Here is a 56,831-nt window from a genome sequence, read left to right as displayed (position 1 = left end):
GCGGCTCGGGCGTCGTCGAGGCCGTCAAGGCCGGCACGGGCACCATCGGCTACGCCGACCACTCCGCCATCGGCTCGCTGAACGCCGCCGCGATCGTCACCGACGGCAAGGCCGTCGCCTACAGCGGCGAGGCCGTCTCGGCGACGTTCGAGGCCGCGGCCGTCGACGCGTCCAACGGCGTCCCCGGCGACCTGTCGAAGAAGTTCGACTACTCCAAGCTGACCCCGGAGTCCTACCCGATCCCGCTGGTGTCGTACGCGGTCCTCTGCTCGACGTTCAAGGACGAGGCGCAGGCGAAGCTCGTGACCTCCTACCTCGGCTTCGTGACCAGCTCGCTCGGCCAGTCGGTCGCGGAGAAGAACGCGGGCTCGGCTCCGCTGCCCGAGTCGGTCCTCGCCGACGCGGCCGCCACGCTGAAGAACATCAAGTAACACCTCGGTCCCGGTCCGGTCTGCGCACGTCCCGCGCAGACCGGACCGGGCTGAGCAGGGTCGTCGGCCTGCGGACCGACGGCCATGCTGAGCCGGACCTCCGACCACCCGTCTCTGGATCTTCCCGACCCGAGGAGAACACATGACCCCGTCCGATCTGGGGGGCCGTCGTGACTGACGTGACCACCGCACCCGCGAAGAAGCCCTCCTCGAACATCGTCGGAGGTCGTCGCGCCGGCGACAAGGTGTTCCTGGGGCTGTCGACCACGGCCGCCGTCTCGATCATGATCATCCTGGCCGGCGTCGCGATCTTCCTGATCCTCAAGGGCCTGCCCGCCATCACCGCGAACTGGGGCGAGGGCGACCTCGCCGGGTACCAGAACAAGGACTGGGCGAACTTCTGGGACTACGTCGCACCCCTCCTGTGGGGAAGCATCTGGGCGGCCTTCATCGCGATGATCCTCGGCACCCCGGTCGCCATCGGCATCGCCCTGTTCATCTCCCACTACGCGCCGCGACGCATCGCCGGCTTCCTCGGGTACATCATCGACCTGCTGGCCGCGGTCCCCTCCATCGTCTTCGGCCTGTGGGGCATCATCGTGATGCGACCTCTCCTGCTGCCCCTGGCACAGTTCCTCAACGAGTACCTCGGCTGGATCCCGCTGTTCCGCGGCCCCGTGTCGAGCACCGGGTCGACGATGCTCGCCGGTGGGATGGTGCTCGCGGTGATGATCCTCCCCATCGTGACCTCGATCACGCGTGAGATCTTCCTGCAGACCCCGCGTCTGCACGAGGAGGCGGCGCTCGCCCTCGGCGCGACCCGCTGGGAGATGGTCCGCCTCGCGGTCATCCCGTATGCGCGCAGCGGCATGGTGTCGGCGACCCTCCTGGGCCTCGGCCGTGCCCTCGGCGAGACGATGGCGATCGCGCTCATCATCTCCCCGAGCCTGATCTTCTCGGTCGCCCTGCTCACCGACGGATACAACTCCCAGACGATCGCGGCGAACATCGCGCTGAACTTCCCCATCGCGACCGATCTCCAGCGCTCCGCGCTGATCGGCACGGGCCTCATGCTGTTCGTCGTCTCCCTCGCCGTCAACATGCTGGCGCGCTACATCATCGCCGCGACCGGACCGGGCGCGAAGGGCCGCAAGAGAGGAAAGCGCTCGTGACCGAGACCGCCACGCCGGCTGCGCCGGCCTCGACCGCACTGTCGCTCACGAGCGGACAGCTCCCCCGGTTCGTCGAGCCCCTCGCGCTCGCGGCGGCGCTCGCCGTCGTCGCCGCGATGCAGCTCGTCGTGGGCGGGTTCAACGCCGCGACGTGGCTGATCTTCAGCGCCATCCTCTACCTCGTCGGCATCGGCGTCTTCTCCACCATCGTGGAGGGACGGCGCAAGGCGACGGACCGCGTCGTGCGCGGACTGGTCACGGCGGCGTTCGTGCTCGCGGTGGCGCCGCTCGTCTCGACCCTGTGGACGGTCGTCTCCAAGGGCCTGTCGGTGCTGTCGTGGGGCTTCGTCACCCAGGTCGGCGGCACGGCCTTCGACCCGAACACGCTCGAGGTCGTCTCGACCCCCGGCGCCCTGCAGGCGATCGTCGGCACGCTGATCGTCACCGGGATCGCGGCTCTCATCTCGGTGCCGATCGGCATCCTCGCGGCGGTCTATCTCGTGGAGTACGCGCAGCCGAACAACCCCCTGCGCCGCGCGATCACGTTCCTCGTGGATGTCATGACGGGCATCCCGTCGATCGTGGCCGGTCTGTTCGCGTTCTCGCTGTTCGCGCTGATCGTGGGGCCGAAGGCGTTCAGCGGCTTCTCCGCGTCGATCGCCCTGTGCGTGCTGATGATCCCGATCGTGATCCGCTCCACGGAGGAGATGCTGCGCCTGGTCCCGAACGACCTGCGCGAGGCCTCCTTCGCCCTCGGCGTGCCGCGCTCGATCACGATCATCAAGGTCGTGCTGCGCACGGCCGCGAGCGGCATCATCACCGGCGTCGTGCTCGCCGTCGCCCGCGTCGTGGGTGAGACCGCCCCGATCTTCATCGCCGCCAGCTTCACCGACAACTTCAACGCCGACCCGTTCAACGGGCCGATGCAGACCCTCCCGGTCATGGCGTACACCGCCTACAGCTTCCCCGGGAAGGACATCGACGCCTCGCAGGCGCAGGCGTGGGGCGCAGCCCTGCTGCTGGTCATCCTCGTCGTCATCTTCAACCTGATCGCCCGGATCGTCGCGATGGTCTTCGCGCCGAAGGCACGCTAAGCAAGGAAAGGCACCTGTGTCCAAGCGCATCGAAGTCGAGAACCTGAACGTCTACTACAGCGATTTCCTCGCTGTGGAGGGCGTGTCCATGGACATCGAGCCCCGCGCCGTGACGGCGTTCATCGGCCCGTCCGGCTGCGGCAAGTCCACGTTCCTGCGGACGCTGAACCGCATGCACGAGGTCATCCCCGGCGCCCACGTGAAGGGCAAGGTGCTGGTGGACGGCGATGACCTCTACGGTCCCGGCGTCGACCCGGTGCTCGTGCGCCGCCACGTCGGCATGGTCTTCCAGCGGCCGAACCCGTTCCCCACGATGTCCATCAAGGAGAACGTGCTGGCCGGCGTGAAGCTCAACAACAAGCGCATCTCGAAGGACGCCGCCGACGCGCTCGTCGAGAAGTCGCTGAAGGGCGCCAACCTCTGGAACGAGGTCAAGGACCGGCTCGACAAGCCGGGCGCCGGCCTCTCCGGCGGTCAGCAGCAGCGTCTGTGCATCGCGCGGGCGATCGCCGTCTCCCCCGACGTGCTGCTGATGGACGAGCCGTGCTCGGCGCTCGACCCGATCTCGACGTTCGCGATCGAGGAGCTCATCCAGGAGCTGAAGTCCGAGTACACGATCGTGATCGTCACGCACAACATGCAGCAGGCGTCGCGCGTGTCCGACAAGACCGCGTTCTTCAACATCGCGGGCACCGGCAAGCCGGGCAAGCTCATCGAGTACGACGACACCAACACCATCTTCACGACGCCGTCGGTCCAGGCGACCGAGGACTACGTCTCCGGCCGCTTCGGCTGAGCGGATCCGCACGCGACGAACGCCGTCGGTCCTCCGGGGCCGGCGGCGTTCGTCGTCCGCCGGATGCGGACGCCCCTCCCCCGGTCAGTCGCGCGGCCCGGTCAGTCGCGCGGCCCGGTCAGTCGCGCGGCCCGGTCAGTCGCGCGGACGGAGGAGGTAGCGGTTCATCGCGGCGGTCAGCGCCGCGTCGGTCGGCAGGGGCGACCCGTCGATCGCCACGATCGGTGCGGCCAGCCGGACGCTGGAGACGAGCCACGCCGCGTCCGCGTCGGCGAGCCACGCCGCGGGGACGCTGTCGTAGGCGACCTCGAAGCCCTCGGCCTGCAGGTGGTCGTACAGGCTCAGCTGCGTCGTGCCGTGGAGGATCCCCGCGTTCGGCGCCGGGGTCACGAACGTGCCGCCGCGCCGGAGGATCAGCGACGCCGTGGGCGCCTCGAGGACGAAGCCGTCGCTGGTGAGGAAGATCGCATCCTCCGCGCCCCGGCGCTTCGCCTCGCGCAGCGCCGCCATGTTCACGGCGTACGACAGCGTCTTCGCGCCCAGCAGCAGCCACGGCGCACGAGCGGGGACGTCGCGCGCGTAGCCGCGGTCGAGCGTCACGACCCGGATGCCCTCGGTGCGCGCACGGGCGAAGTCCGCGGCCTCTGCCGCGGTCACCCACGCCGTCGGCGCCGGTCCCTGTTCGACCCCGCGGCTGAGGATGAGCTTGATGACCGATTCCCCCGCGCCGCAGTGCGCCGCGGCGCGCTCGACGGCGGCCCGCCACTGGGCGAGGTTCGGCGCCGGCAGGTCGCAGATCTTCGCGGAGTGGGCGAGGCGGTCCAGATGCGCCGACACCTCCTGCGGATGCCCGTCGACGACCCCGATCGACTCGAAGATCCCGTCGCCGCGCTGCGTGCTGAGCTCGCCGACGGTCAGCGCCGGCGCGGCGGGGTCGAGCTCGGTGAAGGTCCCGGCGAAGTCCCCGGTCCCCTCGTCGGGTGCCGCGGGGTCGATCATCAACGCGAATCGCCAGGCCATCCCCCGAGCCTACGCCGCGCCTGCCGCCCCGTCCGGGAATGCCACCGGGACGCGCTCGGTTACACTGGAACAGCCGGGCCGCAGTAACCCCGGGCTCCATCTTTCGCCGCTATGAGCGGCCTCGCGCCGAGAGGCGTTCTGCGGCCCGGCACTTCCGTGCCGGGACACAGGACGACTCTCCCGCGCAGCGCGACGGCACCGGGCGTTCTGCGGCCCGGCACTTCTGTGCCGGGCCACGGGCGGAGATGCGTCAGAGCACGCGACGGCACCGGGCCAGATCACGCGCGACGGCTCAGGTCAACGCGTCGCGGCGCCAGAGTGCGGCACACGTGGTGAGCTCCGCCGCCGAGGTGTCGAGCCGCAGGGCGCGGGTCGTGAACGCGGCGGCGCGTTCGGGTTCGCCCGCATCGGCGTCGTCCGCGAGGTCCAGCGCTCCCGCCGCCTCCACGCGGCAGAACGATGCGGCGCGCTCCAGCGCCACGGCGAAGTCGCCGGAGAAGACGCCGCGGAGGATCTCATCGACGAGGGCGATCAGCTCCTCGGGCCCGGCGGGGGCGGGGGCGCCCGCGACGACGACGTCGACCCCGTGGCGCAGGGAGCGTCCCCGCTCGTAGAGAAGGGCGGCGGTGCGCGGATCGTCGCGCACCATCAGCTGGATGAGGTACAGCCGCCACAGCGCCCCCGGCAGCGACGACGGGGAGGCGTGCGACCAGAGCTCGGCGAGGGTGTCGATGCCGTGCGTGTCGGTGAAGGCTACGAGGCGGTCCAGGACCCCCTCGGACGGCTCGTCGCGGACGCGCGTGAGCAGGGCCGCCGCGGTCGCGTGGGCGGCGCGGGACACTTCGGCGGGGTCTGTCGATCCGAAGCGGCGATCGAACGTCGACGCCGGCCGCTGCACGGGCCGGTGGAAGTCGCGCCGCTCATCCGTCATCGTTCCAGGGTACCGGCGGCGCGGGGCCCGGTCGCCGCGCCGACAGCACACAGCCCCCTCGGTCGGTCCCGAGGGGGCTGTGCGAGTGGCCGGCTCAGCCGAAGAGAGCGGCGGCCTCTTCGTAGCGGTGGAGCGGCACGGTGTTGAGCTCGCCGAGCGCCTCGGCGAACGGCACGCGCACGATCTCTGTGCCCTTCATGGAGACCATCTGCCCCCACGCGCCCTCGGCGACGACATCGGCGGCGTGCAGGCCGAGGCGCGTCGCGAGAACGCGGTCGAACGCGGAGGGCGAGCCGCCGCGCTGGATGTGACCGAGAACGGTGGCGCGCGTCTCGATCCCCGTCAGGCGCTCGATCTCGGGCGCGAGGACCTCGCTGATCCCGCCCAGACGCGGCCGGTTGAAGGCGTCGAGGCCCTTGTCGCTGTACGCCTCGTCCATCCCGGTGAGGGTGAACCCCTCCGAGACGACGACGAGCGGGGCACGGCCGCGGTCGTGTGCCTTCTGCACCTGGGCGACGATCTCGTCGATCGACATGGGCACCTCAGGGATGCAGATGACGTGGGCGCCCGCGGCGATGCCGGAGTGCAGGGCGATCCAGCCGACATGCCGGCCCATGACTTCGGCGACCATGCAGCGCTGGTGCGAGTCGCCCGTCGTGCGGAGGCGGTCCATCGCGTCGGTGGCGATGTTGACGGCGGTGTCGAAGCCGAACGAGTAGTCCGTCGCCCGCAGGTCGTTGTCGATGGTCTTGGGGACGCCCATGACGTTGATGCCGTCGTTCCAGAGGCGGTTCGCGGCGGCGAGGGTGCCTTCGCCGCCGATGGCGATGATCCCGTCGATGTGGTGGCCGTAGAGGGTCGCCTTGATGTTGTCGGCTCCGCCGCGCGGTCCCTCGTACGGGTTCGTCCGCGAGGTGCCGAGGATCGTCCCGCCGACCTTCGAGAGCCCCTTGACCTCGTGCCGCGTGAGCGGGAAGAAGTCGCCGTCGACGACGCCGCGCCACCCGTCGCGGATGCCCACGAACTCGATGTTGTAGTTGGTCGTGCCCTTCAGCACGACGCCGCGGATGACGGCGTTCAGACCGGGGCAGTCGCCGCCGCTGGTGAGGATGCCGATCTTCATGGTGAGGATCCTTCGGTTCGATTCGGGTCGAGAGTGATGCGGCGACACTGCCTTCCCCGAGACTATCGCCGCAGGCGGCACGGCTGCCACCGGCGACGCCGTCGATAACCGCGTGAGGCCCGGGATTCCGGGCCTCACGGGGTCACGCCGCGCCGAGCGCCTGCCGCAGGAGGTGCATGAGCGCGGAGAGCTGCACGGAGTCGCTCGAGCCGGGGTCGACCTGCTCGCCGTCGAGGGCGCGGGCGGCCAGGGACTGCTTCGAGTCGATGAGCTCGGCGATCTTGGTGTCGATCGTGTGCGCGGCGATGATCCGCCACGCGGTCACCGGCTCCTCCTGGCCGATGCGGTGCACGCGGTCGATCGCCTGCGTCTGCTCGGCGGCGGTCCAGGAGAGCTCGGCGAGCACGACGTTGGAGGCGGCCTGCATGTTCAGTCCGACACCGGCGGCCGTCAGCGAGCACACCGCGATCGCGACGTCGGGGTCGGAGTTGAACGCGTCGATGGCCTGCTGGCGCGCCGGGGTGGACTGGTCGCCGCGGATCGAGATCGTCCGCAGCCCCGCCGCGGCGAAGTGCGCCTCCGCGGCATCCATCACGTCGATGTGCTTCGCGAAGAACACCACCTTGCCCACCGAGCGCTGCAGCTGCACGGCATAGTCGGCGGCGAGGAGGGCCTTGGCCTGCCCGATCCGGCGCACCATCGTGAAGACGTTGTCCGCACCGGATCCGGCGGCCTTCGACTCTTCGAGCTCGCCGTGCGCGACGAGGCGGACGATGTCCTCGTCGACCTCTCCGATGAGCACCTTGTCGCCGCGCGCCTCGATGATGCGACGGTACTTCGCCGCGAGACGCTCGCCCAGTTCGTGCTCGGCGGCGCGGATCGAGCGGCCGTACTCGTCGTCGAGCTCGACGGGGAGATCCGCGACGAGCTTGTCGGGGAGGTCGGCCGCGACGTCCTTCTTCTTGCGCCGGACGATGCCCATCGAGATGACGGCGTCGCGCGCCTCGGGGTAGAAGGCCTTGTCGGCGGGGGTGAAGCCCGTGGCGTCCAGCTTCGCCATCAGCTCGGGCCCCGGCTTCTCGCCGTTGGTCCAACCGAGGAACCGCCAGATCGCGTCGAAGTCCTCGACGTCGTTGATCAGGGGCGTGCCGGTGAGGGCCAGCATGAGGGGGTTGTGGACCTGCTCGCGGATCCGCGCGCCGAGCGCCAGCACGTTCTGGGACCGCTGCGAGGTGAGGTTCTTGATGAAGTGGGCCTCGTCGACGACCATCCCCTTGAGGCCCAGTGAGCCGAGCCACGACAGATGCCGGTCGAGCACCTCGTAGTTGACGATGAAGACATCGGCGAAGGCGTCGACGGTCGCTCCGTCGCCGTGGATGACGGTGGCACGACGCTGCGGCGTCCAGCGCTCGACCTCGCGCGCCCAGTTCATCTTGACGACGTTCGGCACGACCGCCAGCAGCGGATACGCACCGGCGACGGACGCGGCCAGCACCGACTGCGCGGTCTTGCCGAGGCCGGGCTCGTCGGCGAGCAGGAACGAGCGGTGTCCGGCGCGGACCGACTCGAGGAACCGCGACTGGTGCGGCATGACCTCGAGGCCCTTGGGCGAGAGCCGGTCGAACTCGGGGACCGGCGGAAGGTCCATGCTCGCCGACGCCCCGCCCGCGCCCGTCTCGAACGCCTTGTAGAGGGGCCCCATCAGCTCCCACCCGTCCAGGCGGCGCCGGGCGGTCGACGCCGGTGTGCGCAGCGTCAGGTCGGGAGCGAGGAACGGGTTGGACTCGCGCCGCGCCTCCACCTGGGGCGGCGTGACCTGACGCTCGGCGAGCGCCGCGGGCACGACCGGCGTCTGCACGGGGGCCACGTCGGTGATGATGAGCTCGTCCTCGGGCAGCTCCGCGCCCGACTCGAGCAGCCAGTCCCGGCGCATCCGCTTGGCGACCGGCGATGTCGCCTGATCGACCTCGAGCAGCTGGATGAGCGACGTGTCGCGTGCAGCCGTCTTGGCGAGGATCGTCGCGACGCCGTCGAGGCGCTTGAGCAGCTCGACGCGTGCTCCGGCGGGCACCGACTCGTCGGCTTTGACGCGGGCCCGCTCCTCGCGCACGAGGAAGGCGATCACCTGGAACTTGACGCGGTTGGTGGGGCCCAGCTTTCCGCGCTGGGCCTTCGCCTCGACCTCGCGCACCTTGCGGGCGAGGATCGGGATGAGGGGCGCGTCGTCGTCGCGACGTGCCGAAGAGCCCCGGTGGGATGCGCCGCGGCGGCGGGCGGGGGCGGTGGATGCCGTGGGCGGCATGCTCCTCCTGAGCTGCAGTGCCGGCGGTGCCGGCGGGCGTCGGCCCTCGACGCGAATCGTGCGGGCCGACCGGTACGGAAGTCCGCGGCGGGTGCCACGGGGGAATACGCGAGTCCAGCTGATCCGGCTGCGGGCACTCGCTTCTGCGAGCTGCGGCGACGGGTTGGCGGGAACCTCGGGCCCCATGATACCGGATGCCCACGCCCGACGCCGTCAGCGCGCGGCGCGCAGGCGCAGGCTGTTGAGCACGACGAAGACGCTGGAGAACGCCATCGCCGCTCCGGCGATCATGGGGTTGAGCAGACCGAAGGCCGCGAGCGGGAGGGCCGCGACGTTGTAGGCGAACGCCCAGAACAGGTTGCCGCGGATGACCCGCATCGTGCGCCGGCTGAGCGAGAGCGCCGTCACGATCGGCTCCAGTCCCGCACCGGCCAGGGCGATGTCGCTCGCGTGCATCGCGGCATCCGTGCCCCCGCCCATCGCGATACCGAGGTCGGCGGTGGCCAGCGCCGCCGCGTCGTTGACGCCGTCGCCGACCATCGCGACGCGGTGACCGCCGGACTGGAGGCGCCGGATCTCGGCGACCTTGCCCTCGGGGAGCACACCGGCGATCACCTCGCGGATGCCCGCGGCACCCGCGGCGGCCTCCGCCGCGCCGGCGTTGTCGCCCGTGAGCAGCACGACCTCCAGCCCCATCGTCCGCAGTCGCGCCACCGTGTCGGCCGCGCCCGGACGGACGCTGTCGGCCACGGCGAGGACCGCGCGCACGCGCCCGTCCCAGCCGGCCACGACCGCGGTCGCGCCCGACGCCTCCGCGGCGTCGACCGCGGCGGAGACGTCGGGTCCGGCCACTCCCGCGATCTCGGCGGCGAAGGCGGGGCGCCCGGCGAACACGGCGTGCCCGTCGACGGTGCCGGTGACACCCCGACCCGCGAGGCCGGAGAAGTCGTCGACCGGGTCGTGGCGCGCGGCCGTCAGCGCGGCGGCGGCTCGGGCGACGGGGTGCTCGGAGGCGTTCTCCAGCGAGCCGACGAGGCGGACGATCTCGGCGTGCTCCGCTCCGTCGATCGGGGTCACCGAGGCGACCGACATCTCGCCGGAGGTCACGGTGCCGGTCTTGTCGAGCACGATCCGGTCGATGCGCTCGGCGGATTCCAGCGCCTCGGGGCCGGTGATGAGGACCCCCAGCTGCGCGCCGCGGCCCGTGCCGACGAGGATCGCGATCGGCGTGGCGAGACCGAGGGCGCACGGGCACGCGATGATCAGGACCGCCACCGCGGCGGTGAACCCGGCGGCGACGCTCTCGCCGCTGAAACCGCCCGCGACGAGCCAGCCGGCCAGTGTCAGCACCGACAGGGCGATCACGACGGGGACGAACACGCCGGAGATCCGGTCGGCCAGCCGCTGCACGCGGCTCTTGCCGGACTGCGCGTCCTCGACGAGTCGCGCCAGGTGCGCGAGGCGGGTGTCCGCTCCGACGGAGGTCGCCTCGACGACCAGGCGCCCGTCGGCGGCGAGGGTGCCGCCGGTGACGGCGCGACCCGCGGCGGCCTCCACGGGCATCGACTCGCCGGTGATCATGCTCTCGTCGACCGAGGCGTGCCCCGACACGACGACGCCGTCGGTGGCGACCTTCTCCCCCGGGCGGACGATGAACCGGTCGCCGACGCGGAGGGAGTCGACGTCGACGCGCGTGCCGTCTTCGAGCTCGACGTCCTTGGCCGCGAGGTCGAGCAGCGCGTGGAGGGCGGCGCCCGCCCGGCGCTTGGAGCGCTGCTCGATGAAGCGCCCGAGCAGGAGGAACACCGTCACGGCCGCCGCCACCTCGAAGTACACGAGCGCCGAGGGGTCGTGCACGGGGCCGAAGAGTCCGCCGGTGTGGGTGAGGCCGATGCGGCCGGCCGTGCCGAACAGCAGCGCCCACACGCTCCAGAGGTACGCGGCGCCGGTGCCGAGGGTGATGAGCGTGTCCATCGTCATCGCGCCGTGCCGGGCGTTCGCGATCGTCGCACGGTGGAACGGCCAGCCGCCCCACAGCACCACGGGCGTGGCGAGCACCGCCGAGACCCACTGCCAGCCGGGGAACTGCCACGCCGGCACCATGCCGAGCACGACGACCGGCAGGGCGAGCACGGCGCTCACGAGCAGTCGCGTGCGCAGACTCGCCGAGCCCGGGTGGTCCTCCACGTCGTGGACGTGCCCGGCGGGCTCGCCGTGCTCGTCTCCGTGCTCGTCTCCGTGCTCTCCGGCCGCGGCGTGGGCGTGCGGCCCCGCGCCTGCGTGGTCGTGCGGCGCGGCGTCGGTCGCGGGAGAGCTGCGACGCACGGATGCGTCGTACCCTGCTTCGCGCACCGCCGCGACGAGCGCCGCGGGGTCGAGGTCGGCGGGGTAGCCCACGCGCGCCGACTCGGTGGCGAGGTTGACCGTCGCGGCGACGCCGTCGAGCCGCGACAGGCGCTTCTCCACGCGGGCGACGCAGCTCGCGCAGGTCATCCCCTCGATGTCGAGCACGGCCTCCGCGCGCGGCGCGGTCTCGGCGTTCATCGTCCCGAGACGACGGTGTAGCCGGCGTCGTCGACGGCGGCGACGACGTCCGCGTCCGCGATGGCCGACGCGGAGGACACGGTCACGATCCCCGCCGCGACGTCGACGCGCACGTCGGCGACGCCCTCGATGCGGCGGACCTCCCGGTCGACGGCGCCGGCGCAGTGCGCACAGGTCATCCCCTCGACGGCGTAGGACTGCTCGTTCATCGCTTCCCCCTTCATCGCTTCCACCTTCATCGCCTCGTTCGGGCGGCGCTGCGTCCGCAACGCCGTCATCGCTCCCAACAGGATACCCCCCTGGGGTATTCCCCGGCGTAGTCTGGCAGCATGTCCAGCATCACCGAACGAGACCTCGCCGCGACCATCGACCACGCGATCCTCAAGCCTCAGCTCACCCGGGAAGAGGTCGACGCGGAGCTCGACGTCGTCGCGGAGTGGCGGGTGCACAGCGCCTGCGTGCGGCCGAGCGACGTCGCCCACGCCGCGCAGCGCCTCGCCGGCACCGGCGTCGCCGTCTGCACCGTCATCGGGTTCCCGCACGGCACGACGTCGACGGCGGCGAAGGTCGCCGAGGTGCGCCAGGCGCTCGCCGACGGCGCCACCGAGGTCGACATGGTCGTCAACATCGGCGCACTGCGCTCCGGGTCCACCGACCCCTCGTTCGACGACGTGGTCGTCGCCGACATCGCCGCCGTGGTGGACGCCGCGGCCGGTCACATCACGAAGGTCATCCTCGAGACCTCGCTCCTCGACGACGAGCAGATCGCCCGCGGCAGCCGCCTCACCGAGCAGGGCGGCGCGGACTTCGTGAAGACCTCGACGGGATTCGCAGGCGGCGGGGCGACCGTACCGCACGTCGAGCTCATGCGCGCCAGCGTCGGCCCGTCGGTGCAGGTGAAGGCCTCGGGCGGCGTCCGCAGCTACGCCGACGCCGTCGCCATGCTGGCGGCGGGAGCGACGCGCCTGGGGACGAGCGGAAGCGCGGTCATCCTCGGCGAGGCGCGGCGCGTCGACGCCGGTGAGGACGTGACGGGCGCGGTGGACGCCGACTCGTACTGAGTCAGGCGCGCAGCGCGCGGCGCACCCGATCGACGTCGTCGGCCATCTGGGCGATGAGGCGGTCGATGCCCTCGAAGGCGACCATGCCGCGGATCCGGTGCGTGAACTGCACCTGCACGCGGTGTCCGTAGAGGTCCAGCTCGGTCTCGTCGAGCACGTACGCCTCGACCTGCCGCGCGTCCACGTCGTCGAAGGTCGGGTTAGTCCCCACCGAGATCGCGGCCGGATACCGGGTGACCGCCGCGGGATCGGACGACCCCGGCGCGGAGCCCAGGTCGACGAGCCAGCCGGCGTACACCCCGTCCGCGGGGATGAACCCCTCCGCGTCGGGCGACAGGTTCGCCGTCGGGAAGCCGAGTTCCCGTCCGCGCTTGAGGCCGTGGACGACCTCCCCCTGCACGCTGTGCGGCCTGCCCAGCAGGCGCCCCGCGTCCACGACGTCGCCGGCCGCGAGCAGGTCGCGCACCCACGTCGACGAGACCCGACGGCCGCCGCCCTGGACGTCGCCGACGACGTCGACGCGGAAGCCGTACTCGCCGCCGAGGGCGGTCAGGAACGCCGGATCTCCCGCTCCCCCGCGGCCGAAGCGGAAGTCGTCGCCCACCAGCACGGTCACGACCCCGAGCGCGTCGACCAGCACGTGCTCGACGAACGCACGCGGCTCCAGCGAGGCCAGCTGTTCGTCGAAGCGCAGGACGAGCGTCGCATCGACCCCCGCCGCCGCGAGCAGATCCAGCTTCTGGTCGATGCTCGAGAGGGGATCGGGGCAGATCTCGGGACGCAGCAGGCTCAACGGGTTGCGGTCGAAGGTGACGGCGACGATGCGGGCGCCCGATTCCGCCGCGGCCACACGGGCCCGATCGATCACGGCGCGGTGACCGGAGTGGACGCCGTCGAACTTGCCGATCGCGATCACGCTCGGGCCGAACCCGTGCGGCACCTCGGAGGGGTCTCGGAAGACGATCACCAGCTCGACCTCCCCGGGACGGCCGGAGCGGCGTCCGGCGTCGCGGCATCCGTGCGCCCCGACGTGCGCAACCACCACAGACCGACGAAGGGCAGGACCAGGGGGACCCAGAAGTACCCGAATCCGTACCCCGACCACACGGTCGCGTCGTGCAGGAACAGCTCCGGGTGCGTCAGGCTGAGCGTGCCGACGACGAGCACCCCCACGAGCTCGAAGGCGATCGCGATCCACGCGACGACGTACCACCCGCGCGTGTCCGATCTGACGAGGGCGACGGTGGCGAGGATGTAGACGGCCGCCGCGACGGCGGACAGGGTGTACGCCAGCGGAGCCTGCGCGAAGTCCTGCACGATCTGCACGAACGATCGGCCCGTCGCGGCGAGGGCCATGATCGCGTAGACGACGACCAGGACGCGTCCGATCCCGGTCATCCGGGTGGGCGTGCGGGTGCCGAGTGAAGACATGACCTGTCCATGATAGGCGTCGACGGCGGATGGCGTGGAGCGCTCAGAGGCCCGGCAGCGTCCAGATCACGTGCATCCGCCACACCATGATCGCGACGGAGAGCGCGGCGACGCCCATGATGACCGTGCTCCATCGGCTGCGCTCGACGAGCGCCCAGAACACCGCCGCGGGCGGGATCAGCACGGCGGAGACCAGGTAGACCCAGAACTCGAGAGCGCTGCCCCGGGGCGCGTTGCCGGCGAACAGGGCGACGACGGCGACGACGACCTGCACGACGAGCAGGAGGAGGACGAGGGCCATGCCGCCCACCGTGACGTCTCCGGGCCGGCGACCCGCGAGGCCCGCGATCACCGCGACCACTCCGACGAGCACCGCGACGGCCACCTGGGCGATGGTGAACCCCAGGATCACGGGGCGTCCTCCGCCATGTTCATGGCGCTCTTGACGTCGTCCCCGCGCCGCTCGACCACCCCGACGAGGCGGCCGTCCGGGTCGACGGCGGCCGGGGTCGCGGTCACGGCGTCGGCGAGGCGACCGGCGGCGCCCGGCAGCCGCTTGCCGTGACGCAGGTCCCGCGCCTCCTCGGCGGAGACCGGGAAGGCTCCCAGCACCGCCGCGGCGACCTCGGCGGGCCGTCGCAGCGGGGCGTCGGGAACGATGTCGGCGACCGCCTCGGCGACGTCGAACGGACCGATCCGGGTGCGCCGGAGCGAGGTGAGGTGACCTCCGACGCCGAGATCGGCGCCGAGGTCGCGCGCGAGGGCGCGAATGTAGGTGCCGCTCGTGCAGTCGACGACCACGTCGAGGTCGATCACCGCGTCGCCCCGATCGTCGACGGTGCGGCGGGTGTCCCGCAGGGCGAAGCGGCGGACGGTGACCTCGCGTGCCGCCAGCTCGACGTGCTCGCCCGCCCGGGCGAGGTCGTACGCGCGCCTGCCGGCGACCTTGATGGCGGACACGGTGCTCGGCACCTGCGCGATGTCCCCGGTGAGGGCGGCGACACCCGCCGCGATGCGCTCGTCGCCGACGCCGTCGAGCGCGGCCGCGTCGGCACGGGAGACCTCGACGCCGTCGGCGTCGTCCGAGTCGGTGCCCACGCCCAGACGGATGGTGGCCTCGTAGGTCTTGTCCAGCCCGACGATGAAGGTCAGCAGACGCGTCGCGGGCCCCACCCCGAGCACGAGCAGCCCGGTCGCCATCGGGTCGAGGGTGCCGGCGTGGCCGACCTTGCGGGTCCCGAGCGCGCGTCGGGTGCGGGCGACGACGTCGTGACTCGTGATGCCGCCGGGCTTGTCGACCAGCAGGATGCCGTTCGGCGCGGGAGGAGGAGCGGTCACCGGTCCAGCCTACGCGGCGGGCGTCGTAGGCTGTGCGGATGCCCGACCTCGCGACGCCCCTCATCGCCTGGTACCGGACGAACGCCCGCGACCTGCCCTGGCGCGCCGCCGGATTCGGCGCATGGGGCGTCCTGGTCAGCGAGTTCATGCTGCAGCAGACGCCGGTGACCCGCGTCATCCCGCACCTCGAGGCCTGGCTCGCGCGCTGGCCCACGCCGGCCGCGCTGGCCGGGGATGCTCCGGCCGAGGCGGTGCGGCAGTGGGCGAACCTCGGGTATCCGCGCCGCGCGCTGTGGCTGCACCGGGCGGCCGTGGAGATCCGCGACCGGCACGAGGGCGTCGTCCCCCGGGACGTCGAGGCGCTGCTGGCGCTCACCGGCATCGGCGACTACACCGCACGCGCGGTCGCAGTGTTCGCCTACGGCGACCGGCATCCCGTCGTGGACACCAACACGCGCCGCGTGCTGGCCCGGGCGCTCGACGGACGGGCCCAGCCCGGTCCGCCGGCGCGGCGCGACCTCGCGGCGATGGCGGACGTGCTCCCCGAGGACGACGGGGCCGCGGCGATCGTGAACGCGGCGACGATGGAGCTCGGGGCGCTCGTCTGCACGGCCCGCGCGCCCCGGTGCGACGCGTGCCCGATCCGTGCGGTGTGCGCCTGGCGCGCCGCAGGGTACCCCGACACGGGGGACGACCGACGCCGTCAGGCGCGCTTCGAGGGCAGCGACCGCCAGGCGCGCGGGGCGGTGCTCAGGGCGCTGCGGGATGCCGCACCCGCCGCGGTCCCGGTCGACGCCGTCGTCCCCGACTGGCCGGACCCCCGCCAGCGCGACCGCGCCATCGACTCCCTCATCGCCGACGGCCTCGCCGAGGTGACCGACGCCGCCCTCCATCTCCCCCGCTGACACCCCTCCCCTGATCCTCTCCCCCTGACCCGCCCCCTGACCCGCGAGACCGTGAGCCGTCAGGACGGATCGACGGAAGGCGCGGAAGGCTGGGGCGCGGAAGGCTGGGGCGCGGGAGCGCGGCGGACGGGGTCGGGGCCGAGCGAGGCGGCGACGCGGTCGGGGCGGAACTGACCGGCGCCCCAGAGGACCAGGATCACCGCGACGAACACGCCCCACATCACCATGCCCAGCGGGCCGGCGACCGTCAGCGACGGGAACGGCGAGTCGGCGGCGATCACGAGACCGATGGCGCCGGCGGCGGCGTTGAACGCCCCGTGCGCGAGGACCGCGGGCCAGACGGACCCCGTGCGCAGCCGCGTCCACCCCAGGAGGATGCCGAAGAAGACGCAGGCGACCATCATCAGGAGCACACCGAGCGGGTTGGGCTCGGCGAAGTTGTACCCGAGCAGGATGAGCGGTGCGTGCCAGAACCCCCAGAACGCGCCGGAGATCACCAGCGCCGGCCACACGCCGAGCGGACGCAGGGCGGGGACGAGCCAGCCCCGCCAGCCCAGCTCCTCCCCGAACGCGAACGGGATGTTGATGAGCGCGCCGACCGGGATCAGGACCAGCTGCATCGTGACGAGGAAGCCCGCGGGCGGCAGCGGGGTGCTCGCGGGCACGCTCTCCCGGATCGCCGCAGCGAACCCGGAGAACTCCACGAGGTCGAGCGTGATGAGCCCGGTGAGGGCGAGCACGGCGATGCCGAGGAAGATCAGCAGCGGCGCGGCGACGATCATCGCCGCCGTCATCCCGACGGTGCGGCCGGCGGGACGCAGGGGCCACATGCCGAGCTCGCGCAGCACCGCGCGCGCCCCGCGCCGTCCCTGGGTCCGCCGCTGCACGAGGAGCGCAGCCACGGTCGCCAGGGCGGGCGTGAACATCATTCCCGCCGCGGTCGGGGCGAGCAGCGGGTCCGTCAGTCCTTGGCCGCGCAGCCAGAGCGGCAGGGCGACGAGCCAGCTCAGCGCGACCGAGGCGACGGCGAAGACGATGACGGCGGGCCAATCCACGGAGGTGACGGGTCTCATGTCATCGACGCTATCCACCGGCCACTCGCGACGCCTCCCCCTCGGGGAGGACATCCGCACGGGGGACGTCCGCGAACCGGGTTGTTCCGGCGCGCACCCCCGCGCGGATGCGCGACGCCGGGTAACGTGCGGCCCATGACCGCCCTCGTCGTCTACGAATCGCACTACGGGAACGGTGAGCGCATCGCCGCCGCCATCGCCGAGGAGCTGGGCACCCACGCCGTCCCGGTCGCGTCCGCCCCCGACCTCCTCGACGCCGACGTCGACCTGCTGGTCGCCGGCGGACCGACCCACGGGCTCACGCTCTCGTCCACCGTGTCCCGCGCGGCGGCGCGTGCGGCGGGGGGCGCGGACGGGGTCGGCGGCATCGCCGACTGGCTGCGCACGGTGGCCGTCGGCCCTCCCCCGCGCATCGCCCTGTTCACGACGCACACGAGCCCGCTTTCGGGCTCGGCGGCGAAAGCGGCCAAGCGGCTGCTGTCGCGTCGCGGCGTGCCCACGGACGCGATCGCCGCCTTCCTCGTCGCCGGGCAGCAGGGCCCGCTCAAGGACGGCGAGATCGACCGCGCGCGCGACTGGGCCCGGACGCTGCGGGGCTGAGCTCAGTCCTCCGCGGAGTCCTCGCGGGGCTTGAGGTACGGATCGGCGTCCCCGGCGAAGGCCGCGCCCGCGGCGAGGCCGGCGACGGCGGCGTCCCGCTCCTGCGCCTCGCGCAGCAGGTCGGCGATGTGCCCGGCATTCTCGGGGAGGGCGTCCGGGATGAACTCGAGCGAGGGCGTGAGCCGGACGCCGAGCTGCTTGCCGACCTCGCTGCGGAGCATGCCGGTCGCCGCCTTGAGCGCCGCCGCGGTGTCCTCGCGCGCCTGGTCGTCCCCGTAGACGGTGTAGAAGACCGAGGCGTGCTGGAGGTCGCCGGTCACCCGGACGTCCGTGATCGTGACGAATCCGAGGCGCGGGTCGCGCAGCCCCTTCTCGAGGCGCTCCGCGACGAGCACGCGGATCCGATCGGCGAGTCTCGCCTGTCGTTCGTTCGACATCTTCTCTTTCCCTCACTTCATTCGAGCGGGTGGTTCAGGGGCCGAGCGCGGTGGAGGCGGAGCCGACCGTGCCGCGGAGGCAATTGGGGCGGGGGCCCCACTCTTGCCTCCGCGGCACGGTCGGCGCAGCCGTAGCCGCAGTCGACGTACAGGGATCAGCCGCGCGGCTTCTCCACCATCTCGGTCGTCTCGATCTCGTCGCCGACCTGGATGTCGTTGTACTTGCCGAGACCGATACCGGCCTCGAAGTCCGTACGCACCTCGGTGACGTCGTCCTTGAAGCGGCGCAGCGACTCGATCTGCAGGCCGTCGGCGAGGACGACCCCGTCGCGGATGACGCGCGCCTTGGCGTTGCGCGTGATCGTGCCCGAGCGGACGATGACACCGGCGATGTTGCCGAACTTCGAGGAGCGGAACACCTCGCGGATCTCGGCGACACCCGACTGGACCTCTTCGTACTCCGGCTTGAGCAGGCCCTTGAGCGACTGCTCGACATCGTCGATCGCGTTGTAGATGACCGAGTAGAACCGGACGTCCACACCCTCGCGGGCCGCGCGCTCGCGGGCCTTCGTGTCGGGACGGACGTTGAAGCCGATCACGATCGCGTTGTCGATCGTGGCCAGGTTGATGTCGGACTCGGTGATCGCACCGACGCCGCGGTGGATGATCCGCAGCTGCACCGAGTCGTCGACCTCGATCTTCAGCAGCGACTCCTCGAGCGCCTCGACGGCACCGGAGACGTCGCCCTTGATGATGAGGTTGAGCGACTCGACCTTGCCCTCTTCGAGCGCACGGGTGAAGTCCTCGAGCGAGATGCGCTTGCGGGCCTTGGCCAGCTGCGCGTTGCGCTCGGCGGCCTCGCGCTTCTCGGCGATCTGACGGGCCATCCGGTCCTCGTCGGTGACGATGAAGGTGTCACCGGCGCGGGGCACGGAGTTCAGACCCTGCACCTGGACCGGACGCGACGGGAAGGCCTCGTCGACGGCGTCGCCGTTCTCGTCGATCATGGCGCGGACGCGGCCGTAGGCCGTACCCGCGACGATCGCGTCGCCGACGCGGAGCGTTCCGGACTGGATGAGGACGGTCGCGACCGAACCGCGGCCCTTGTCGAGCTTCGCCTCGATGGCGACACCGCGCGCGGCCTTGTTCGGGTTGGCCGTGAGGTCGAGACCGGCGTCGGCGGTCAGCAGCACCGCGTCCAGGAGGTCCTGGATGCCGATGTTCTGACGCGCGGAGACGTCGACGAACATGACGTCGCCGCCGTACTCCTCGGCGACGAGGCCGTACTCGGTCAGCTGCTGACGCACCTTGGCGGGGTTCGCCTCGGGCTTGTCGACCTTGTTCACCGCGACCACGATCGGCACGTTCGCCGCCTGGGCGTGGTTGAGCGCTTCCACCGTCTGCGGCATGATGCCGTCGTCCGCCGCGACCACGAGGATCGCGATGTCCGTGACCTGCGCACCGCGGGCACGCATGGCGGTGAACGCCTCGTGGCCGGGGGTGTCGATGAAGGTGATGGCGCGCTCGATGCCGTCGTGCTCGGTCCACACCTGGTAGGCACCGATGTGCTGGGTGATGCCGCCGGCCTCGCCCGCGACGACGTTGGTCTGCCGGATGGCATCCAGAAGTCGCGTCTTTCCGTGGTCGACGTGACCCATGACGGTGACGACGGGCGGACGGATCTCGAGGTCGTCCTCGCTCTCGGCCTCCAGCTCCGCCTCGAGGTCGAGACCGAAGCCCTCGAGGAGCTCCTTGTCCTCGTCCTCGGGCGAGACCATCTGGATCTTGTAGCCGAGCTCCGCGCCGAGGACCTCGAAGGTCGCCTCGTCGAGCGACTCGGTGGCCGTGGCCATCTCGCCGAGGTTGAAGAGGATCGTCACGAGCGTGCCGGGCTGCACGGTGTAGCCGCGGATCGCCTCGAGCTTGTCGGCGAAGTCCGCGATCGACGCGCCGCGCCGCAGGCGGATGATCTCGCCGTTGCCCTTCTGGACGTTGACGCCGCCGACGACCGGGGCATCCCGCATCTCGAACTCTTGCCGCTTCGCCCGACGCGACTTGCGCTGCTTGCTCTTGCCGCCGCCCTTGCCGAAGGCACCCGCGGTGCCGCCGCCGGGGCCACGGCCGCGTCCGCCGCCGCCACCGGGGCGACCGGCGAATCCGCCCGGAGCACCGCCGGGCGCACCCGGACGCTGGAAGCCGCCGGCACCGCCGGGACGGCCGGGACCGCCGGGCCGCTGCTGGAAGGGAGCGCCGGGACGACCGGCGCCGCCGGGACGACCCGCGCCGCCGGGGCGCGGGGCTCCGGGACGGGGTGCGCCGGGGCGCGGAGCCTGCGGACGCGGGATGTTGCCCGGGGTGGGCCGCTGCCCCATGCCCTGCGCCGAGGCGAACGGGTTGTTGCCCGGGCGCGGTCCGGCGGGACGCTGGCCCATGCCCTGCGCCGAGGCGAACGGGTTGTTGCCCGGGCGCGGGGCGCCGCCGGGGCGCGGCGCGGCCGGTGTGGGCGCTCCGGGCGTCGGGGCGCCGCCATCACGCTGCGCGGACGCCGCGGGCGCCGCGGACTCGGCGGCGGGGGTCGCGGGAGCCGCGGGAGCCGACGGGGTCGCCGGTCCGGGCTTGGGGCCGCCCGGGGTGGGGGCCGAGGCGGCCGGAGCCGCGGTCGAGGACGCCGCCGGCGCGGCGGAGGCCGAGGGGGTCGGCGCCGCCGGTGCGGCGGGAGCCGACGGTCGCGCCGGTCCGGGCCGGGCACCGCCCGCGGGTCGTGCCGCGGGACGCGCCGCGGGGGCGCTGGGCGTCGCCGAGCCGGCGGACGGGGCTCCACCGGAGGCGGCTCCGTCGGCCTCGAGGGCCGCACGGAGCTTCCGCGCCACGGGGGGCGCGATGGTCGACGAGGGGCTCTTGACGTATTCGCCGAGTTCCTTCAGCTTCGCGAGGGCGACTTTGCTGTCGACGCCGATCTCGGAAGCGATTTCGTGCACGCGTGGGTTTGCCACAATTCTCCTGTCTGGGGGCCTACCCGGACAGGGCAGACCGTTACTTGCGGACGGGTCTCATTTCGAGCCGTTCACTTCGTGTCCATAGCCGTTCAGCCTTTTCGCTGGTGGGTATCGTGAAAGGTCTGCGTGTCGAGCGGGCCCGACACACGCAATGCTCGTCCGAAGGCGCGTCGCCGGATGGCGAGGTCCACGCACGCATCCGTGTCATGCACCCATGCGCCCCGCCCCGGAAGCACGGCCTTCTCGTCGGCGACGAGGACTCCGTCCCGCTCCGCGACTCTCAGGAGGGCGGACCGGGGGGCGCGCACGCGGCATCCCACGCACGTTCGAACGGGTTCCATCCTACCCCCGTCAGGCGTCCTCGAGAATCGAGTCCGGCTGAATGTCGATCTTGGCGCCCGTCAGCTTGGCGGCGAGCCGTGCGTTCTGGCCCTCCTTGCCGATCGCGAGCGACAGCTGGTAGTCGGGGACGAGCGCGCGGACGGCCTTCGTGTTCGCGTCCAGCACGAAGCTCGAGGTGACCTTGGCGGGCGAGAGGGCGTTCGCGACGAACTTCGCCAGCTCCGCGTCGTAGTCGACGATGTCGATCTTCTCGCCGCCGAGCTCCTCCGTGACCGCGCGCACGCGGCGGCCGAGCTCACCGATGCAGGCGCCCTTGGCGTTGATGGCCGGATCCTTCGCCGTGACGGCGATCTTCGTGCGATGCCCGGCCTCGCGGGCGAGCGAGGTGATCTCCACGAGACCGGACGCGATCTCGGGCACCTCGAGGGCGAACAGCTTGCGCACGAGTCCGGGGTGCGTGCGCGAGACGGTGATCTGCGGGCCCTTCGTGCCCTTGGACACCGAGGTCACGTAGACGCGCAGGCGAGCGCCGTGCGGGTACTCCTCGCCCGCGACCTGCTCCTCGGGCGGCAGGATCGCCTCGACGCTGCCGAGGTCGACGTGCACCATGCGCGGGTTCGGGCCCTGCTGGATGACCCCCGCGACGATGTCGCCCTCCTTGCCGCGGAACTCGCCGAGGATCGCGTCGTCCGCGATGTCGCGCAGCCGCTGGCTGATGACCTGCTTCGCCGCGAAGGCGGCGATGCGGCCGAAGTCCTCGGGGGTGGACTCCTCCTCGCCGATGACGGCGCCCTCCTCGTCGAGAAGCGGCACGAAGACCGCGACGTGACCGGTCTTGCGGTCGAGGACGGCGCGCGTGCCCTCGGGCAGCTCGCCGTCGGGCGAGGTGTGCTTGGCGTAGGCGGTGAGGATGGCCTGCTCGATGATGCGGACGAGTTCGTCGAAGGGGATCTCCTTCTCACGCTCGACCGTCCGCAGCAGTCCCAGATCGATGTCCACGGTTTCCTCCCTATTCAGCTCTCGGTGCGCGGATGCCGCCGCACCATCCTCACGACTTTACCGGACGCGTCCGTGATTATCTCCGGAGAACGGATGTCTGCGACGGCGTCCGGCTGGGTATCGTGAGCGCATGCGCACCCCTCGCGGCTCCGCCCCCACGACCGCCGACCCCGGCCTGATCGGACTGCTCGGCTTCGTCATCGCGACGATGACGGCACAGCTGGCGCACCTGGGCGTACAGAACGAGAGCGCCGTGTTCTGGGTGGGCGCCGTGTTCGGCGGCATCGTGCAGGTGACCGCGGGGATGCTCTCGTACTTCATCGGCGACGACTTCCACTTCATCGTCTACAACGCGTTCGGCTGGTACTGGATCTGCATGCCCGGGTTCCTCCTCGGCGGCGAGCTCGGCTTCTTCGAGGTGTCCGGTCCCGCGCGCCCGCTCTTCTCGATGATCTTCGCGATCCTCGCCTTCGCCTTCGTCTTCGCGGGGGCGACGCACAACACGGTGCTGCCCCTGACCCTCGCGTGCGTGAGCCTCGGGCTGGCACTGGAGTCGGCGGGGAGCTTCGCCGGAGCGGACGCGCTCGGAGTGGTCGGAGCGTGGTTCCTGCTCGCCGCGTCGGCCCTGGCGACCTACATGCTCGTGGAGAAGTTCTTCTGGCGCACGATGGGCCGTCACGTCGTCCCGCTCGGCCCCGCGTGGATCGCCGGCGGGGCCGACCGAGAGCCCTGAGCGTGACGCAGGCGTCGGCCGCGCGGCAGGTGGAGTCGAGCTCCCTCGTGCGCCTCCTCGCGCGGGGAGGCTACGCGGCGGACGGACTGGTCCACACGCTCGTCGGCGCCCTCGTCGTGACGCTCGCGTTCGGCGGGCGCGGCGACGCCGATCAGGCCGGCGCGCTGCGCGCGATCGCGGGGGCGCCCCTGGGACTCGTCGTGCTGTGGGCGATCGCGGTCCTCCTCGCCGGCCTGGCGCTCTACCAGCTGCTGTCCGGGATCCTCGTGCGCTCACCGCAGGGTGCCCGCTCCGCCGTGAAGGCCTGGGGGCGACGCATCTCGGCGTGGGGGCAGAGCGTGGTCTTCGCCGCGATGGGCGTGCTCGCCGCGTCGGTCGCGGTGGGAGCCCGGCCGAACGGGAACCGGGCCGCCGAAGGTGCGAGCCGAGGCGCCCTGTCCCTCCCGGGCGGAGGCCTCGTGCTCGCGCTCGTGGGCCTCGGGATCGCCATCGGCGGCGTGGCGTTCGTCGTCATGGGCGTGCGCCGTTCGTTCGTGCGGTCGATGTCGATCCCCGCGAACGGGCTCGGCCGCTTCGTCACGGGTCTCGGCGTCGTGGGCTACGCCGCGAAGGGGGTCGCCCTGGCGGTCGTCGGGAGCCTCCTGCTCGTCGCGGCGGTGCGCGCCGATCCCGCACAGGCGGGCGGTCTCGACGACGCCTTCGACTCGCTGCGCGCGGTGGCGCTCGGCCCCCTGCTCGTCGGCGTCGTCGGCGCGGGATTCGTGGCGTACGGGGTGTTCCTCTTCTTCCGCGCACGCTTCGCCCGGCTCTGACCTCCGTCGCGGCGTCCGGCGCCGCGGGACGCCCGCTGTCAACCCCCTGGGCGCGTCCGCGCCGACGGGGCATCCTCGGCTCATGACTGAGATCACCGGAACCGACGCCCTCGCCCGCGTGAAGGAGCTCGTCGAAGACATCGACTTCACGATGCTCACCACCGTCGACGAGGAGGGGCACCTCGTGTCCCGCCCGATGTCGACGCGGCAGATGGACGACGCGGGCGACATCTGGTTCTTCACCTCCGAAGACACCGAGAAGGTCGATGAGGCGCGCAGCCACCGCGATGTGGGCCTCTCGTACTGCGACGCCAAGGGCATGCGGTACGTGTCCGTCGCCGGACGGGCGAGCATCGAGCACGACCGGGCGAAGATGGAGGAGCTCTACTCTCCGTCGCTCGACATCTGGTTCGAGGACGGGCTCGACACCCCCGGCATCGTCCTGCTGCGCGTCACGCCGTCACTGACGGAGTTCTGGGAGCCGGCGAAGGGCAAGCTCGCGATGGCCGCGGGCATGCTGAAGTCCCTCGTCACGAGGGACACCCCCGACGACGACATCATGAACCACGGCAGGATCGTCTGCTGATCGTTCCGATCGCCGTGCCGACGTCGCCCGTCAGGCCGGTCGCGCCGCGGCGGGAGCACTCGCCAGAGCGTTGACCGCACGGATGAGATGGAACAGCTCTCCGACCCGGAAGGGGTCGTAGCGCATCACGAGCCGCGGGAGGTCGAGGGCGTCGTCGTCCTCGACCTCCGCCTTCAAGGGTCCCCGGCGCTGGATCTCGCCCGAGGCGAGCACCGCACCGAAGCGGGCGTTGAGGTCGGCCAGCTCGGCGTCGGTGGGCGCGACGCGCAACCGCAGCACGAGACGCTGACGCACCCATCGCAGGGAGACGAAGTTGCGGTAGAACCCCGTCACCTCCTCGACCGCCTCGTCGACCGAGTCGGTGATGAGCACCCGATCCAGGTCGTCCGGCGAGATCACGCCCTCGGGGATCAGGTGGTCGTCGGCGAAGCGTCGCAGCCCCTGCCAGAATCCGCCGCCGGGGCGGTCGAGGAGCACGATCGGGGTCGGAACTGCCTTCCCGGTCTGCTGCAGCGTCAGCAGCTCGAACATCTCGTCGAGGGTGCCGAACCCGCCGGGCATGCACACGAATCCGCTGGATTCCTTCACGAGCATGAGCTTCCGGGTGAAGAAGTACTTCATGACGACGTTCCGGGCGTGGGCGGAGATCACCGCGTTGGGCTTCTCTTCGAAGGGCAGGCGGATGGAGACGCCGAGCGAGTGCTCGGGCCCCGCGCCCTCGGCGGCGGCCTGCATGATGCCCGGCCCGGCACCGGTCACCGTCATCCAGCCCCGACCGGCGAGAGCCGCGGTGAGCTCCACCGTGAGCCGGTAGAGCTCGGAGTCCGGTCTCGTCCGCGCCGAGCCGAACACCGTGACCTTCGGCACCCCGCGGTAGGGGGCGAAGAGGCCGAAGGCGGCGTGCATCTCGGTGAGGGCGGCGGAGGTGATCTTGAGATCGAGCCGATCGCTGTCGTCGAGGCCGAGACCGACCCCGGTGGCGAGGATCCGCGCCACGAGGTCGGCGTCATGCTCGATGCCGGCGTCGGCGAGCAGACGGCGGATGTCGGCCGTGACGTCGGCCGGGACGGTGGAGCGGGGTGCCATCCCCCCAGCCTGACACCCCGGCGCTCGTTCCGGTGAACGATCGGCGAACGGCGCGGGATCACCCCCGCAACACCCAGTCGGCGTCGCTCGTGGCCAGGGCGCGCAGCGCGAGCACCGACAGGCCGACCAGCTCCAGAGCCCCGCCCGCGACGGCGAACCACTCCCCCAGCCCCGCGAACACGTTGAGCGCGTGACCGACGGGCCAGGCCATGATCAGCGCCCCCGCCCACCACGGGACCTCCGCCCCGGCGCGGCGCGAGGCGAAGATCGCCGCGAGGCCCAGCAGGAGGGTGCCCGCCAGGTTGCCGACGACGAAGAGGGCGAACAGTGGGAGGAGCAGCGGAGAGGACGAGGCCTCGAGCGCGGCCACCGCCCAGGGGTCGGACGGGCCGCCGCCCGCGGCCACGATTCCGAGCGCGCCGAAGTTCGTCGCGGCGACGGCGGCGTAGCAGACGTATCCCGCCACCATCGGGACGACGGCCCACAGCGCGAGGCGAGGCGCCCACGGGCGCAGCACGCGCAGCGCGGCGGGAAGGCCCGCGACCAGGGCGAGCCCGGCGGCGATCACGAGGATCGAGCACGCGGCGATGGCGTCCGGGTATCGGCCGAAGAAGGCGAGGGTCTCGCTCGCCGGGCCCGTGTCGGAGAGCCCGCTCTCCGTCGAGACGACGGCGTAGATCGTGTTGCAGACGAGATGCAGCAGGATGCCGAGGGGCAGCGCGACCGCGGCGGCGACGCGGCGGAAGCCCACCGTGGGATCGGCGACGGATGACGCGCCGGGACGGGACGACACGGTGCGGGCGGGGGTGGAGGACATCGGGGACATCGGGGCTCCTCTCGGGGTGACGTCCTCCGAGCATCGCCCGCCGTCGGCTGCGCCGCGTCGGGGCGGACCCGCGGCGCGGGTGGGTGCTGACACGGATGCGTACTCCGGCGGGGGGCTCTAGATTCTGTGCATGAGAAGCACCGGTGCGCCCGCCGGAGCGACGCCCGTGCGCGTCGCCGCAGCGCTGTGCGCGCTCGGGTTCGCGGCGATCCCGCTCGGCCTGTCCGCCGCGGGACCCGGCATGCTCAAGCCGGCCGACGCGCTCGCGCCGATCGCGCTGATCGCGCTCGTCCCCCTCGGCCTCGGTCTGACCCTCGCGTGGCGCACACCGCGGCATCCGGCCGGCGCCCTGCTGTCGGCGGCGGGAGCGGCGGGCTTCGTCGAGAACGCGGTCGCCGACGATCGGTTCGGTCCGCTGCAGGGGACCTGGATGCTCCTGTATCTGCCCTTCGCTCTGCTTCTGCTCCTCATGCCCGACGGGCGAGCCGCGACGCCGGGATGGCGACGCGTGGGGTGGTCGATCAGCGCGATCGTGGTGGCGTTCATCGCGCTCGTCGGTGCCGCCTGGGCACTCCCCGCGGCGGCGGACGCGCTCCAGGCGGCGGCACTCGCGGCTCTGATCGCCTTCCTGCTCTGCCTCCTCGCCTGCGCGAGCGCCCCCATCCTGCGCTACCGGCGCGCGAGCGAGTCCGACCGGCTCCGGCTGCGGTGGGTCCTCCTCGCCGGCGCGACGCTGCCGGTCACGCTGCTGCTGTGCTGGACGAGCTACCTCGTACTGGGCGGCCCCGATCTGGTCGGCATCGGACTGGTGACCATGTACGTCACGATCCCGGTGGGCGTCGTCGTCGCGATCATCCGGCCCGACCTGGCGGACATCGACCGTCTCGCGGTCACGACCGCCGCCGCGGGGTCGCTCGCCGTCGCCGTCCTCGTCCTCCTCTCCGTCGCGAGCATCCTCTCCGGCGGCCCCCTGTCGCTCTGGCCGCCCGCGGTCGCCCTCGGCACGGTGTCGCTGCTGTGCGCAGCCGCCGCGGCGTGCTTCCCGCTGGCCCACCGGCTGTGCGACCGCGCGCTGTACCCTCAGCGGGCCCGCGGCGTCGCCGCCGTCGAGGATCTCGCCCGACGCATCGACCGCGGCGCGGCCCGTCCCGAAGAGCTCCAGGACGTCCTCCGGCAGACCCTGCGCGATCCGGACCTCGTCGTCGCGTACCACCGGATCGGCGACGGCGCGCTCGTCGGGCTGGACGGAACACCTGCCCGCGCCGACGGCGCCGTCGGCGCGGTGCGCGCGCGGGGAGAGGAGATCGGCGCGATCCTCCCGTCGCCGGCCCGCGTCGCACACGTCCCGGCCGCCGTCGTGCGCGCCGCGGTCCCCCTCGTGGACGCCCTGCGCACACGCGCCGAGCTGAGCGAGGCGAAGGCCGAGATCGAGGCGTCGCGCGAGCGGATGCTGCGGGCGGGCTACGACGAACGGCGCCGCATCGAGCGCGACCTGCACGACGGCGCCCAGCAGCGCCTGATCGCCCTGGGCATGCGGCTGCGCGTCCTGCAGCGCACCACGACGACCGATGCCGTCGTCGCCGACGGTCTGGACGCCGTCGTCGCCGAGCTCGGCATCGCGGTCGCGGAGCTGCGCCGCCTCGCGCACGGTGTCCGGCCCGGCGCACTCGACGACGGGCTCGCCGCGGCCCTCGCCGCCCTCGCCGAGACGGCGCGGGACGCGCCGACGCGGGTGGAGCTCCACGTCGACGACGTCGAGCTTCCGGACGCCGTGGCCACGACCGCCTACTTCGTCGTGAGCGAGGCCGTCGCGAACGCACTCAAGCACGCGGGCGCCGACGTGGTGCGGGTGAGCGTGCGCTCCGGACCCGGTCACGTGCGGGTGCGCGTCGAGGACGACGGTGTCGGCGGCGCGACACGCACCGCCGCCGGCGGGCTCACGGGCCTCGCCGACCGCGTCGGTGCGCTGGGCGGGCGCGTCACGATCGATTCGTCACCCGGCTCGGGGACGACGCTGGAGGCGGTGCTGCCGTGCGGGTCGTGATCGGCGAGGACTCCGCCCTCTTCCGCGAGGGGCTCGGGGCGCTGCTCGCGCAGGCCGGGCACGAGGTCGTCGGCCGCGCATCGACGGGGGCGGCGGCTGTCGCGCAGGTCAGGGCGCACCGACCCGACATCGTCGTCCTCGACATCCGCATGCCGAGGGACGACGAGGGGATCGAGGCGGCCCTCGAGATCCGCGGCTGGGAGCCGCCCACGCCGGTGCTCCTGCTGTCGCAGCACATCGAGACGAGGCGGACGGTCGAGCTCGTCGCGGGCGGGGCGATCGGCTACCTGCTCAAGGACCGCGTCCTCGACGTCGACGAGTTCCTCACCGCGCTCGACCGTGTGGCCGCGGGGGGCACCGCCCTCGACCCCGAGGTCGTCACACGACTTCTGGGCGCGGCACGCTCGCACAGCGTCCTGGACGCCCTGACGGCGCGCGAGCTCGACGTCCTGGCCCTCATGGCCGAGGGGTGGTCGAACGCGGCGATCGCCCGCAGGCTGTTCCTGTCGGAGCGCACCGTCGAGACCCACACCGGCTCGATCTTCACGAAGCTCGCCCTGCCGGAATCCCCCGACGGCAATCGACGGGTCCGCGCGATCCTCGCCTACCTGGATGCCGCGCCGGCGTGACCCCGGACCGCGCCGGCGGCCGTCGTCGAGACAGACGGGTCGGCACGTGCTGACACGGAGCGCACCGCGGGCCGGCACGGAGGGCGGCGCAGCCCCGTCTCGCGATCCTGGATCCATGACGACAACACACCCGTCCCGTTCCCGCTCGCTCACCGTTCTCCGCACGGGCGTCGCGCTCGCCGCCCTCATCGCCGTCGTCGACGTCGCCGGGCTCCTCCTGGCCGGCATCGGCCACGCACCGATCGAAGTGGTCCTCCTCACGAGCACGCTCGCCCTCCTGACCCTCGCCACCGTGCCGTTCGCCTGGCACCGCGCGGCGTGGGCCGTCTGGATCGCGGCCATCACGCGCGGGCTGGCGTCGCTCGGCGTGATCCCCCTCCTCGTCGTGCCGGAGGCGCCGAAGGACGCGATCCCGATGGCGATCGTCAGCCTGGTGCTCACGGTCGTCGCCCTCGTGATGCTCGTGGTCGGGCTGCGCTCCCGCCGCTGAGGACCGGCGCCGGGGCGGGCGTCCGATCCTCGACCGCCCGTTCCGGTGGCCGGATCGGCCCGGGCCCCTCACCGCGAGCCGGGATCCCCGCGTTCCCCGAGTCCCGCCGCGCGAGCGCGCGCCGCGGCCTCCGCGCGATCACGGGCGTGGAGCTTCGCGAGCACGTTCCCGACGTAGTTGTGGACGGTCTTCGGGGCCAGTCCCAGCCGACGGGCGATCTCGGCGGGGGCGAGGTCGTCCGCGAGCAGCGCCAGCACCTCGTGCTCGCGCTCGGTGAGCCCGGGGATGACCGTCGCCGGCCGCCCGACGGCGACGTGGGCGAGCAGGTGACCGGCGACCGCGGGGCTCAGGATGACCTCCCCGGCGGCGACGGCGCGGATCGCACGCGCCAGCTCGTCGATCTCCGCGTTCTTCACGAGGTAGCCGCGGGCACCGGCGCGCAGAGCCTGGAGCACCGTCTCGTCGTCGTGCATCGTGAGCACCAGCGTGCGCACGCCCGGGGCGACGGCGGCGAACCGACGTATCGCGGCGAGTCCTCCCCCGCCCGGCATCGAGAGGTCCATGACGGCGACGTCCACGGCGTCCGCCCCCGATCGCGCGCACCATGCCAGCGCCTCCTCGCCCGTGCCCGCCTCGCCGACGATCTCGATGCCGTCCTCCTCGCCGAGCATCGTGCGCACGCCGTCGCGGTAGAACGGGTGGTCGTCGACCAGCAGCACCCGGATCCTCATGCGACACCGCTTCCGGGCGACAGCGGCAGGCGAGCCTCGATCAGTGTCCCGGCAGCCGACGAGCGGATGGCGAAGGTGCCGCCGACCTCCGTCGCCCGCTCCCTCATGGTGCGCAGCCCGTTGCCGGCCGCCCCTCCGGCGGCGAGGTCGACGCCGCACCCGTCGTCGGCGATCCGGACGATCAGGGTGGCGGCGGCGACTGTGAGGACGGCGTCGCACCGGCGGCAGGCGGAGTGCCGCAGCGCATTCGCGATCGCCTCCGTGGCGATGCGATACGACGCGAGCGCCACCGCCGCGTCCAGCGGCGGCACCGAGTCCGCCGTCACGCGCACGCGGGGGTCGTTGCGCCAGAGGAGCGCGATCCCGGCGGCGACCCCGTGCCGGTCGAGCACCGCCGGGCGCAGCGCCGCGACGACCCCGCGCACCTCATCCACGGCGTCGTCGAGACCGGATCGCGCTCCCCGCAGCAGTTCGCGGGCGCGGTGGGGATCCGCCTCGACGAGGCGCTCGGCGAGCGCGACGCGCTGCTGCAGACTGGCCAGCGTCGGTCCCACTCCGTCGTGGAGCTCCCGCTGCAGGTGCCGGCGCTCCTCCTCGCGGGCCGCCGTCAGAGCCGCCGCCGACGCCCGCAGCTCCGCGGTCAGCAGCGCCGCGCGCACGGCGAGCGCCGCGGGTCGGCACAGTCCGCGGATCAGACGGTCGTCGCGCGGGCTCAGCCGCTCGCCGCGTCGTGGGCTCACCCGGACCGTCCCCACGGCGTCGCCGTCCGCCTCGAGCGCATAGTGTGCCGGGAGGTCGGCGACGGCGCCGTCCGTCGCCGCGACGGCACGCGCGCCGGTGATCGTCTCGACGTCGACGCGCGGCAGACGCAGCGCACGGGCGACGGTCTGCGCGATCCGATCGAGGGTGTCCTGCAGTTCGATGCTCGTCGCCAGCTCCTCCCCGAGGCGCTCCAGCACGAGCGCGGGCTCGTCCCGCAGCCCGTAGAGGCGTCGGTTCACCGCGCGCTGCACGAGGCGTCGGACCGGCTCGGCCCCGACGGCGACGACCGCGGTGGCCGCGACCGGCAGCGCGATCGGCGTGCCCTCCGGCCACGCGAGTCCGACCACCCCGACGACGACGGCGTAGCTGGACGCGACGAAGACGGTGAGGGCCACCCAGACCGCGGCGCGCCCGATCACGAGGTCGACGTCGAACAAGCGATAGCGGAGCATCGCGAAGGCGATCGAGACCGACAGCGCCGTCGAGATGAGCGCCGACCCGAGCACGACCGCCACGTCGCCCGGTCCCGACAGCCCGGCGATCGTGCCCGGAGGCAGCGCGATGACGACGATCAGTGCGGCGACCTGCACGACGAGCGCGACGAGGACCCATTTCGTCTGCTGGCGTTCGACCGGCGTCGAGACGCGGCGGTAGCGCCACACCTGCGATGCGACGAGGCTCGCGACCAGGAGCAGCATGAGGACCGCCAGCAGCGCTCCCGCCGCAGGCGGGTACGCGTCCCAGGGGAAGGCGAGGGCGAGGGCCGCCGCGGCGACCCATCCGAGGATCAGCCATCCGCTCCACACCGGCACCAGGCGTCCGTTCGGGAACAGGTAGGCGCACGGCAGGAACGCGAAGCACGACAGCACGGTGACGGCGGGCCCGACGCCCGCGGCACCGGCGAACGTCTCGACGGCGATCTCGTCGATACGGGTGGCGCCGATCGTGTACAGCACGAGGGCGACGGTGAGGTACGCCGAGAAGGGGGTGAGACCGGGCGCTGCGACGATGAATCCCGCGGCGACGAACGCCACGACGAGCGGGATGAGATCGCCGGCGAGCAGGAGGACGTCGACGGGCGAGGACGCGGGCCGATGCACCTGTGCCAGCACGATCGTCGTCAGGCAGGCGACGGCGACGACCGCGAGCGTCGTCGTCAGCGCGACGCGCACCGCGGTCGCGGCCCGGCGAGGGTCGGGCCGCTCCGCCGTGGAGACGAGGGCCGTCATGGGGGTCAGCTTAGGGTCGGCGCCGTCGCGTCAGCCAGACGATTCCGAGGGGCGTCCACAGCAGGGCGAGCGCGAAGGGCGGCACGACGTCGTACGCGACCGCCCCGAGCACCGCGAGGACCAGACCGAGGACACCCAGCACCAGCCCGGCGATGCGGCGGCAGCCGCTGCGGTGCAGGGCGAACCCCGCGAGCGCGATGGCGACGGCCGCCAGGACGAAGGCGACGCGGCCCGTGACCTCGGCGGTGCGGAACAGTCCGTTCTCGCCGAGCGTCGCCTCGCCGAAGCCACCCGCCGCGATGCGCAGGACGGCGTCGACGACGCCGACCGCGACGGACACCGCCGCGACGACGACACAGGCGCGGGCGACCGCGTGCGCCGGCGGCGAACCGGCGGCGATGGTGCGCGCCACGAGGACGACACCGAGACCCCCCACCGCCGCCGCGAGGAGGACGAGCAGCGCGAGCGTCGTCCACGCGCCGCCGAGGGCGTCGACCTGCGCCCTCGTCGCGGTCGGGAAGGCGCCGATCCCGGATGCCGCGAAGGCACCCGCCGATGCGGCGACGACGAGCACGTAGCCCCCGAGCGAGAGCGAGAGCAGCCAGCCGCCGAGACGGGCGCCTCGGGCGGGATCCTCCGTGCGGATCGGGTGCGCGGTCATGGTCGGTGTCCTTTCGATGCGGAGCCGGATGGCCTCCACCCTGGCGTTCCCGGATTCCCGGGGGCCAGGGACATCGCATCCGGCACCTGGGGGCCCGCCCCCATGACGCGCGGGTCCCCGCGGCGTCACAATGGGCGCATGCCGCCGGATCCGATTCGCGTGCTCGTCGCCGACGACCATCCGATCGTGCGCGGCGGACTGGTCGCGATGCTGACCACGCTGCCCGGCATCGAGGTCGTCGGCGAGGCGTCCGACGGCGCCGAAGCGGTGCGGGAGGCCGCGATCACCCGCCCCGACGTGGTGGTCATGGATCTCCGGATGCCGCGCGTCGACGGGGTCGAGGCGACGCGCAGGCTGCACGCCGATCACCCCGGGATCGCGGTCCTCGTGCTGACGATGTTCGACGAGGACGACCACGTCGCCGCAGCCCTCGCAGCGGGAGCGCGCGGATACGTGCTCAAGGGTGCCGCGCCCGAGGAGATCGAGCGGGCGCTGCGTGCCGTCGCCGGCGGCTCCGTCATCCTCGCGCCGGGCGTCGCCCCCTCGGTTCTCGGCCGCCTGCTTCCGCCGCGCCTCGCGGAGACGTTCCCGACGCTCACGCCGCGCGAGGGCGAGATCCTCGACCTCATCGCTCGCGGGGCGTCCAACGGCGCGATCGCCGACCGACTCGTGATCGCGGGGAAGACGGTCGGCAACCACGTGTCGTCGATCTTCCTGAAGCTCGGCGTCGCGACGCGAGCCGAGGCCATCGTGCGCGCACGCGAGGCGGGGCTGGGCCGGGGGCGGGATACGCCGTGAGGGTGCAGCGGATCGCCCTGGTCGTCGGGCTCCTCCTCGCCCTCGCCGCGGTGGGACCGGCGGCCGACGTGCGCGCCGCCGCGGACGGATCGCCGCCCGTCCTTCCCGTCATCGTGCTCGTCGTCACGGTCGCCCTCGCCCTCGTCGCCGTCGCGACGATCATTCCGGCCTGGCGGGGGTCGCGACGCGCCGCCGTGCTCGCGTCGTCCGTGCCGCTCGTGGGCAGCCTGACCGCGCTCCCCGCGTTCTTCGCCCCCGCGGACGTCCTTCCGCCGAGCGGCGTCGCCCTCGCCTCCGTCCAGGTCATCGTCGCCGGGGCGGTCTTCGTGGGCGTCCTCCTCCCGATCTCCACCGTCACGCTGCAGGCCGCGACCGCGGTCTTCGCGCTCGCGGTCTTCGGCTTGCTGACGGCGGTCTCCGACGCCGTCCTCCCCGCCGGCGCGCAACGCGCGGCGCAGACGGTCGCCGCCGTCGCCATCGCGATCGGCTACGCCCCCGGGCTGCGTCTGCTCCGGCGCACGGTGGGCCGGGCGCTCTTCGGCGGCCGGATCGATCCCTCCGGCACCGCGCGCACGGTCGGCGAACACCTGCGCACGACGGACACCGCCGACCAGACGCCCGCCGACGTCGTCGAGGAGGTCCGCGCGGCCCTGCGCCTGCCCCGGCTGTCCCTGCGCGACCGCGGTGGCCTCATCGCGGCCTCCGCGTCGCCGCGGGCGCAGGACGGCGTCACCGATGGCGCGGTCACGGAGAGCCTCATCGTCGACGCGGCGCACGACGCCGTGCTGGACGTCGCCCTCCGGCCCGGCGAGCTCCGGCTCTCTCGCGAGGACCGGGCGGCACTCGAGCTCCTGCTGCCGTCCCTGGCGCTGCTGCTGCGGACCAGACGGCTCGCGGCCGGTCTCGCGCGGGCGCGCGCGGCCACCGTGGAGGCTCGGGAGCGCGAGCGCTCCGGGCTGCACCGCGAGTTGCACGACGGGCTCGGCCCCGTGCTGACGGGGGCGCTGTACCGCGCCGACGCCGCACGCCGACAGCTCGTCGACGACCCCGACGCGGCCGCGGCGACGCTCGACGCCGCGCGCGAGGAACTGCGCGCCGCCGTGGACGGCGTGCGGCGGGTGGCGTACGGCCTGCGCCCCATCGAACTGGAGGAGCACGGTCTCTGGGGTGCGCTCGCCCGTCAGGCGGGCGCGCGCGGACGTCTGACCGTGGCGGTCGACCTCCCGGGCGATCCTCCCGAGCTCACCCCCGCCGTCGAGCTGGCCGCCTTCCGCGTCGCCGCCGAGGCGATCGCGAACGCCGCACGGCACTCGTCGGGGACGCTCGTCGAGGTGAGCGTGCGGGTGACGAGCGACGGCCTCGCCGTCCGCATCCACGACGACGGGAGCCCGCCGCCGCGGTGGAGCGAGGGCATCGGCCTCGCATCGCTCCGCGACCGCGTCACGGAGCTGCGCGGACGGGTCGACGCGGGTCCGCGCGCCGACGGGTGGCGCGTCGACGCGTGGCTCCCTCTGTCGTGACGACGTGGGTGTCGTGACGACGTCGTCGTGAGCGTCGAGGGTCGTCGCCGCGGCGAATCCCGGTCGGCCGTCGCTCCCGCGTCCCGGGTGCGACTCCCGGCATCCGCCCGGCCGTGCGGGGGCGGGCCCCCATGCCGAGCGGCGACGGCGACGGGATGCTCGGTGGAGCGCCCCGCGAACGGCGGGGCCACGACAGTCAGGAGCACCCATGTCCCTCGCATCCTCCACCGCCCTCGACGGCGCCGCCGGGCGAGCGCGCCACCCCGCGCGTCTGCGCGTCGGCCTCGTGCTGAGCGTCCTGCTCGCCGTGCTCTCCGCGATCCCCGCGGTCTCCGAGATCGGCCTCGACGGCAGCGCGTGGGATGTCCTGGTGATCGCCCTCGCCGTCGTGATGCCCGCCATCGCTCTCGCCACGATCGTCCTGACGCCGCTCACGTGGACCGGGCGGCGCCGGTACGCCGTGATCGTCGCCGTCGGCCAAGCGGTGCTGATCCTTCAGCTCGTGATCCCGGTTGTGCTCTTCGCGCGCGGCGAGGTCCCCGGTCCCGTCGTCGTCGTGGCCTCGGTGTCCGCCGGGCTCAGCGCGCTGGCGCTGTGGTGCGTGCTCTCCGGCGCCCGCGGTCGCTGACGCCGATGCCCTCCGGCGACGCCCGCGGGGCCCGTGCCAGCACCGATGCGCCGCGGCGCCGCGAAGGACATGATGAGGGGACATGAGCCGGTTCCTCCTCACCGCGATGCCCTTCTCGGGACACGTCGCCCCCGTCACCGCCGTGGCCGCGCGGCTGGTGGCGCGCGGCCACGACGTGCGGATGTACACCGGCGGCGCGTTCCGCGCCCGCGTCGAGCAGACCGGAGCGCGCTTCATCCCCTGGCGCACCGCCCCCGACTTCGACGAGCAGAACCTCCCCGCCACCTTTCCGCGGCTGGTCGGGAAGAAGGGTCTGAGCCAGGTTCTCGTCAACATGGAGGACCTCTTCATCGCGACGGCGCCCGCCCAGTTGGCGGACGTGCGGGCGGAGTGGGAGCGCGAGCCCTGGGACGCCCTCGCGAGCGACGAGGCCTCACTGGCGCCGAGCATCATCGCGGAGGCCCTCGGATGCCGGTGGGCCACGATCGCCGTGCTGCCGCTGCATCTGGTGTCGGCACAGGGGCCGCCCCCCGGCCTCGGGCTGAGCCCCGGCCGCTCGGTGTGGGGCCGGGGGCGGGACGCGGCGCTGCGCGCGCTCATCCCCGCGCTCTCGGGGCGGCTGAACGCGGCCTCGAGGCGGGCCCGCGACGCATCGGGCCTGGCGCCGGCGCGGGTGGGCTTCGACAGGCAGGTGTGGTCCGCGCAGCTGATCCTCGCCTCCGGCGTGCCGGCGCTCGACCACGATCTGCCCGATCGTCCGGCGCATCTGCACTGGGTCGGACGCCTCGCCGCTCCGCTCGACCCGCCGCGGCCGCCGTGGTGGGACGACCTGGCGGGGCGGCGCGTGATCGTCGTCACCCAGGGCACGCAGAACGTCGATCCGGACGATCTTCTCCGCCCCGCCCTCACGGCGCTCCGGGATGCCGACGTGCTCGTCGCGGCGTCGACCGGCGTCCCGGGCCAGGATCGTCTGCCGTTCCCCATCCCGGCGCACGTGCGCACCGCCGCGTTCCTTCCGTTCGACGAGCTCCTGCCGCGCTCCGAGGTCTTGGTGACGAACGGCGGCTGGGGCGGCGTCCTGACGGCGCTGTCGCACGGGGTGCCGCTCGTCGTGGCCGGCGGCGACCTCGACAAGCCCGAGGTCGCCGGACGCGTCGCGGCGGCGGGGGCCGGGATCGACCTGCGCACGGGGACGCCGACGGTGCGCGCCGTGAGCGAGGCCGTGCGCAGAGTGCGTGCCGACCCGTCCTTCCGACTGCGCGCGGAACGCATCGCCGTCGAGCTCGCCGATGCAGGCGGTGCGGAACGCGCGGCGACTCTGCTCGAGGCGTTCGCCCGGTGACGCGGGTCGCGTGCGGCGACGCCTACTTCGACGGCGCGGTCGTCGTGACAGACGGATCCACCGGGGCGGACGCCGCCGCGACCTGCAGTCCGACGCGGACGGTCTCACCCGCCGACAGGGTCTCCGCCCAGTCCGTGCCGCTGCAGGTGATCGTGTCCGCGTCGATGCCGCACGACATCCCCCAGGCGTTCACGACCCGCGCCGCCGACGGGCTCGGCCACGAGATCGTCCATTCCTCGGTGTCCGCCGACGAGGCCACCGCGAACTCGGCGACATAGCCGTCCTGCCACGAGCTCTGCAGCATCCAGGTCGCCGTCGGCGAGGACGTGGGCTTGGGCGACGACGTGGGCTTGGGCGACGACGTCGGCTTGGGCGACGACGTCGGCTTCGGCGAGGACGTGGGCTTCGGCGAACTCGTGGGCTTCGGAGAGCTCGTCGGCTTCGGCGACGACGTCGGCTTCGGCGAACTCGTCGGCTTCGGCGACGACGTCGGCTTCGGCGAACTCGTGGGCTTCGGCGAACTCGTCGGCTTCGGCGACGACGTCGGCTTCGGCGAACTCGTCGGCTTCGGCGACGACGTCGGCTTCGGCGAACTCGTCGGCTTCGGCGAACTCGTCGGCTTCGGCGACGTCCCGCGGAGCAGGGGCGCGAGCGCGGTGAGCTTCGCGGTCTGCACGGTCTTCCAGTCGTCGGCGACCAGACCACCGATGTCGCCGCTGTTGGGGTTGAACGACCAGTAGCCGAAGCTCATCCCCGTCGTGCGCAGGTACGAGACGAGCGACCGCAGCCATTGCGCATCGCTCGTCGTCTCGAGCTTCGTCCCGAACTCGCCCACGAAGACGGGTGCCGTCCCGGTGCGTACGAGATAGCCCCAGTTCGCGTCCCAGACGCCGGGCAGGTTGGCCGGGTAGTTCGCCGCGGAGAACCACTTCTGGCCGTACACCGAGGCCGGATACTCGTGGGGCGAGTACACGACGCGTCCGGGCTTCTTCAGCACGACGGGCTTCGCCCCGGCGTCCTTCAGCCCGCCTCCCCACCACGTCGTGCTGCCGTCGTTCTGGCGCTCGACGCCCTCGACGATGATCAGCAGACGCGGATTGGCGGTGAGGACCGCGTTTCCCGCTCGGGTCGCGGCCGCCTGCCAGTCGCGGGATGCGTCGCCGCATCCCCAGCAGGCCGAGCCGTGCGGTTCGTTGTGGAGGTCGGCACCGATGACCGTCGGATCGTTCCGGTAGCGCGCGGCGAGCATCTTCCAGTCGTCGATCCAGCGCTTCTCGCTGTACGCGGCGGTGTACCAGAGCTCCGACTGACCGGAGGACTCGATGCGGTGGCGGTCCAGGATGACGCGGAGCCCGTGTGCGCGTGCCTTCGCGATCACGGCGTCCATCAGACGCAGAGGACTCAATGACACCAGATCGGGATTGCGCGATGCATCGATGGACGACGTCGAGGATGCGCCCAGGCATTCGTTCGAGTAGGGCAGGCGCACGGTGTTGAACCCCATGCGCGCGATCTGGGCGAGACCCTCGTCGAGGGTGATCGACCAGAGCCCGTGCGGCGCGCAGTTGGGCGTCTCGAGGCCGAACCAGTTCGCGGCCTTGATCGTGAACGTGCTGCCGTCGGATGCGACGATGCGCGACCCGGACGTGGAGAGCCAGCCCGACGGTGACGCCGCCTGCGCCACGGCGGGCGCGCCGAACGCCGTGACGGCGACGATGACCGCGAGCAGCGCGGCGACGATCCTCCCGCGCCTGCCGCGCGCCGTCATGCCGGTGGGGACATCGCGCACGGGAGTTCTCCTTCGGGGACCGCGACGGGTGGGGGGTGGCCTGCAGCGACCTCGCATCATGCTAGGCCATCGAGGTTTCCTCCGGATTTCCGGGTCCGAGCGCCGATCTCCGACGAACTCGCCATGATCCTTTTGTTCTACACATTCCGGGATGCGGCCTTCTCGATGTCGTAGCTGTGTTCTATACTGGATGCATGGACGACGAGACCTCGACAGAGCCGTACCCGGGCTACTGGGACGATCTCGCCGCCTCGGCCGGCCCCTTCGCACCGCGCGATCCCGTCGACCACGTCACGGACATCGCCACCCTCATCGCGCTGCACACGGCCGAGCAGTACGAGTCGATCGCAGCCCTGCGGCGCGACGCGCTGCACGATGCCGGCTCGTACGCCACCGCGGAGATGGTCGACCGCTCCGTACGTCTGGAACTCGCCGCAGCCCTGCGCGTGACGGAGTATGCGGCCGGCGAGCTCCTCCGTCACGGTGTCGCGCTGGAAGGACGGTACCGGGGCGCGCTCGACGCTCTCCGTGGTGCGCGCATCACCGATCAGCACGCCCGCATCCTCGTCGACCTGCTCGACGCCGCAGCGCCGGCGGTCGCGGCACGGCTCGCCGACACCGCCGTCCAGCTGGCCGAGGAGCTTCCCGCGGGCTCCTTCCGCCGACGGCTCCGCCGCCTCATCGATGAGTTGAACACGCAGACGCTCCCCGAGAGGCACGAGCGAGCCCTCGCCGACCGCCGCGTGAGCGTCGAACCCGCATCCGACGGCATGGCGTATCTCACCGCCTATCTCCCCGCCGTCGAAGCTCACGCGGCCTTCGATCGGCTGACGCGCATGGGCGCGGCGATGGCGGGTCGACGCTCCGAGCGCTCGGCGGATGCCGGCGACGACACGGAGACACGCACTCTCGACCAGGTCCGAGCCGATGTGCTGTGCGATCTGCTGATCGACGGCGTATGCGACGGCCACGCGACGCCGGTGCGGGGCATCCGTCCGACCGTCGTGGTCACGGTGCCGGCCCTGTCGCTCCTCGCTGACGCGCACGCGACGACGCACCCGGCGCTCGTCGAGGGCGTGGGCCCCATCCCGATCGAGCGCGCCCGTGAGCTGTGCGCGGGAGCACCGTCATGGACGCGGGTGCTCACCCACCCCGAGACGGGCATCGCCCTCTCGCTGGGTCGCACCCGGTACGATCCCCCACCCGAGCTCCGGCGGCTCGTCCGCTGGCGAGCCGAGCGGTGCATGGCCCCCGGGTGTTCGATGCCGGCCGCGCGATGCGAGATCGATCACACGGTCGCCTGGAGCGACGGCGGCGATACGGCCCTCGGCAACCTCGCCCCGCTGTGCACGGGACACCACACCGTGAAGCACCACGGCGGGTGGACGGTGGTCCACGTGCCCGGCAGCGGCGGCGTCATGCAGTGGACCTCGCCCTACGGCCGACGCTACTTCGTCGAACCCGAACGGCGGATGCCGGTGTTCGTCGCGCAGCCCGAGGCTGACCCCGTCGAGGAGCCCGCGCCGTTCTGAGCCTCGCGCGTCCGTCGACTCAGCGACGGGGCAGCTGCGCGACCGCGGCTGCGGCGGACACGACGGAGCGCTCGCCCGACCGGCGGTCCCACACCTCGACCTCACCGGCGGCGGCACCTCGCCCGACGATGACGATCCACGGCACGCCGATCAGCTCGGCGTCGCCGAACTTCACACCCGGCGACACCTTCGGGCGGTCGTCGTAGAGGACGTCCAGCCCGGCGGCCTCCAGCTGCGCGGACACATCCGCGGCGAGCGCGAACGCCGCCTCGTCGCGGCCGGTCGCGACGACCTCCACATCGAAGGGCGCGACCGACTCGGGCCAGATGAGGCCCTTCTCGTCGTTGTTGAGTTCCGCGAGGATCGCGAGGATCCGGGTCACGCCGATGCCGTAGGAGCCCATCGTCACGGTGACGAGCTTGCCGTTCTCGTCGAGCACCTTGAGCCCGAGCGCCTCGGCGTACTTCCTCCCCAGCTGGAACACGTGGCCGATCTCCATCCCGCGCGCGAGGGTCACGGGGCCCGATCCGTCCGGCGCAGGGTCGCCTTCCCGGACGCTCGCGATCTCGACGAACCCGTCCGCGGCGAAGTCGCGCCCCGCGACGAGGGAGTGCACGTGCTTCTGATCGATGTTGGCTCCGGTGATCCACGAGCTCCCGTCGACGACGCGGGGGTCGAGCAGATACCGGATGCCCGTGGCCGCCTCTTCGCCGAGGATCGCACCTTCGGGCGACCACGGCCCGATGTACCCCTTCACGAGCAGCGGATGCTTCTCGAAGTCGTCCGGGGTCGCCGCCTCGACGGCGGCCGGGGCGAACGCCACCTCGGCCCGCTTGTCGTCGACGTCCCGGTCTCCGGGGATCCCGACGATCACGAGCTCGCGCGTCCCGTCGAGGTGGGTGAGGGCGAGGACGACGTTCTTCAGGGTGTCCGCCGCGCCGTACTCCCCCCCGGTGACGTCGAGCGTCGCGTTCACGTGGGCGACGAGGGTGTCGATCGTCGGGGTGTCGGGCGAATCGAAGATCACCGGCTCGGGCAACCCCTCGACGGAGATCACGGCGGGGATCACGGTCTCGAACGCTTCGACGTTGGCGGCGTACCCACCCGCGGAGCGCACGAAGGTGTCTTCACCGACGGGGGTCGGATGCAGGAACTCCTCCGACTTCGAACCGCCCATCGCGCCCGCATCCGCCTGCACGATCACGTACTCGAGCCCGAGCCGCTGGAAGATCCGCTCGTACGCATCGCGCTGCGCCTGGTACGACGCGTCGAGCCCGGCGTCGGTGTAGTCGAACGAGTAGGCGTCCTTCATCGTGAACTCGCGCCCACGGAGCAGACCGGCGCGCGGGCGCGCCTCGTCGCGGTACTTGTCCTGGATCTGGTACAGCGTGACGGGAAGGTCCTTGTACGACGAGTAGAGGTCCTTCACGAGCAGCGTGAAGGCCTCCTCGTGCGTGGGCGCGAGCAGGTAGTCGCCCTTCTTGCGGTCCTGGAGGCGGAACAGCAGATCGCCGTACTCCTCCCACCTGCCCGTCGCCTCATAGGCCTCCCGGGGCATCAGCGCGGGAAAGTGCACCTCCTGCGCTCCGGCGGCGCTCATCTCCTCTCGGATGATCGTCTCGATCCGCGCCCGCACGCGCAGGCCCAGCGGGAGCCACGCGAAGATGCCGGCCGCCTGCGGCCGGATGTACCCGGCGCGGATCAGCAGCTTGTGGCTCGCGACCTCGGCCTGGGCCGGGTCTTCGCGGAGCGTGCGGAGGAAGAAGGAGGAGAGACGGGTGACCACGGTCATCCAGTCTACGGATCCGCGGACGGTCGCCCCGTTGCCGGCGCGTGATTCCGCATTGCAGAATTTCTCGCGTTCTTCCCCTCGAATCTGGCACGAAGAGCCGTGTTTATTGGCCGATAGTGGGATCACCGCGAGGAGCTCCCCGGTCTTCGGGGCAGGCCACGAACGAAAAGGACCCATCATGACCGCGTACGAAGACGCCATCCACGCCATCCAGGCACTCAAGGACGAGCACGGCGCCAGCTGGAGCGCCATCGATCCGGAATACGTCGCCCGCATGCGACTGCAGAACCGATTCCGCACGGGGCTCGAGATCGCCCAGTACACGGCCGACATCATGCGCCGCGACATGGCCGAGTACGACGCCGACTCCTCGGTCTACACCCAGTCGCTCGGCGTCTGGCACGGGTTCATCGGCCAGCAGAAGCTGATCTCGATCAAGAAGCACCTGAAGTCGACGAACAAGCGCTACCTCTACCTGTCCGGGTGGATGGTCGCCGCGCTGCGCTCCGAGTTCGGCCCGCTCCCCGACCAGTCGATGCACGAGAAGACGGCCGTCCCCGCGCTCATCGAGGAGCTGTACACGTTCCTGCGCCAGGCCGACACGCGCGAGCTCGACCTCCTCTTCTCGAAGCTCGACGCCGCACGCGCCGCCGGCGACGACACGGCCGCCGAGTTCATCCAGACCCAGATCGACACGCACGAGACCCACGTGGTGCCGATCATCGCCGATATCGACGCCGGATTCGGCAACCCCGAGGCGACCTACCTCCTCGCCAAGAAGATGATCGAGGCGGGCGCGTGCGCCATCCAGATCGAGAACCAGGTGTCGGACGAGAAGCAGTGCGGCCACCAGGACGGCAAGGTCACCGTGCCGCACGAGGACTTCCTCGCGAAGATCAACGCGGTGCGCTACGCGTTCCTCGAGCTCGGCATCGACAACGGCGTCATCGTCGCCCGCACCGACTCGCTCGGCGCCGGCCTCACCCAGAAGCTCGCCGTCACCCACGAGCCGGGGGACCTCGGCGACCAGTACAACTCGTTCCTCGACGTCGAGGAGATCTCCGAGGCCGATCTCGGCAACGGCGACGTCGTCATCAAGCGGGGCGGCGCCCTTCTGCGCCCGCGGCGTCTGCCCAGCAACCTCTACCAGTTCCGCCCGGGAACCGGCGAGGCGCGGTGCGTCCTCGACTGCATCACGTCGCTGCAGAATGGCGCCGACCTGCTGTGGATCGAGACGGAGAAGCCCCACGTCGCCCAGATCGCGGGGATGGTGGATGAGATCCGCAAGGTCATCCCGAACGCGAAGCTCGTCTACAACAACAGCCCGTCGTTCAACTGGACGCTGAACTTCCGCCAGCAGGCCTACGACGCCCTGGTCGAACAGGGCGCCGACGTGTCGGCGTACAACCGCGACGACCTGATGAGCCCGGAGTACGACGACACCGAGCTCGGTCGTCTCGCCGACGAGCGGATCCGCTCGTTCCAGAGGGACGGATCCGCGCGCGCCGGCATCTTCCACCACCTCATCACCCTCCCGACGTACCACACCGCCGCGCTGTCCACGGACGACCTGGCCAAGGGGTACTTCGGCACCGAGGGGATGCTCGCCTACGTGAAGGGCGTGCAGCGCCGCGAGATCCGCGAGGGGATCGCGACGGTGAAGCATCAGAACATGGCGGGCAGCGACATCGGCGACAACCACAAGGAGTACTTCGCCGGAGACGCCGCACTGAAGGCGGGCGGCGCCCACAACACGATGAACCAGTTCGGCTGATCGGCCGGAGGCCGGGGCTTCGCATCGTCGAGGCCCCGGCCTCCGTGCGTACCCGGACGACCCGCCTACACTGACGGCGTGACCACGCGACGCGCCCGGATCATGTCCACGACGGCACGAGGCGAGCTCGCCGCCTCGCTCGCCTCGCTGCGCCGCTCCCTCGATCTGCCCTCCGCCTATCCCGCCGACGCGCAGCGCGAGGCGGAGCGCGCGGCCGCGACGGTGCCGACCGATCCCGCGTCCGCCCGGGTCGCGGACCTCCGCGCGATCCCCTTCCTCACGATCGATCCGGCCGGTTCCACCGACCTCGATCAGGCGCTCCACCTCGAACGCACCGCCCGGGGAGCCGTCCTCCACTACGCGATCGCGGACGTCCCGGCCTACGTGACCCCGGACGGCGCGCTCGACGCGGAGACGCGTCGTCGCGGGCAGACGATGTACGCCCCGGACGGGCGCATCCCGCTGCACCCCGAGGTGATCAGCGAGCACGCGGCCTCGCTTCTGGCCGGGGTCGACCGCCGCGCCTACGTCTGGCGGTTCGTCCTCGACGACGGCGCCCGCCCGATCGAGACGACGCTCACGCGGGCGATCGTCCGCTCGCGTCGTCAGTGGTCCTACGACGAGGCGCAGGCCGCCGTCGACCGCGGAGAGGCTCCGGACACCCTGCTCGCGCTGCCGTGGTTCGGCGCCCTGCGCGCCGAGCGCGAACGGGAACGGGGAGGCGCGAGCCTCAACATCCCCGAGGCGCGCGTCGTGCCCGACGGCGACGGCTACCGCCTCGAACTCGACGAGGGCGTGCCCCTGGAGGACGCGAACGCCCAGGTGTCGCTGATGACAGGGATGGCCGCGGCGCAGATCATGCTGCGCGGCGGCGTCGGGATCCTGCGGACGATGCCGCCGGCCTCGGCCGAGGACGTCGCGGAGTTCCGCACGCAGACGGTGGCGCTCGGGCTGCCCTGGCCGGAGGGCACGGGCTACGGCGACTACCTGCGCGGCCTCGACCGCTCCCCCGCGGCGCTAGCCGTCAAGGAGTACGCCGGCGGGCTGTTCCGGGGCGCCGGGTACGAGGCCTTCGACGGGTCCGTCCCGGCGCAGACCCAGCAGGCGGCGATCGGTGCGGCCTATGCCCACACCACCGCTCCCCTGCGGCGCCTCGTCGATCGGTGGTCGCTCGTCGTCTGCGATGCGCTCGCGAACGGCCGAGACGTGCCGGCATGGGCGCGGGAGTCCCTCGGCGATCTGCCCGCGATCATGGCCCGCACCTCGTCGCTCGCGTCGCGCCTCGACGCCGGTGCGCTCGATCGCGTGGAGGCGGCACTCCTGGTCGGCCATGAAGGCGAGGTGTTCGAGGGCATCGTCCTCCTGCGCCGGAAGGACGGGGCCCGCGTCCAGCTCTCAGACCCGCCCGTCGAAGCCGCGGTGCCGGGACTCGACGCGGCCCCCGGCACTGTCGTGCACCTCCGGCTCGTCGCGGCGTCGGTCGCCGACGGCACGGTGGCGTTCGCCGCCTCCTGACGCCGCACCGCCCGTCGGGGCCGCGGGGTCGATCCGTGCGATATATTGCATATCGTGCCGCTAGACGACGCCCCCCTCTCCCGCACGCTGCTGCGTGACGACGTGCACGCGCGCCTGCGCGACGCCATCGTCGCGGGAACGCTCGCCCCCGGCGAGCAGCTGCGCGACGCCGAGCTGGCCGAACGACTCGGCGTCAGCCGGACGCCCGTGCGCGAGGCGCTGCTCGAACTCGGACGCGCGGGGCTCGTCCAGACGACGCCCGGCCGCTCGACCGTCGTCGCTCCCCTCGACGACGCGGCCATCCGGGATGCGCAGGCCGTCGTGGGCGCGATGCACGCGGTCGCCGTCCGCGCGGCCACGCCACGGTTCACCGACGACGACCTGGACGAGATGCGCGAAGCGAACGAGGAGTTCGCGCGCGCCCAGCGCGCCGGCGACCTCGACGCCGCGATGGAGGCCGACGCGCGCTTCCACGCGGTCGCCGTCCGCGCGTGCGGCAACGCCGCCGTCGCCGGTGTGATCGCCCAGTACGAACCGGTCCTGCGCCGTGCCGAGCGCCTCCGCTTCTCCGGACACGAAGGAGCCGAATCGGCGACCCGGCACGACCGCATCCTCGAGCTGTGCGCGGCCGGCGACGCGGAGGCCGCGGCACGCCTCGCCGAGCTCACCTGGCAGACCCTGACCACCCCGACCAGCCTGACCACCCCGACAGCCACGACGATCGAAGAGAGCCGCCCATGAAGCTGCACGAGTTCCCCCGCCACCCGTTGACCTTCGGCCCGAGCCCGGTCCACCATCTGCGACGCCTCTCCGAACACCTGGGCGGGGCGCAGGTGTGGGCCAAGCGCGAGGACGTGTCCAGCGGGCTGGCCTTCGGCGGCAACAAGACGCGCAAGCTCGAGTACATCGTCCCGGACGTGCTCGCCTCCGGCGCCGACACCCTGGTGTCCATCGGCGGCTATCAGTCCAACCACACCCGGCAGGTCGCGGCCGTCGCGGCGCACCTGGGTCTGAAGGCGCGCCTCGTGCAGGAGAAGTGGGTGCCCTGGGACGACCCGACGAACGATCAGGTCGGGAACATCCTCCTCTCGCGGATGATGGGCGCCGACTCGCGGCTGGACGCCTCGGGGTTCGACATCGGCATCCGCGACTCCTGGAAGCAGGCGCTCGCGGAGGTCGAGGCCGCCGGCGGCACCCCGTACCCGATCCCCGCCGGCGCGAGCGAGCACCCTCTCGGCGGGCTCGGCTTCGCGAACTGGGCGTTCGAGGTGGCGGAGCAGGAGAAGCAGCTGGGTGTCTTCTTCGACACGATCGTGGTGTGCACGGTCACGGGATCGACGCACGCCGGCATGATCGCGGGTTTCGCGGCCCTCGAGGAGCTCACCGGCGTGCGTCGTCGCGTGATCGGCATCGACGCCTCCGCGACCATCGACAAGACGCGCGACCAGGTCGCCCGCATCGCGCGGCACACCGCGGAGCTCATCGAGCTGGGGCGCGACCTGCGCGACGACGAGATCCAGGTGCTCGAGGGGTGGGCCGGAGACCTCTACGGCATTCCGGTGGACTCCACGATGCAGGCGATCGCCCTCGGCGCGCAGCTCGAGGCGATGATCACCGACCCCGTCTACGAGGGCAAGTCGCTCGCGGGCCTCATCGACCTCGTGCAGACGCGGGACATCCCGACGGACTCGACGGTCCTCTATGCGCACCTCGGGGGCCAGCCCGCGATCAACGCGTACCACTCGCTGTGGGACCCGCAGGGCTGAGCGCGCTCCCGCTCCGCCGGCCCTTCGTCACCGCACCACGCGGGCGAGGGGCCCGGCGCCCTCGCGTCGCTCGAAGACCAGGTGGGTCTCGGTCGTGCGCACGGACTCGTGCACGGTGATGTGCTGCAGCACGATGTCGCGGAGCGCCGCGGCATCCTCGACCGCGACGTGCACGAGGAAGTCGTCCTCTCCGGCGACGTGGAAGACCTCGATGACGCCGGGCGTGGCCACCAGAGCGTCGAACAGGCGCCCCACGCCGTCCCGCGTATGGCGGCCGAGGCGCACGCGTATCACGGCCTGCAGAGGAAGACCGACTGATGCGGGGTCGACGACGACCCGGACGCCGCGGAGCACACCGCGCGAGCGCAGCGATCGGATGCGATAGGCGCACGTCGACTCGGCGATGCCGAGCTCGTCGGCGAGCGCCTTGTTGGATCGTCCCGGGGCGCGCACGAGGGCGGTGAGCACGCGGAGGTCGAGCTCGTCGAGCGCGGACGCCGCCCCTTGCGATTCCGTCAAAACCTGCCCTCTCTCGCCGATCGATCTGGTCGATTCCACAGAACCGACCGCCCTGCATCGCCGTCCTCACAGACTCCGGGGTGCGACGCTGAGTTTTCGCTCATACTCCGGACATGCCTCATCTTGACACGCTCGCCGTCCACGCGGGACGGGCCGACCTCGGCGATCTGGGCGTCCACGCCCCGCCGCTCGATCTGTCGTCGACGTACCCGCTGCCCGACGTGGAGCGCGGCGGAGATGCGTACGAGGCCCTCGCCTCCGGCGGCACGACGCCCGAGGGCGGCAGCCACGTCTACGCCCGCCTGTGGAACCCCACCGTGGCGCGCTTCGAAGACGCCCTCGCCGAGCTGGAGCACGCCGCCGCCGCGGTCGCCTTCTCCTCGGGCATGGCCGCGCTCACCGCCGCCGTCCTCTCCCACACGACCGCCGTCGGGCGCCCCCACGTGGTCGCCGTGCGCCCCCTGTACGGCGGAACGGACCATCTCCTCTCGACGGGGCTCCTCGGCACCGAGGTGACCTTCTGCACGGCCGACGAGGTCGGCGCGGCGGTGCGCGCGGACACCGGCCTGATCGTCCTGGAGACGCCCGCCAATCCGACCCTCGAGCTCGTCGACATCTCCGCGGTCGTCGCTCGGGCGGGCCGCGTGCCCGTCCTCGTCGACAACACGTTCGCGACGCCCGTGCTGCAGCGGCCGCTCGATCACGGCGCCGCGATGTCGCTGCACAGCGCCACCAAGTACCTCGGAGGTCACGGCGACGTCGTGGGCGGCGTCATCGCGTGCGGCGAGGAGTCCGCCGCCGCCCTCCGCCGCGTGCGGGCGATCACCGGCGGCATCCTCCACCCGCTGGGCGCATACCTCCTCCACCGGGGCCTGCCCACCCTCCCCCTGCGCGTGCGCGCGCAGCAGGAGTCCGCGCTCCGCCTCGCCGATCGCCTGCTCGTCCACGACGACGTCGCGGACGTGTTCTACCCGGGGCTGCACGGCGACCCGGCGGGCCTGCTGTCACGCCAGCAGCACGGGGGCGGCGCCATGGTGGCGATCCGGCTCCGCGGCGGCTACGAGGCTGCGGCTCGCGTGGCGTCGTCGACGCGCCTGTTCACCCACGCGGTCTCCCTGGGCGGGGTCGACTCGCTCATCCAGCATCCGGCCGCCCTGACGCACCGGCCGGTCGCCCCCGACGCCCGGCCGGACGCCGACATCCTCCGCCTGTCGGTCGGGCTCGAACACGTCGACGACCTCGTCGACGACCTGGATCAGGCTCTGCGCGCGGCGCATCCCATCCGGCGCGCCGCGCCGGCGCCTCAGTCCTGACGGAGGGCGGCGATCGCGCGCTCCACGATGTCGGGGGCGGTCACGCCCTCGCCCACCGCCCACACATCGATCAGGTTGGTGCCGTCCGTCGCCCTGACGGTGTCCCGGTCCCGGATGGCCCCCGGGCCGACGATCCGTCGCGCCTGCTCGGCGCCCGCGACGGAGACGGCCTCACCGACGGCGTCGTCCTCGGACGACCAGATCCACGCGCCACCGGGAGCCGTGGTCATCGTCACGAGACCGATCTTGCCGGAGACGGACTCGTCGGGCCCGAACTGGCAGAACTGCCGAACGCCGGCGTGTTCGTAGAGATCGTCCTCGGGCTGGCGCGAGCCTTCCGAGCGACCCGACCAGTATCCCTCGCCGAGCACCTCCGTCAGATGCATCCGCTCGCCGAGCTCGGCACACGCCACGATCGGCCAGCGTTCAGGAGTCCTGGCAGCAGGAACGGTCGTCCGCTCGGATGCCGCGTTGCCGGAAGCCGCGTCTACCAGCGCGGTCAGCGTCTCGACAGGGGCCTGCTCCGCCTCCCCCATCGGAGCTGCAGCGGCGAGGAACCAGAAGTCTCCGACGGACACACCCATACGGCAGACCCGTGTGTCGTAGTCCCAGTCGCAGACGGGTTCGGCGAGTGCCGCCACCGTGCCCGGGTCGGCTACGACAGACGGCAGTGCGAGGATCGTCCACCGTCGACCACCCCAGGGCGAGCCGTCATCCTCGGCCCAGGCACATTGGAGCCCCCCAACCGTCGCTTGCGCCCCTGGCTGCTTCGGCGGGAACACCGCATTGCCGAACTCCGCCTGCTGAGCGGCCACCACTTCCGCCATCGATGTGGTCGAAACCCCCAGCATCGACTCCCGTTGCACGGGAGTCACCATCCGGTCGCAGTCGCCTCCGAACGCGATCCTCCACTCCGCCTGGCTCGGACTCGGCGAGGGAGAGGCCGATGGTGTGACGACGGTCGCCGATGCCGTCGGCACCGTCTGCGCACCACCCGGGGCGCATCCCCCGAGAGCGAATGCGGCGATGACCGCGACAAAGGGGACCGTACGCCGAAGAGGAGACACAGAACCATCGTGCCACGCAGACGTTCCCCGGCTCCGCCCCGGATGCAACGATCGAGTCACGCGCATGCCGCAGGCGGCATACTCGCTCCTCGGAGACCGCGGATCGCGCTGCTCAGGCGGTGACGACCTGCGCCGTTCCGAGGGGGGCATCGGGGCCCATCTCGTCGGCGAGGCGGTTCGCCTCCTCGATGAGCGTCGCGACGATCTCCGCCTCGGGCACCGTCTTGATGACCTCGCCTTTCACGAAGATCTGGCCCTTGCCGTTGCCCGACGCGACGCCGAGGTCCGCGTCCCGGGCCTCGCCGGGACCGTTGACGACGCACCCCATCACCGCGACGCGCAACGGCACGGTCATGTCCTTGAGCCCCTCGGTCACCGAGTCGGCGAGCGTGTACACGTCGACCTGGGCGCGACCGCATGAGGGGCACGAGACGATCTCCAGCTTGCGCTCGCGGAGGTTCAGCGACTGCAGGATCTGGTGGCCGACCTTGACCTCCTCGGCCGGAGGGGCCGAGAGGGAGACGCGGATGGTGTCGCCGATGCCCTCGCCGAGGAGGATGCCGAACGCCGTCGCGCTCTTGATCGTGCCCTGGAACGCCGGGCCCGCCTCGGTCACGCCGAGGTGGAGGGGCCAATCGCCCCGCTCCGCGAGCATCCGGTACGCCTTGACCATCACGATCGGGTCGTTGTGCTTGACCGAGATCTTGAAGTCGTGGAAGTCGTGCTCCTCGAACAGCGACGCCTCCCACACGGCGCTCTCCACGAGCGCCTCGGGGGTCGCCTTCCCGTACTTCTCGAGCAGTCGCTTGTCGAGCGATCCGGCGTTCACACCGATCCGCAGCGAGACGCCGGCCTCCTTGGCGGCCTTCGCGATGGCGCCCACCTGGTCGTCGAACTTGCGGATGTTGCCGGGGTTGACCCGCACGGCACCGCAGCCGGCGTCGATCGCCTGGAAGACGTACTTCGGCTGGAAGTGTATGTCGGCGATGACGGGGATCTGGCTCTTCTTCGCGATGATGTGCAGCACGTCGGCATCGTCCTGGCTGGGGACGGCGACGCGCACGATCTCACAGCCCGAGGCGGTGAGTTCGGCGATCTGCTGGAGCGTCGCGTTGATGTTGGTCGTGGGCGTCGTGCACATCGACTGGACGCTGACGGGGGCATCGCCACCGACGAGCACCTTGCCGACCTTGATCTGACGACTCTTGCGGCGCGGGGCGAGGACATCCGGCACACGCGGCATCCCGAGGTTCACTGCTGGCACTCCCCCAGCCTACGCCGCGGGGCCGGGCACGGGCTGTGCGTCCGCCTCACCCGTGCACCCGCGTCGTCAGCGCGACGAGTCCATCGCGTCGAGGACGCGTTCGAGCAGCACGGTGGGGTCCCCGGTGGCACCCGACCCCACGTCGACGCTCGCGACGTTCACGCCGTCGACGGCGACCGCCCGCGTGCCGTCCACGACGGCGATCCGGCCGCCGGCGAGCTCCACTCGGTTCCCGAGGCTCAGAAGCCGGTCCTGATCCCACGACCCCCCGGGCGAGAGGGTGACCGAGGTGAGCCCGTACGTCGCCGACGGGGCGGAGGCCGCCGCGTCGGGGAACCACATGCACACCTGCGTGGTGCCGGCACGCGACGGGACACGGTACTCCCAGCGCGCCGTCGGGTCGCCCTCCCACCAGCCGGTGACGTAGTGCTCGCCCAGGAAGTCGGCCATCCCGAGGCGGTTCCCGAACTCCGTGCAATCCAGCCCCAGGCGCCACCACTCCGGCGCGGTCTGCAGGGCGACGGGCCTGACCGCGCCGCTCGCCGACGACGCGACGGCGGCGAGCGTCGATGTCACCAGATCGGTCAGGGGCTGGACATCCGACGGTCGCTCGAGGGCGTCGTACGAGGCCCTCGCGGTGATCCAGGTGCCGTCGGACCCCTCGCCGACCTCGCACGTCGCGAGGCCGAGCTCGTAGTCGCACCGTGCCGTCGACACCTCGTCGGCCAGATCGTCCGCCACGGCGGACGCCGGCAGGGCGTCCACGGAGAGCGTGAGCGCGCCCGACGGCGACGCGGACGCGCCGGACGCCGTGCGCCACACGCACTGCAAACCGCCGAGCGTCCCGAGGCCCACGTCCGCCTGCCGCGACGTGTCGACGAGCGCGGCGTCCGCTCCGATCAGCGACTCCAGACGGTCGGCCGGGAGCATGTCCGCGCAGGAGCCGTCGAAGGCGATCGTGTGCGCGGCGCTCGACGTCGGCGTCGGCGTCGGCGCGCTCGGGGCCGTCGCCTCCACCGCGGTCGGCGTCCCCGCGGTACAGCCGGCGGCGGCGAGCAGGACGAGAGCGCCGACCACGGCGGCGACGGAGCGGGAACCCGGGGTATGGCGACGGCGGCGCATACCGTCCATTCTGTCGCGGCGCCCGATGTCCCGTGATCTGCTATCGTGACCGCATGTTCGCGAACACCTCCTGGTGGCCCACCCGCTGAGGCGGAGTGTTCGCGAGCCACGACACCGACCGCCCTCGAGGCGGTCTTTTCGTTCCCGGACGATGACATCCCGCCCGACCTGATGAAAGGCCCGGCGATGACCCCGAGCCCCTCCCCGCTGGATTCCGTGCTGCAGACGGGTCGGCCCTTCGCGCTGATCTCCCGCGACGCCGAGACCGTCGAACTGCTGACGGGCGACGTCGTCGACGTCGCCCTCCTCGCCGACATCCCACTCCACGACGAGACCGGACGGCCTCGCGAGGTCCTCGCCCTGGTGCCGTACCGCCAGGTCGTCGAGCGCGGATTCGCCTGCCACGACGACGAGGCACCGCTGCGATGCCTGGTCGTCGACGAGCACGTCCGCCTGCCCCGCGCCGAGCTGATGGCCACGCTCCCCCGTACGCCCGTGCCGCTCGGCGATCCGGGCTTCGATCTGTCGGACGCGGACTACGCCGACATCGTCCGCACGGTGATCAGCGATGAGATCGGTCGCGGCGAGGGCGCGAACTTCGTCATCCGCCGCGACTTCACGGCCTCCGTCGCGGTCGACCCGCGCCTCGCCGGCCTCACCTGGTTCCGCGCCCTGCTCGAGCACGAGCGCGGCGCGTACTGGACGTTCCTCGTCTCGACGCCCGGGCATCTCGCCGTCGGCGCGAGCCCGGAGGCGCACGTGAGCGCGTCGGGCGGCGTCGTGACCATGAACCCCATCTCGGGGACCTTCCGACACCCGGCCGGCGGTGCGACCGCCGAGACGCTCACGGAGTTCCTCTCCTCCACGAAGGAGACCGAGGAGCTGTTCATGGTCGTCGACGAAGAGCTGAAGATGATGTCGGCGGTGTGCAGCGACGGCGGCCGGATCACCGGTCCGCACCTCAAGGAGATGTCGCGACTGACGCACACCGAGTACATGCTGCGCGGACGCAGCGCGATGGATCCCCGCGACATCCTGCGCGAGACCATGTTCGCCCCCACCGTCACCGGATCGCCGATGCAGAACGCGTGCACGGTCATCCGCCGGCACGAACGCACCCCCCGCGGGTACTACTCGGGCGTCGCGGCGCTGTTCACCCCGACCTCGGACGGGGAGGGATCGCACGACCTCGACGCCCCGATCCTCATCCGCACCGCGTACCTCGTGGACGGACGGCTGAGCGTCCCGGTCGGGGCGACCCTCGTGCGACACTCCGATCCCGACGGGGAAGTGGGCGAGACGCACGGCAAGGCCGCGGGCGTCCTGGGCGCGATCGGGGCGATCCCCCGCGACGAAGCGGCCGAACGCGCGGCCCTGGACGAGGACGCGCCCGACCACGACGAGCCCCCGCGTGAGCGCCGCGGCCTGGCCGACGACCCGACCATCGCCGCGCTCCTCGCCGCCCGCAACGACCGCCTCGCGCCGTTCTGGCTCCATCCGCAGGACGCGCCGGACGAGGCGCCCCAGAGCCTCCGGGCCGTCGGCGCCGGGCGCACCGCGGTCGTCGTGGACGCCGAGGACCGGTTCACCACGATGCTCGCGCACCAGCTGCGTCACCTCGGCTTCGAGGTGACGATCACGCCCTGGAGCGACGCCGATCCGGTCCGGCTCGACGACGCCGACGTGGTCATCGCGGGACCGGGCCCCGGCGACCCGCGCGACGACGGCAGTCCGCGGATCGCGCGGATGCGCGAGGTGGTCCGGGCGCGGCGGACATCCGGTCGGCCGCTGGTCGCGGTGTGCCTCAGCCACCAGATCCTGGCCGACACGCTCGGGCTCGACCTCGCCCCGCTCGCCGCCCCGCATCAGGGCCTGCAGAAGACGGTCGACGTGTTCGGAACGCCCTCGTCGATCGGCTTCTACAACACCTTCACCGCGCGGGTGGCTCCGGGGACGACCCGGCACGGCGAGACGGACGTGGCCGCGGAGGCGGAGACCGGCGACGTCTACGCGCTGCGCGGCCCCGGCTACGCCTCGGTGCAGGGCCACCTCGAATCGATCCTGTCCCGCGACGGTCTCGAGACCCTGGAGCGACTGCTCTCGCACGCCCTCGCGGACGCCTGAGCTGACCGCGGGGTCAGCCGATCATCTGCACCGGGTTGACGAGGTCGGCGAGGACGAGGACGCCGGTCATCGCCACGAGGCAGACGACGACGACGAACGTCACCGGAACGAGCCGGGTCGCATCGACGGGGCGCGGCGCGGGCCGCCCCACGAGCTTCGCCCACCCCCGCTTGACGCCGTCCCACAGCGCGACGGCGACGTGCCCGCCGTCGAGCGGCAGGAGGGGCACGAGGTTGAACACGAAGAGGGCGAGGTTCAGCGCTCCGAGGATGCCCAGGAAGCTCGCGACGCGATTGAGGATCGGGGCGTCGACGGCGGCGACCTCGCCGGCGAGGCGGCCGGCGCCCACGACGGACAGCGGGCTGTCGAGGCTGCGGGCCTGACCGGTGATCATGTCGACCGCCGTGTCGTACACCCGCACAGGCAGCTGCCAGACGATCCCCGCAACCTGCCCGGTCTGGGCGAGGGCCATCTCGGGCCCCGCCCACAGCGGCTGACGCACGTACTCCACGCTCGCGGTCATCCCGACGAAGCCCACCTCGGCGGTCCGCACGCCGCCGCCGTCCGCCGCCACCTGCCGCTCGGCCAGCAACGGGGTCACCTGGAGGGTCTGCCGCTGTCCGTCACGATCGACCACCACCGGGATGGTGCGGCCCGGGGCGGCCTGGATGATCGCGGACGCGGCGGCGAAGTCGTCGACGGGGGTCCCGTCGACCGAGACCAGCACGTCGCCCGGGCGCACTCCCGCCGCCGCCGCGGGCGAGGCGGGATCGCTCGCGGTGCACTCCGTCTGGCTCGTCCCGGCCGGCAGGACGCACTCGTTCACCGACGCGATGGTCGTCGTCGCCGTCTGGATGCCGATGCCGCTGACGGCGATGCCGATGAAGACCATCGCGAGAAGCAGGTTCATGATCGGGCCGCCCAGCATGATCACGATGCGCTTGAGCATGGGGAGCTCGTAGAAGAAGCGACGACCTCCCTCGCCCGTGAGCGTCTCCTCGTTGGCGGCGCGGGCGTCCTGCACCATCGTCGCGAAGAACCCGCCGCCGGCGCGTCCGGACGCGGCCACCGTCGCGCCCGCCGGGGCGTCGTCCGGTCGGGGCGCAGGCGGATACATGCCCGCCATGGAGATGTAGCCGCCGAGCGGGAGAGCCTTGACCCCGTACTCGGTCTCGCCGATGCGTCGCGACCACAGCGTCGGGCCGAACCCGACCATGTACTGCCCGACGCGCACGCCGAACGCCTTCGCGGGGACGAGGTGCCCGATCTCGTGCAGGGCGATCGACACCGCGAGCCCGACGACGAGCAGCGCGACCCCGATGACGAAGGCGATGACGGTCACAGCAGGCGAGGCTAGCGCGCGCCGCTTTGAATTGGCCGAGCCGCGCGGTGATCCGCCCGGCGCCGGCGCCGGCGCGGCTCGATTAGGCTCCAGGTGTGAGCGGACGAGCGGATGCCCGGAGCACGCGCGGCCTGCGCGTCGTGCGCGGCTCCGCAGCCGCGGGCGTCGCCGTCCTGTTCGCATCGACGGCGCACACCCTCTCCGGCGGGGAGGCACCCGCGCCCTGGCTCGTCGCGGCCGTCACGATCCTCGCGGCGCCGCTGTGCATCCTGCTCGTCGGAAGACGACTCTCGCCCGCGGGGCTCAGCGCGGCGGTCGTGAGCGCCCAGGCGGCGCTGCACGGCGCCTTCTCCGCGGTCGGATCGGCGGCACCCGGAGGTCCCGCGTCTGCGCTCGGCGCGCCCGGCGGCCATCATCACCCGATGCCGGCCCTGGCCGCC

52 protein-coding genes (2 of these 52 only partly in view) are annotated in these 56,831 nt (G+C 72.4%); 25 read left to right on the top strand and 27 right to left on the bottom strand.

Going from position 1 to position 56,831, the window contains the following annotated elements; translation table 11 throughout:
• The 4 genes from WFI00_RS08490 to pstB form a co-directional block, all read left to right on the top strand.
• A protein-coding gene (locus WFI00_RS08490; RefSeq protein WP_336631685.1) for a phosphate ABC transporter substrate-binding protein PstS crosses the window boundary here: on the top strand, positions 1-431 show its end. 691 nt of this gene lie to the left of the window's left edge; the window shows 431 of its 1,122 coding nt (coding positions 692-1,122); the start codon falls outside the window, past its left edge; it ends in the stop codon at positions 429-431.
• Positions 432-601: 170 nt separating this feature from the next.
• Positions 602-1,603, top strand: a complete 1,002-nt coding sequence (gene pstC / locus WFI00_RS08485; protein WP_336631686.1) for a phosphate ABC transporter permease subunit PstC — start codon at positions 602-604, stop codon at positions 1,601-1,603.
• Positions 1,600-2,697 carry a phosphate ABC transporter permease PstA gene (pstA, locus tag WFI00_RS08480; protein WP_336631687.1) on the top strand — a complete coding sequence of 366 codons (1,098 nt, stop codon included), beginning with the start codon at positions 1,600-1,602 and terminating at the stop codon, positions 2,695-2,697. Before pstC ends, pstA begins: the two co-directional genes overlap by 4 nt.
• A 16-nt stretch (positions 2,698-2,713) precedes the next feature.
• Entirely contained in the window at positions 2,714-3,493 is a 780-nt protein-coding gene (gene pstB, locus WFI00_RS08475; protein WP_336631688.1) for a phosphate ABC transporter ATP-binding protein PstB, read from the top strand.
• Between the two features lie 135 nt (positions 3,494-3,628).
• Here the strand turns inward: pstB and WFI00_RS08470 are convergent, their stop codons facing one another.
• The 6 genes from WFI00_RS08470 to WFI00_RS08445 all read right to left on the bottom strand — a co-directional run bounded on the left by WFI00_RS08470 (position 3,629) and on the right by WFI00_RS08445 (position 11,691).
• On the bottom strand, positions 3,629-4,513 hold the full coding sequence (locus WFI00_RS08470; protein ID WP_336631689.1) for an aminodeoxychorismate lyase: 885 nt from the start codon (positions 4,511-4,513) through the stop codon (positions 3,629-3,631).
• Between the two features lie 292 nt (positions 4,514-4,805).
• The gene (locus WFI00_RS08465) at positions 4,806-5,444 is read right to left on the bottom strand and encodes a DNA-directed RNA polymerase subunit beta (RefSeq protein ID WP_336631690.1); all 639 of its coding nucleotides are present in this window, start codon (positions 5,442-5,444) and stop codon (positions 4,806-4,808) included.
• Between the two features lie 94 nt (positions 5,445-5,538).
• Complete coding sequence (locus WFI00_RS08460) at positions 5,539-6,567, bottom strand: 6-phosphofructokinase (RefSeq protein WP_336631691.1); 1,029 nt, start codon at positions 6,565-6,567, stop codon at positions 5,539-5,541.
• A 142-nt stretch (positions 6,568-6,709) separates the two neighbouring features.
• Complete coding sequence (locus WFI00_RS08455; RefSeq protein ID WP_336631692.1) at positions 6,710-8,869, bottom strand: DEAD/DEAH box helicase; 2,160 nt, start codon at positions 8,867-8,869, stop codon at positions 6,710-6,712.
• Positions 8,870-9,082: 213 nt separating this feature from the next.
• Entirely contained in the window at positions 9,083-11,413 is a 2,331-nt protein-coding gene (locus WFI00_RS08450) for a heavy metal translocating P-type ATPase (protein WP_336631693.1), read from the bottom strand.
• Positions 11,410-11,691 carry a heavy-metal-associated domain-containing protein gene (locus tag WFI00_RS08445; RefSeq protein WP_336631694.1) on the bottom strand — a complete coding sequence of 94 codons (282 nt, stop codon included), beginning with the start codon at positions 11,689-11,691 and terminating at the stop codon, positions 11,410-11,412. Before WFI00_RS08445 ends, WFI00_RS08450 begins: the two co-directional genes overlap by 4 nt.
• A gap of 51 nt (positions 11,692-11,742) precedes the next feature.
• On the opposite strand from WFI00_RS08445, the gene deoC reads away from it, so the two are divergent.
• A complete protein-coding gene (gene deoC / locus WFI00_RS08440; protein WP_336631695.1) occupies positions 11,743-12,474 on the top strand; it encodes a deoxyribose-phosphate aldolase in 732 nt (243 codons plus the stop codon).
• Between the two features lies 1 nt (position 12,475).
• Here the strand turns inward: deoC and WFI00_RS08435 are convergent, their stop codons facing one another.
• The 4 genes from WFI00_RS08435 to truB are packed head-to-tail and all read right to left on the bottom strand — an operon-like array spanning position 12,476 to position 15,243.
• Complete coding sequence (locus tag WFI00_RS08435; RefSeq protein ID WP_336631696.1) at positions 12,476-13,441, bottom strand: bifunctional riboflavin kinase/FAD synthetase; 966 nt, start codon at positions 13,439-13,441, stop codon at positions 12,476-12,478.
• On the bottom strand, positions 13,438-13,905 hold the full coding sequence (locus WFI00_RS08430) for a hypothetical protein (RefSeq protein ID WP_336631697.1): 468 nt from the start codon (positions 13,903-13,905) through the stop codon (positions 13,438-13,440). The genes WFI00_RS08435 and WFI00_RS08430 overlap by 4 nt, the downstream gene beginning before the upstream one ends.
• Before the next feature lie 43 nt (positions 13,906-13,948).
• On the bottom strand, positions 13,949-14,317 hold the full coding sequence (locus WFI00_RS08425) for a hypothetical protein (protein ID WP_336631698.1): 369 nt from the start codon (positions 14,315-14,317) through the stop codon (positions 13,949-13,951).
• Positions 14,314-15,243 (bottom strand): tRNA pseudouridine(55) synthase TruB, encoded by a 930-nt coding sequence (gene truB / locus WFI00_RS08420; protein WP_336631699.1) that lies wholly within the window; start codon positions 15,241-15,243, stop codon positions 14,314-14,316. The genes WFI00_RS08425 and truB overlap by 4 nt, the downstream gene beginning before the upstream one ends.
• A 38-nt stretch (positions 15,244-15,281) precedes the next feature.
• Between truB and WFI00_RS08415 the strand changes: the two genes are divergently transcribed.
• The gene (locus WFI00_RS08415; protein WP_336631700.1) at positions 15,282-16,148 is read left to right on the top strand and encodes an A/G-specific adenine glycosylase; all 867 of its coding nucleotides are present in this window, start codon (positions 15,282-15,284) and stop codon (positions 16,146-16,148) included.
• Between the two features lie 59 nt (positions 16,149-16,207).
• Here the strand turns inward: WFI00_RS08415 and WFI00_RS08410 are convergent, their stop codons facing one another.
• Positions 16,208-17,221 (bottom strand): CPBP family intramembrane glutamic endopeptidase, encoded by a 1,014-nt coding sequence (locus WFI00_RS08410; protein ID WP_336631701.1) that lies wholly within the window; start codon positions 17,219-17,221, stop codon positions 16,208-16,210.
• Between the two features lie 135 nt (positions 17,222-17,356).
• Here WFI00_RS08410 and WFI00_RS08405 point away from each other — a divergent pair, with 135 nt between their 5' ends.
• Complete coding sequence (locus WFI00_RS08405) at positions 17,357-17,821, top strand: flavodoxin family protein (RefSeq protein WP_336631702.1); 465 nt, start codon at positions 17,357-17,359, stop codon at positions 17,819-17,821.
• Between the two features lie 2 nt (positions 17,822-17,823).
• On the opposite strand, the gene rbfA is transcribed toward WFI00_RS08405, so the two are convergent.
• The 4 genes from rbfA to nusA form a co-directional block, all read right to left on the bottom strand.
• Complete coding sequence (gene rbfA / locus WFI00_RS08400) at positions 17,824-18,258, bottom strand: 30S ribosome-binding factor RbfA (protein ID WP_336631703.1); 435 nt, start codon at positions 18,256-18,258, stop codon at positions 17,824-17,826.
• 155 nt (positions 18,259-18,413) lie between these two features.
• On the bottom strand, positions 18,414-21,251 hold the full coding sequence (gene infB, locus WFI00_RS08395; protein WP_336631704.1) for a translation initiation factor IF-2: 2,838 nt from the start codon (positions 21,249-21,251) through the stop codon (positions 18,414-18,416).
• A gap of 92 nt (positions 21,252-21,343) precedes the next feature.
• Positions 21,344-21,595 (bottom strand): YlxR family protein, encoded by a 252-nt coding sequence (locus WFI00_RS08390; RefSeq protein ID WP_336631705.1) that lies wholly within the window; start codon positions 21,593-21,595, stop codon positions 21,344-21,346.
• 10 nt (positions 21,596-21,605) lie between these two features.
• Positions 21,606-22,595 carry a transcription termination factor NusA gene (gene nusA / locus WFI00_RS08385; RefSeq protein ID WP_336631706.1) on the bottom strand — a complete coding sequence of 330 codons (990 nt, stop codon included), beginning with the start codon at positions 22,593-22,595 and terminating at the stop codon, positions 21,606-21,608.
• Between the two features lie 130 nt (positions 22,596-22,725).
• On the opposite strand from nusA, the gene WFI00_RS08380 reads away from it, so the two are divergent.
• The 3 genes from WFI00_RS08380 to WFI00_RS08370 all read left to right on the top strand — a co-directional run bounded on the left by WFI00_RS08380 (position 22,726) and on the right by WFI00_RS08370 (position 24,726).
• The gene (locus WFI00_RS08380) at positions 22,726-23,328 is read left to right on the top strand and encodes an acetate uptake transporter family protein (RefSeq protein WP_336631707.1); all 603 of its coding nucleotides are present in this window, start codon (positions 22,726-22,728) and stop codon (positions 23,326-23,328) included.
• A 2-nt stretch (positions 23,329-23,330) separates the two neighbouring features.
• Positions 23,331-24,140 (top strand): DUF1206 domain-containing protein, encoded by an 810-nt coding sequence (locus tag WFI00_RS08375; protein WP_336631708.1) that lies wholly within the window; start codon positions 23,331-23,333, stop codon positions 24,138-24,140.
• 82 nt (positions 24,141-24,222) lie between these two features.
• Positions 24,223-24,726 carry a pyridoxamine 5'-phosphate oxidase family protein gene (locus WFI00_RS08370; RefSeq protein WP_336631709.1) on the top strand — a complete coding sequence of 168 codons (504 nt, stop codon included), beginning with the start codon at positions 24,223-24,225 and terminating at the stop codon, positions 24,724-24,726.
• A 30-nt stretch (positions 24,727-24,756) separates the two neighbouring features.
• Here the strand turns inward: WFI00_RS08370 and WFI00_RS08365 are convergent, their stop codons facing one another.
• Together WFI00_RS08365 and WFI00_RS08360 are read right to left on the bottom strand one after the other, a co-directional pair.
• Positions 24,757-25,812: a TIGR00730 family Rossman fold protein gene (locus WFI00_RS08365; protein ID WP_336631710.1), complete on the bottom strand. Its 1,056-nt coding sequence runs from the start codon at positions 25,810-25,812 to the stop codon at positions 24,757-24,759.
• A 58-nt stretch (positions 25,813-25,870) separates the two neighbouring features.
• Positions 25,871-26,638, bottom strand: a complete 768-nt coding sequence (locus WFI00_RS08360) for a hypothetical protein (RefSeq protein WP_336631711.1) — start codon at positions 26,636-26,638, stop codon at positions 25,871-25,873.
• 130 nt (positions 26,639-26,768) lie between these two features.
• On the opposite strand from WFI00_RS08360, the gene WFI00_RS08355 reads away from it, so the two are divergent.
• The 3 genes from WFI00_RS08355 (at position 26,769) to WFI00_RS08345 (ending at position 29,801) form a co-directional block, all read left to right on the top strand.
• The gene (locus tag WFI00_RS08355; protein ID WP_336631712.1) at positions 26,769-28,682 is read left to right on the top strand and encodes a sensor histidine kinase; all 1,914 of its coding nucleotides are present in this window, start codon (positions 26,769-26,771) and stop codon (positions 28,680-28,682) included.
• Positions 28,670-29,311 (top strand): response regulator transcription factor, encoded by a 642-nt coding sequence (locus WFI00_RS08350; protein ID WP_336631713.1) that lies wholly within the window; start codon positions 28,670-28,672, stop codon positions 29,309-29,311. Before WFI00_RS08355 ends, WFI00_RS08350 begins: the two co-directional genes overlap by 13 nt.
• Positions 29,312-29,426: 115 nt before the next feature.
• Entirely contained in the window at positions 29,427-29,801 is a 375-nt protein-coding gene (locus WFI00_RS08345; protein WP_336631714.1) for a hypothetical protein, read from the top strand.
• A gap of 68 nt (positions 29,802-29,869) precedes the next feature.
• Here WFI00_RS08345 and WFI00_RS08340 read toward each other — a convergent pair whose 3' ends face one another.
• From WFI00_RS08340 to WFI00_RS08330, 3 genes are read right to left on the bottom strand one after another with little or no spacing between them, the layout of a single operon-like run.
• Positions 29,870-30,532 (bottom strand): response regulator transcription factor, encoded by a 663-nt coding sequence (locus tag WFI00_RS08340; RefSeq protein WP_336631715.1) that lies wholly within the window; start codon positions 30,530-30,532, stop codon positions 29,870-29,872.
• Complete coding sequence (locus tag WFI00_RS08335; protein WP_336631716.1) at positions 30,529-32,523, bottom strand: sensor histidine kinase; 1,995 nt, start codon at positions 32,521-32,523, stop codon at positions 30,529-30,531. Before WFI00_RS08335 ends, WFI00_RS08340 begins: the two co-directional genes overlap by 4 nt.
• A gap of 10 nt (positions 32,524-32,533) precedes the next feature.
• Complete coding sequence (locus tag WFI00_RS08330; RefSeq protein ID WP_336631717.1) at positions 32,534-33,184, bottom strand: hypothetical protein; 651 nt, start codon at positions 33,182-33,184, stop codon at positions 32,534-32,536.
• Positions 33,185-33,322: 138 nt separating this feature from the next.
• On the opposite strand from WFI00_RS08330, the gene WFI00_RS08325 reads away from it, so the two are divergent.
• The 4 genes from WFI00_RS08325 (at position 33,323) to WFI00_RS08310 (ending at position 37,472) form a co-directional block, all read left to right on the top strand.
• Positions 33,323-33,982: a response regulator transcription factor gene (locus tag WFI00_RS08325; RefSeq protein ID WP_336631718.1), complete on the top strand. Its 660-nt coding sequence runs from the start codon at positions 33,323-33,325 to the stop codon at positions 33,980-33,982.
• Entirely contained in the window at positions 33,979-35,502 is a 1,524-nt protein-coding gene (locus WFI00_RS08320; protein ID WP_336631719.1) for a sensor histidine kinase, read from the top strand. Before WFI00_RS08325 ends, WFI00_RS08320 begins: the two co-directional genes overlap by 4 nt.
• A 208-nt stretch (positions 35,503-35,710) precedes the next feature.
• Positions 35,711-36,130 carry a hypothetical protein gene (locus WFI00_RS08315; protein WP_336631720.1) on the top strand — a complete coding sequence of 140 codons (420 nt, stop codon included), beginning with the start codon at positions 35,711-35,713 and terminating at the stop codon, positions 36,128-36,130.
• An 82-nt stretch (positions 36,131-36,212) separates the two neighbouring features.
• Positions 36,213-37,472: a glycosyltransferase gene (locus WFI00_RS08310; RefSeq protein ID WP_336638480.1), complete on the top strand. Its 1,260-nt coding sequence runs from the start codon at positions 36,213-36,215 to the stop codon at positions 37,470-37,472.
• Between the two features lie 22 nt (positions 37,473-37,494).
• On the opposite strand, the gene WFI00_RS08305 is transcribed toward WFI00_RS08310, so the two are convergent.
• Entirely contained in the window at positions 37,495-39,261 is a 1,767-nt protein-coding gene (locus WFI00_RS08305; protein ID WP_336631722.1) for a cellulase family glycosylhydrolase, read from the bottom strand.
• Between the two features lie 194 nt (positions 39,262-39,455).
• On the opposite strand from WFI00_RS08305, the gene WFI00_RS08300 reads away from it, so the two are divergent.
• Entirely contained in the window at positions 39,456-40,793 is a 1,338-nt protein-coding gene (locus tag WFI00_RS08300; protein WP_336631723.1) for an HNH endonuclease signature motif containing protein, read from the top strand.
• 19 nt (positions 40,794-40,812) lie between these two features.
• Here the strand turns inward: WFI00_RS08300 and WFI00_RS08295 are convergent, their stop codons facing one another.
• Positions 40,813-42,579 (bottom strand): proline--tRNA ligase, encoded by a 1,767-nt coding sequence (locus tag WFI00_RS08295; protein ID WP_336631724.1) that lies wholly within the window; start codon positions 42,577-42,579, stop codon positions 40,813-40,815.
• A 184-nt stretch (positions 42,580-42,763) separates the two neighbouring features.
• Here WFI00_RS08295 and WFI00_RS08290 point away from each other — a divergent pair, with 184 nt between their 5' ends.
• From WFI00_RS08290 to WFI00_RS08275, 4 genes are all read left to right on the top strand, one after another.
• Positions 42,764-44,359 carry an isocitrate lyase gene (locus tag WFI00_RS08290; RefSeq protein WP_336631725.1) on the top strand — a complete coding sequence of 532 codons (1,596 nt, stop codon included), beginning with the start codon at positions 42,764-42,766 and terminating at the stop codon, positions 44,357-44,359.
• 78 nt (positions 44,360-44,437) lie between these two features.
• Positions 44,438-45,874, top strand: a complete 1,437-nt coding sequence (locus WFI00_RS08285) for an RNB domain-containing ribonuclease (protein WP_336631726.1) — start codon at positions 44,438-44,440, stop codon at positions 45,872-45,874.
• Between the two features lie 54 nt (positions 45,875-45,928).
• Entirely contained in the window at positions 45,929-46,615 is a 687-nt protein-coding gene (locus WFI00_RS08280; protein ID WP_336631727.1) for a GntR family transcriptional regulator, read from the top strand.
• The gene (locus tag WFI00_RS08275; protein WP_336631728.1) at positions 46,612-47,640 is read left to right on the top strand and encodes a 1-aminocyclopropane-1-carboxylate deaminase; all 1,029 of its coding nucleotides are present in this window, start codon (positions 46,612-46,614) and stop codon (positions 47,638-47,640) included. Before WFI00_RS08280 ends, WFI00_RS08275 begins: the two co-directional genes overlap by 4 nt.
• A 27-nt stretch (positions 47,641-47,667) precedes the next feature.
• On the opposite strand, the gene WFI00_RS08270 is transcribed toward WFI00_RS08275, so the two are convergent.
• On the bottom strand, positions 47,668-48,159 hold the full coding sequence (locus WFI00_RS08270) for an Lrp/AsnC family transcriptional regulator (protein ID WP_336631729.1): 492 nt from the start codon (positions 48,157-48,159) through the stop codon (positions 47,668-47,670).
• Positions 48,160-48,272: 113 nt separating this feature from the next.
• Here WFI00_RS08270 and WFI00_RS08265 point away from each other — a divergent pair, with 113 nt between their 5' ends.
• On the top strand, positions 48,273-49,472 hold the full coding sequence (locus WFI00_RS08265) for a trans-sulfuration enzyme family protein (RefSeq protein WP_336631730.1): 1,200 nt from the start codon (positions 48,273-48,275) through the stop codon (positions 49,470-49,472).
• Here WFI00_RS08265 and WFI00_RS08260 read toward each other — a convergent pair.
• The 3 genes from WFI00_RS08260 to WFI00_RS08250 form a co-directional block, all read right to left on the bottom strand.
• Positions 49,463-50,299, bottom strand: coding sequence for a hypothetical protein (locus tag WFI00_RS08260; RefSeq protein WP_336631731.1), 837 nt, complete (start codon positions 50,297-50,299; stop codon positions 49,463-49,465). The genes WFI00_RS08265 and WFI00_RS08260 overlap by 10 nt on opposite strands.
• 352 nt (positions 50,300-50,651) lie before the next feature.
• Positions 50,652-51,782, bottom strand: coding sequence for a flavodoxin-dependent (E)-4-hydroxy-3-methylbut-2-enyl-diphosphate synthase (gene ispG, locus WFI00_RS08255; RefSeq protein ID WP_336631784.1), 1,131 nt, complete (start codon positions 51,780-51,782; stop codon positions 50,652-50,654).
• A gap of 87 nt (positions 51,783-51,869) precedes the next feature.
• Complete coding sequence (locus WFI00_RS08250) at positions 51,870-52,925, bottom strand: hypothetical protein (protein ID WP_336631732.1); 1,056 nt, start codon at positions 52,923-52,925, stop codon at positions 51,870-51,872.
• Positions 52,926-53,111: 186 nt separating this feature from the next.
• Between WFI00_RS08250 and WFI00_RS08245 the strand changes: the two genes are divergently transcribed.
• Entirely contained in the window at positions 53,112-55,049 is a 1,938-nt protein-coding gene (locus WFI00_RS08245; RefSeq protein ID WP_336631733.1) for a chorismate-binding protein, read from the top strand.
• Positions 55,050-55,062: 13 nt separating this feature from the next.
• Here the strand turns inward: WFI00_RS08245 and WFI00_RS08240 are convergent, their stop codons facing one another.
• A complete protein-coding gene (locus WFI00_RS08240) occupies positions 55,063-56,391 on the bottom strand; it encodes a M50 family metallopeptidase (RefSeq protein ID WP_336631734.1) in 1,329 nt (442 codons plus the stop codon).
• 95 nt (positions 56,392-56,486) lie between these two features.
• Between WFI00_RS08240 and WFI00_RS08235 the strand changes: the two genes are divergently transcribed.
• Positions 56,487-56,831 carry the 5' portion of a hypothetical protein gene (locus WFI00_RS08235; protein WP_336631735.1) on the top strand. Its footprint extends 279 nt past the window's final position, so only the first 345 of its 624 coding nucleotides appear in the window; the start codon lies at positions 56,487-56,489; its stop codon lies off the right edge, out of view.

The sequence above is a fragment of the Microbacterium sp. MMO-56 genome (assembly GCF_037146215.1).
Lineage (GTDB): Bacteria > Actinomycetota > Actinomycetes > Actinomycetales > Microbacteriaceae > Microbacterium.
Note: the sequence above shows the minus strand (reverse complement) of the source record. Positions and strands in the feature narration are given on the sequence as shown.

Bases quoted from the DNA above. Each gene is read 5' to 3' on its own strand.
- WFI00_RS08470 (WP_336631689.1), bottom strand. From the start codon at position 4,513: ATGGCCTGGCGATTCGCGTTGATGATCGACCCCGCGGCACCCGACGAG.
- WFI00_RS08465 (WP_336631690.1), bottom strand. From the start codon at position 5,444: ATGACGGATGAGCGGCGCGACTTCCACCGGCCCGTGCAGCGGCCGGCG.
- WFI00_RS08460 (WP_336631691.1), bottom strand. From the start codon at position 6,567: ATGAAGATCGGCATCCTCACCAGCGGCGGCGACTGCCCCGGTCTGAAC.
- WFI00_RS08455 (WP_336631692.1), bottom strand. From the start codon at position 8,869: ATGCCGCCCACGGCATCCACCGCCCCCGCCCGCCGCCGCGGCGCATCC.
- WFI00_RS08450 (WP_336631693.1), bottom strand. From the start codon at position 11,413: ATGAACGCCGAGACCGCGCCGCGCGCGGAGGCCGTGCTCGACATCGAG.
- WFI00_RS08445 (WP_336631694.1), bottom strand. From the start codon at position 11,691: ATGACGGCGTTGCGGACGCAGCGCCGCCCGAACGAGGCGATGAAGGTG.
- deoC (WP_336631695.1), top strand. From the start codon at position 11,743: ATGTCCAGCATCACCGAACGAGACCTCGCCGCGACCATCGACCACGCG.
- WFI00_RS08430 (WP_336631697.1), bottom strand. From the start codon at position 13,905: ATGTCTTCACTCGGCACCCGCACGCCCACCCGGATGACCGGGATCGGA.
- WFI00_RS08415 (WP_336631700.1), top strand. From the start codon at position 15,282: ATGCCCGACCTCGCGACGCCCCTCATCGCCTGGTACCGGACGAACGCC.
- WFI00_RS08410 (WP_336631701.1), bottom strand. From the start codon at position 17,221: ATGAGACCCGTCACCTCCGTGGATTGGCCCGCCGTCATCGTCTTCGCC.
- WFI00_RS08405 (WP_336631702.1), top strand. From the start codon at position 17,357: ATGACCGCCCTCGTCGTCTACGAATCGCACTACGGGAACGGTGAGCGC.
- rbfA (WP_336631703.1), bottom strand. From the start codon at position 18,258: ATGTCGAACGAACGACAGGCGAGACTCGCCGATCGGATCCGCGTGCTC.
- WFI00_RS08390 (WP_336631705.1), bottom strand. From the start codon at position 21,595: ATGGAACCCGTTCGAACGTGCGTGGGATGCCGCGTGCGCGCCCCCCGG.
- WFI00_RS08380 (WP_336631707.1), top strand. From the start codon at position 22,726: ATGCGCACCCCTCGCGGCTCCGCCCCCACGACCGCCGACCCCGGCCTG.
- WFI00_RS08370 (WP_336631709.1), top strand. From the start codon at position 24,223: ATGACTGAGATCACCGGAACCGACGCCCTCGCCCGCGTGAAGGAGCTC.
- WFI00_RS08365 (WP_336631710.1), bottom strand. From the start codon at position 25,812: ATGGCACCCCGCTCCACCGTCCCGGCCGACGTCACGGCCGACATCCGC.
- WFI00_RS08360 (WP_336631711.1), bottom strand. From the start codon at position 26,638: ATGTCCCCGATGTCCTCCACCCCCGCCCGCACCGTGTCGTCCCGTCCC.
- WFI00_RS08355 (WP_336631712.1), top strand. From the start codon at position 26,769: ATGAGAAGCACCGGTGCGCCCGCCGGAGCGACGCCCGTGCGCGTCGCC.
- WFI00_RS08345 (WP_336631714.1), top strand. From the start codon at position 29,427: ATGACGACAACACACCCGTCCCGTTCCCGCTCGCTCACCGTTCTCCGC.
- WFI00_RS08340 (WP_336631715.1), bottom strand. From the start codon at position 30,532: ATGAGGATCCGGGTGCTGCTGGTCGACGACCACCCGTTCTACCGCGAC.
- WFI00_RS08335 (WP_336631716.1), bottom strand. From the start codon at position 32,523: ATGACGGCCCTCGTCTCCACGGCGGAGCGGCCCGACCCTCGCCGGGCC.
- WFI00_RS08330 (WP_336631717.1), bottom strand. From the start codon at position 33,184: ATGACCGCGCACCCGATCCGCACGGAGGATCCCGCCCGAGGCGCCCGT.
- WFI00_RS08325 (WP_336631718.1), top strand. From the start codon at position 33,323: ATGCCGCCGGATCCGATTCGCGTGCTCGTCGCCGACGACCATCCGATC.
- WFI00_RS08315 (WP_336631720.1), top strand. From the start codon at position 35,711: ATGTCCCTCGCATCCTCCACCGCCCTCGACGGCGCCGCCGGGCGAGCG.
- WFI00_RS08310 (WP_336638480.1), top strand. From the start codon at position 36,213: ATGAGCCGGTTCCTCCTCACCGCGATGCCCTTCTCGGGACACGTCGCC.
- WFI00_RS08300 (WP_336631723.1), top strand. From the start codon at position 39,456: ATGGACGACGAGACCTCGACAGAGCCGTACCCGGGCTACTGGGACGAT.
- WFI00_RS08290 (WP_336631725.1), top strand. From the start codon at position 42,764: ATGACCGCGTACGAAGACGCCATCCACGCCATCCAGGCACTCAAGGAC.
- WFI00_RS08275 (WP_336631728.1), top strand. From the start codon at position 46,612: ATGAAGCTGCACGAGTTCCCCCGCCACCCGTTGACCTTCGGCCCGAGC.
- WFI00_RS08265 (WP_336631730.1), top strand. From the start codon at position 48,273: ATGCCTCATCTTGACACGCTCGCCGTCCACGCGGGACGGGCCGACCTC.
- WFI00_RS08260 (WP_336631731.1), bottom strand. From the start codon at position 50,299: ATGGCGGAAGTGGTGGCCGCTCAGCAGGCGGAGTTCGGCAATGCGGTG.
- ispG (WP_336631784.1), bottom strand. From the start codon at position 51,782: ATGCCGCGTGTGCCGGATGTCCTCGCCCCGCGCCGCAAGAGTCGTCAG.
- WFI00_RS08250 (WP_336631732.1), bottom strand. From the start codon at position 52,925: ATGCGCCGCCGTCGCCATACCCCGGGTTCCCGCTCCGTCGCCGCCGTG.
- WFI00_RS08245 (WP_336631733.1), top strand. From the start codon at position 53,112: ATGACCCCGAGCCCCTCCCCGCTGGATTCCGTGCTGCAGACGGGTCGG.